The organism is Streptococcus sp. SN3 (genome assembly GCF_030439905.1).
Genome location: NZ_JAQFJF010000004.1, coordinates 113,415 through 156,221, shown reverse-complemented (window position 1 = coordinate 156,221; position 42,807 = coordinate 113,415). Strand labels below are relative to the sequence as shown.

The 42,807-nt window shown below is 42.2% G+C and carries 32 protein-coding genes, 10 tRNA genes and 1 rRNA gene (1 of these 43 cut by a window edge); 35 read left to right on the top strand and 8 right to left on the bottom strand.

Translation table 11 applies throughout. The features are described 5' to 3' along the window. Positions 1-11 precede the first annotated feature (11 nt). The 11 genes from rrf to PCY71_RS10005 all read left to right on the top strand — a co-directional run bounded on the left by rrf (position 12) and on the right by PCY71_RS10005 (position 1,108). Positions 12-127, top strand: a 5S ribosomal RNA gene (gene rrf, locus PCY71_RS10055). Positions 128-130: 3 nt separating this feature from the next. Next, positions 131-203, top strand: a tRNA-Val gene (locus PCY71_RS10050). A gap of 16 nt (positions 204-219) precedes the next feature. After that, positions 220-292, top strand: a tRNA-Asp gene (locus tag PCY71_RS10045). Between the two features lie 32 nt (positions 293-324). Beyond that, a tRNA-Lys gene (locus PCY71_RS10040) sits at positions 325-397 on the top strand. A 5-nt stretch (positions 398-402) separates the two neighbouring features. Continuing rightward, a tRNA-Leu gene (locus PCY71_RS10035) sits at positions 403-484 on the top strand. 16 nt (positions 485-500) lie between these two features. Continuing rightward, positions 501-573 (top strand) — tRNA-Thr (locus tag PCY71_RS10030). 14 nt (positions 574-587) lie between these two features. Further along, positions 588-659 (top strand) — tRNA-Gly (locus tag PCY71_RS10025). Positions 660-666: 7 nt separating this feature from the next. Beyond that, positions 667-752 (top strand) — tRNA-Leu (locus PCY71_RS10020). A 31-nt stretch (positions 753-783) separates the two neighbouring features. Then, a tRNA-Arg gene (locus tag PCY71_RS10015) sits at positions 784-857 on the top strand. 57 nt (positions 858-914) lie between these two features. Further along, positions 915-988: transfer RNA gene (locus PCY71_RS10010), tRNA-Arg, on the top strand. 46 nt (positions 989-1,034) lie between these two features. After that, positions 1,035-1,108 (top strand) — tRNA-Pro (locus PCY71_RS10005). A gap of 356 nt (positions 1,109-1,464) precedes the next feature. Here PCY71_RS10005 and PCY71_RS10000 read toward each other — a convergent pair. The 4 genes from PCY71_RS10000 to PCY71_RS09985 form a co-directional block, all read right to left on the bottom strand. Further along, entirely contained in the window at positions 1,465-1,782 is a 318-nt protein-coding gene (locus PCY71_RS10000) for a DUF960 domain-containing protein (RefSeq protein ID WP_125342745.1), read from the bottom strand. A gap of 127 nt (positions 1,783-1,909) precedes the next feature. Next, the gene (locus tag PCY71_RS09995; protein ID WP_002920515.1) at positions 1,910-2,443 is read right to left on the bottom strand and encodes a DUF402 domain-containing protein; all 534 of its coding nucleotides are present in this window, start codon (positions 2,441-2,443) and stop codon (positions 1,910-1,912) included. 86 nt (positions 2,444-2,529) lie between these two features. Then, the gene (recX, locus tag PCY71_RS09990; RefSeq protein ID WP_301412547.1) at positions 2,530-3,306 is read right to left on the bottom strand and encodes a recombination regulator RecX; all 777 of its coding nucleotides are present in this window, start codon (positions 3,304-3,306) and stop codon (positions 2,530-2,532) included. Positions 3,307-3,332: 26 nt separating this feature from the next. Further along, the gene (locus tag PCY71_RS09985; RefSeq protein ID WP_301412546.1) at positions 3,333-4,109 is read right to left on the bottom strand and encodes an aminoglycoside 3'-phosphotransferase; all 777 of its coding nucleotides are present in this window, start codon (positions 4,107-4,109) and stop codon (positions 3,333-3,335) included. A gap of 55 nt (positions 4,110-4,164) precedes the next feature. Between PCY71_RS09985 and rlmD the strand changes: the two genes are divergently transcribed. Then, on the top strand, positions 4,165-5,535 hold the full coding sequence (rlmD, locus tag PCY71_RS09980) for a 23S rRNA (uracil(1939)-C(5))-methyltransferase RlmD (RefSeq protein ID WP_301412545.1): 1,371 nt from the start codon (positions 4,165-4,167) through the stop codon (positions 5,533-5,535). Between the two features lie 197 nt (positions 5,536-5,732). Here the strand turns inward: rlmD and PCY71_RS09975 are convergent, their stop codons facing one another. From PCY71_RS09975 to PCY71_RS09960, 4 genes are all read right to left on the bottom strand, one after another. Then, positions 5,733-6,437: an MIP/aquaporin family protein gene (locus PCY71_RS09975; RefSeq protein WP_048772879.1), complete on the bottom strand. Its 705-nt coding sequence runs from the start codon at positions 6,435-6,437 to the stop codon at positions 5,733-5,735. Between the two features lie 68 nt (positions 6,438-6,505). Further along, positions 6,506-8,332: a type 1 glycerol-3-phosphate oxidase gene (gene glpO, locus PCY71_RS09970; protein WP_048772882.1), complete on the bottom strand. Its 1,827-nt coding sequence runs from the start codon at positions 8,330-8,332 to the stop codon at positions 6,506-6,508. A 68-nt stretch (positions 8,333-8,400) separates the two neighbouring features. Continuing rightward, a complete protein-coding gene (glpK, locus tag PCY71_RS09965) occupies positions 8,401-9,909 on the bottom strand; it encodes a glycerol kinase GlpK (protein ID WP_002918403.1) in 1,509 nt (502 codons plus the stop codon). 157 nt (positions 9,910-10,066) lie between these two features. Next, positions 10,067-11,494, bottom strand: a complete 1,428-nt coding sequence (locus PCY71_RS09960) for a helix-turn-helix domain-containing protein (protein ID WP_048772886.1) — start codon at positions 11,492-11,494, stop codon at positions 10,067-10,069. Positions 11,495-11,746: 252 nt separating this feature from the next. On the opposite strand from PCY71_RS09960, the gene PCY71_RS09955 reads away from it, so the two are divergent. The 23 genes from PCY71_RS09955 to PCY71_RS09845 form a co-directional block, all read left to right on the top strand. After that, the gene (locus PCY71_RS09955; RefSeq protein WP_048772888.1) at positions 11,747-11,977 is read left to right on the top strand and encodes a DUF1858 domain-containing protein; all 231 of its coding nucleotides are present in this window, start codon (positions 11,747-11,749) and stop codon (positions 11,975-11,977) included. A 2-nt stretch (positions 11,978-11,979) separates the two neighbouring features. Beyond that, complete coding sequence (locus PCY71_RS09950; protein ID WP_301412544.1) at positions 11,980-13,341, top strand: DUF438 domain-containing protein; 1,362 nt, start codon at positions 11,980-11,982, stop codon at positions 13,339-13,341. A gap of 26 nt (positions 13,342-13,367) precedes the next feature. Continuing rightward, entirely contained in the window at positions 13,368-13,622 is a 255-nt protein-coding gene (locus PCY71_RS09945) for a DUF1912 family protein (protein WP_002899692.1), read from the top strand. Positions 13,623-13,880: 258 nt separating this feature from the next. Further along, on the top strand, positions 13,881-14,441 hold the full coding sequence (locus PCY71_RS09940) for a GNAT family protein (RefSeq protein ID WP_048772895.1): 561 nt from the start codon (positions 13,881-13,883) through the stop codon (positions 14,439-14,441). A gap of 47 nt (positions 14,442-14,488) precedes the next feature. Next, positions 14,489-17,494, top strand: a complete 3,006-nt coding sequence (locus PCY71_RS09935) for an ATP-binding protein (protein ID WP_048772898.1) — start codon at positions 14,489-14,491, stop codon at positions 17,492-17,494. Between the two features lie 25 nt (positions 17,495-17,519). Further along, entirely contained in the window at positions 17,520-20,168 is a 2,649-nt protein-coding gene (locus PCY71_RS09930) for a valine--tRNA ligase (protein ID WP_048772901.1), read from the top strand. Positions 20,169-20,274: 106 nt separating this feature from the next. Then, positions 20,275-21,945 (top strand): DNA cytosine methyltransferase, encoded by a 1,671-nt coding sequence (locus PCY71_RS09925; protein ID WP_223310160.1) that lies wholly within the window; start codon positions 20,275-20,277, stop codon positions 21,943-21,945. Between the two features lie 17 nt (positions 21,946-21,962). Beyond that, positions 21,963-23,213 (top strand): ParB N-terminal domain-containing protein, encoded by a 1,251-nt coding sequence (locus PCY71_RS09920; protein ID WP_048772908.1) that lies wholly within the window; start codon positions 21,963-21,965, stop codon positions 23,211-23,213. Positions 23,214-23,227: 14 nt separating this feature from the next. After that, positions 23,228-25,891 carry an SNF2-related protein gene (locus PCY71_RS09915; protein WP_048772911.1) on the top strand — a complete coding sequence of 888 codons (2,664 nt, stop codon included), beginning with the start codon at positions 23,228-23,230 and terminating at the stop codon, positions 25,889-25,891. A gap of 166 nt (positions 25,892-26,057) precedes the next feature. Next, positions 26,058-27,482, top strand: coding sequence for an NADP-dependent phosphogluconate dehydrogenase (gene gndA / locus PCY71_RS09910; RefSeq protein ID WP_002894560.1), 1,425 nt, complete (start codon positions 26,058-26,060; stop codon positions 27,480-27,482). Positions 27,483-27,491: 9 nt separating this feature from the next. After that, positions 27,492-28,181 carry a response regulator transcription factor gene (locus tag PCY71_RS09905; protein WP_048772917.1) on the top strand — a complete coding sequence of 230 codons (690 nt, stop codon included), beginning with the start codon at positions 27,492-27,494 and terminating at the stop codon, positions 28,179-28,181. A 287-nt stretch (positions 28,182-28,468) separates the two neighbouring features. After that, positions 28,469-30,661 (top strand): PTS transporter subunit IIBC, encoded by a 2,193-nt coding sequence (locus PCY71_RS09900; protein WP_048772920.1) that lies wholly within the window; start codon positions 28,469-28,471, stop codon positions 30,659-30,661. A 17-nt stretch (positions 30,662-30,678) separates the two neighbouring features. Then, the gene (locus PCY71_RS09895; protein WP_048772921.1) at positions 30,679-31,494 is read left to right on the top strand and encodes an endonuclease/exonuclease/phosphatase family protein; all 816 of its coding nucleotides are present in this window, start codon (positions 30,679-30,681) and stop codon (positions 31,492-31,494) included. Positions 31,495-31,664: 170 nt separating this feature from the next. Beyond that, entirely contained in the window at positions 31,665-32,138 is a 474-nt protein-coding gene (gene nrdR / locus PCY71_RS09890; protein WP_002894570.1) for a transcriptional regulator NrdR, read from the top strand. Beyond that, a complete protein-coding gene (locus tag PCY71_RS09885) occupies positions 32,139-33,293 on the top strand; it encodes a DnaD domain protein (protein WP_048772924.1) in 1,155 nt (384 codons plus the stop codon). Further along, positions 33,294-34,193, top strand: a complete 900-nt coding sequence (gene dnaI / locus PCY71_RS09880; RefSeq protein ID WP_048772927.1) for a primosomal protein DnaI — start codon at positions 33,294-33,296, stop codon at positions 34,191-34,193. Next, entirely contained in the window at positions 34,190-34,906 is a 717-nt protein-coding gene (locus tag PCY71_RS09875) for an NADPH-dependent oxidoreductase (RefSeq protein WP_125341043.1), read from the top strand. The genes dnaI and PCY71_RS09875 overlap by 4 nt, the downstream gene beginning before the upstream one ends. Before the next feature lie 42 nt (positions 34,907-34,948). Continuing rightward, on the top strand, positions 34,949-36,259 hold the full coding sequence (der, locus tag PCY71_RS09870; RefSeq protein ID WP_048772932.1) for a ribosome biogenesis GTPase Der: 1,311 nt from the start codon (positions 34,949-34,951) through the stop codon (positions 36,257-36,259). A gap of 127 nt (positions 36,260-36,386) precedes the next feature. Further along, a complete protein-coding gene (locus PCY71_RS09865) occupies positions 36,387-39,488 on the top strand; it encodes a DEAD/DEAH box helicase (protein ID WP_048772934.1) in 3,102 nt (1,033 codons plus the stop codon). 54 nt (positions 39,489-39,542) lie between these two features. Beyond that, positions 39,543-40,205 (top strand): hypothetical protein, encoded by a 663-nt coding sequence (locus PCY71_RS09860; RefSeq protein ID WP_002909065.1) that lies wholly within the window; start codon positions 39,543-39,545, stop codon positions 40,203-40,205. A gap of 282 nt (positions 40,206-40,487) precedes the next feature. Further along, complete coding sequence (gene murC / locus PCY71_RS09855) at positions 40,488-41,822, top strand: UDP-N-acetylmuramate--L-alanine ligase (protein ID WP_002909068.1); 1,335 nt, start codon at positions 40,488-40,490, stop codon at positions 41,820-41,822. A gap of 11 nt (positions 41,823-41,833) precedes the next feature. Continuing rightward, the gene (locus PCY71_RS09850; protein ID WP_002909071.1) at positions 41,834-42,346 is read left to right on the top strand and encodes a GNAT family N-acetyltransferase; all 513 of its coding nucleotides are present in this window, start codon (positions 41,834-41,836) and stop codon (positions 42,344-42,346) included. Next, positions 42,346-42,807 carry the 5' portion of a GNAT family N-acetyltransferase gene (locus PCY71_RS09845; RefSeq protein ID WP_048772938.1) on the top strand. It continues 54 nt past the right edge of the window, so 462 of the gene's 516 nt are visible here — the first part of the coding sequence; it begins with the start codon at positions 42,346-42,348; the stop codon falls past the right edge of the window. Before PCY71_RS09850 ends, PCY71_RS09845 begins: the two co-directional genes overlap by 1 nt.

Sequence of the window (42,807 nt, the reverse complement as noted above, 5' to 3'; positions counted from 1 at the left end):
TAATTCAATAGTTAAGTGACGATAGCCTAGGAGATACACCTGTACCCATGCCGAACACAGCAGTTAAGCCCTAGAACGCCGGAAGTAGTTGGGGGTTGCCCCCTGTGAGATATGGTAGTCGCTTAGCGAAGGGAGTTTAGCTCAGCTGGGAGAGCATCTGCCTTACAAGCAGAGGGTCAGCGGTTCGATCCCGTTAACTCCCATATTCTGAAAAGAATAGGTCCCGTAGTGTAGCGGTTATCACGTCGCCCTGTCACGGCGAAGATCGCGGGTTCGATTCCCGTCGGGACCGTTGAAGTCGAGAAGATTTCAATAAAAGTAAGAGACTCGTTAGCTCAGTTGGTAGAGCATTTGACTTTTAATCAAAGGGTCACTGGTTCGAGCCCAGTACGGGTCATAAGAGCGGGTTTGGCGGAATTGGCAGACGCACCAGATTTAGGATCTGGCGCTTTAGGGCGTGGGGGTTCAAGTCCCTTAACCCGCATATAAGATAATAATGAGCCGGCTTAGCTCAGTTGGTAGAGCATCTGATTTGTAATCAGAGGGTCGCGTGTTCAAGTCATGTAGCCGGCATTTTTGAATAGGATGCGAACGTAGTTCAGTGGTAGAACATCACCTTGCCAAGGTGGGGGTCGCGGGTTCGAATCCCGTCGTTCGCTTGAGGCGGCCGGGGTGGCGGAACTGGCAGACGCACAGGACTTAAAATCCTGCGATTGGTAACGATCGTACCGGTTCGATTCCGGTTCTCGGCATAGACTTGTAAGAGGTAGTAGAAGAAGATGAGCACCCTTAGCTCAACTGGATAGAGTACCTGACTACGAATCAGGCGGTTAGAGGTTCGACTCCTCTAGGGTGCATTAAATCGTTTGATTTTTTCTTAAGTTTTGCTATAATGAATATAATATGAATAGTGAGCACCCTTAGCTCAACTGGATAGAGTACCTGACTACGAATCAGGCGGTTAGAGGTTCGACTCCTCTAGGGTGCATTTGGAAGCGAAGTCTTAGGGCTCCGTTTTTAGATTGTTTAAGCACCGGGAAGTAGCTCAGCTTGGTAGAGTACTTGGTTTGGGACCAAGGTGTCGCAGGTTCGAATCCTGTCTTCCCGACTAGATAACATAGAAGATAGATGTACTGATCTATCTTTTTTGTTTTTAAGAAAACTGTTTGTTAATTGTCCGAAACTTAGCTAACATATGTTGTTGAGCTCTTTTAGTTACAGTCAGATTTAATTTGAGATACAATCTTTTATAACTACTTGTCTTGTCTCTTTATATAATCCTATTAGAATGCATGGGATTTGATTATTTAATTGGGTTTCTTTTAAAGACTAGTGTTCTGGGAGTTTAAACTGTATCAAGCTGCTGAAATGTACTTTCCATTTGAGGTGTATTAAAGATAAAAACCTCTGATAGCGGTGAATAGTTGCCTTCAGAGGTTTTTTATATGTGTTGAGTATGATTTACTACATTAAAGAGTATTCGTCAGATAGCATAATGGTTTCTTTGCCCTTGTTATCAACGATGTAGACTTTTCTAGGAAAGAAAGGGTCAAATTGATAGTTTAAGTCAAATGAAATAATGGTGTTGAATTTTTTTTGTGAGAATCGTAGGGATACTTTTCCTTGTCGGTTGATGATTTCGAACTTGAGGACTGGGCGAAGTTCAAAGACACCTTTGAGATTGTTATCAATGATGTACCAGAATGAATCGACAATTTCTTCAGGGAGGCTCGTCATGATGCCAAAGCTGGCATATCGGCCGAGAGTATTTGTAAATGCCATAGGAGACTCCTTTCTTACAGTCTGGATTTTCTTATATGATACCCGAAAATGCTTGAGATTGCAAGAATTTGACCTCTGGTGAGACCGAATTAGACAAAAGAAAAAGAGCTTACGCTCTTTGACAACTTTATCGATTCTTTAGTTCAACATAACGTTTGTACCAAATATTGACATAAGCATCTGAAAATGGACCTCTTCCGTTGTTAATCCAATCAACTAGGATTTTGACATTTTCTTTGAGAATGAAATCCAAATCATCAGAATAGTGCATCTGTCTTTTGTGGCGTTCATATTCTTCTACATCCAACAGGCGTTTTTCACCATCAGCAAAGACTTTGACGTCTAAATCATAGTCAATGTATTTTAGAGCTTCATTATCCAGATAGTAAGGGCTGGCTAGGTTGCAGTAGTATGAAGTTCCATTGTCTCGAATCATGGCAATGATATTAAACCAGTATTTTTTATGAAAATAGACAATGGCTGGTTCACGTGTTACCCAACGTCGGCCATCACTTTCTGTTACCAGTGTATGGTCATTAACGCCAATAATGGCGTTTTCTGTTGTCTTTAGTACCATGGTATCTCGCCAGGTGCGGTGAAGATTCCCATCATGCTTATAACTTTGAATTGTAATAAAGTCGCCTTCTTTTGGAAGTTTCATAACTTACCAACTTTCTACAATTTATAAGTTTATCTTCTTTATTGTAACATATTTTCATAGAAATGCATAAGTTTTCATAGAAAATCTTAAAGATATTCTCTCAGAGCGCTAGCGATGTCGGAGAAATCATAGCCTTTGCGAGCGAGAGCTTGGGTCAGCCGCTGTTTTAAGTCATAGCCGTCGTACTTTTTTGAGTACTTGCGGTATTGCTTGTCTAGCTCTTTATAGAGAAGCTCTTGCTGGTTTTCTTGGTCTTCTTCGATTTCCAAATGCTGATAGGCGGTTTTGGCTTGGCTATAGGAAAAACCTTTGTTTATCAAGGATTGAAGGATTTTATCTTGTAAGGCCTTGCTGGGCAGTTTTCCTTGGTATTTTTTGAGCAGCTTTTCGGCAACTTTGTTTGTTAGTTCAGTCAAATCAAACTGGCTCAATTCTTCCTCTATGATAGTGCTAGAAATCCCTTTTTGACTGAGTTTTTGCTTGAGAACAAAAGCGCCTTTATCACCAGTGAGAAAGTTGGATTGGATAAAAGAATGAGCATATTTTCTATCATTAATCCAATTATCCTTTTTTAGATTGTCCAAGACCTGGCTGATGATTTCAGCTTGGATGTCGTGCTGCGTTAAGTAGTCTTTGACTTCCTTGGCAGTTCTTTGCTTGAAAGAAAGATGATAGAGGGCTAGATTTTTTCCGTAAGAAAATTGGGCATAGTCTTGAATTTCTGATAGTTCCTGCTCTGTGATTTCCATTCCTTTGGACAGCATGAAGCGAACAATGGTGTCTTCTGTAATATAGAGTTTTTCACTGCCGTCCAACTCCAAGAGGTAGAGCCTTTTTTTCTTTTCGATTTTTGTGATTTTCATAGTGGAGTTTGGTAAAGTCCTTTCTTTTAACCAAATGCTTCAAAGGCAGCAATCAAGCGTAGTTTGTCTGTATCAACATCCTTCCGGCCATAGTAGTCAAGAAAGAGCTCTGCATATTGAGGGTCAGATAAATTATAAGTAAGAGACCAGATGGCCCAGTAAAGATCAATGTGGCGATCACTAAGGCCAGCGAGACCAATGTCGATAAAGCAGGAGAAGGTTGCTGCGTCTTTCAGAATGAAATTAGGCAAGCAGGCATCTCCGTGGATCAAGGCGTCCGCCGTCAGTAGCTCTCCCTGTTCTTGGATAAGCTGGTAGGCTTCCTCTCGACTTTGGATATGGAATTGAGGCGATAAAGCTTTTTGATAAAAGCAACCTTTCCGATAATTTTCCTCTGCTTGTTCTTTATAGTGTTGAAGGTGATGCTTGACTGGAAAATGCTGGGGTTGGAGGCTGTGAAGTTTTTTTAGTGCTGCAGCCATCGTTTGGCAAAGTTCTTCTGGATGTTGGAGAAAGGCTAGGGCGTCCTTGCCCTCTGCTTCTTTAGTCAGCAGGTAGTCTTTATCTGCTGTCAGGTAGTGAATGACAGGCACACCGAGCCCTTGCTTCTCAAACCATTTGGCCAGTGTGGCTTCTTGGGCTAACTGGCCTTTTTGGTCGATTTTCAAATAATAGCCTGTATCAGCATAGAAAACACTGGCTGCAGAATGTGAGGAGCTGTCGTAAAAATTGGCTCCCTCTAGATAAGTTCGTATTTGCTTAGGGAACTGGGCTAGTGGAAGGGATATTTTTTCTGCTTTCATACTTTTATTGTAACATATTCTCAACTAATGCGAGGCAGCGTGGTATAATAGAAACATGAATGTGAAAGTGAAGCAAAGAATCCCTTTGAAAATTAAGAAAATGGGGATTAATGGGGAAGGGATTGGATTTTATAAGAAAACGCTGGTCTTTGTGCCAGGGGCATTGAAGGGTGAAGAAGTCTACTGTCAGGTGACCAGGGTTCAGCGTAATTTTATCGAGGCCAAGCTCTTGACCATCAACAAGCGGTCGAAATTTCGGGTGGAAGCGCCTTGTGAGATTTATGATAGCTGCGGGGGCTGTCAAATCATGCACCTCCACTATGACAAGCAGTTAGAGTTTAAGGAAGATTTGCTGCGTCAGGCCTTGAAAAAATTTGCGCCAGCTGGTTACGAAAACTACGAGATTCGTCCGACCATTGGTATGCAGGAGCCGCTCTATTATCGGGCCAAGCTACAGTTTCAGACTCGGAAGTTCAAGGATGAGGTTAAGGCTGGGCTTTATGCCCAGAATTCCCACTATCTGGTCTCGCTGAAAAACTGTCTGGTTCAGGACAAGGTAACGCAAAACATCATCAATAAGGTGGCTCGGCTTTTAAGTAAGTATAGGCTGCCTATCTATGATGAGAGGAAGATTGCTGGAGTACGCACTGTCATGATTCGCAGGGCCAGAAAGACGGGGCAGGTGCAGATGATTTTTGTGACAGGGCGTAAGCTGGACTTTTCTCCAGTCGTTCGAGATCTAGTGGCTGAATTTCCAGAGTTGGAGACAGTAGCGGTCAATTATCATACGAGCAAGTCCAGTGAGATTTATGGGGATAAGACAGAGATTATCTGGGGCGAGGAGGCTATCCAAGAAGGGGTGCTGGACTATGAGTTCTCCCTGTCTCCTCGAGCTTTCTATCAGCTCAATCCTGAGCAGACTGAGGTGCTCTATGGGGAGGCGGTTAAGGCGCTGGATGTGACGAAAGAAGACCATTTGATTGACGCCTATTGCGGAGTGGGTACTATCGGCTTTGCCTTTGCTAAAAGGGTCAAGTCTCTGCGTGGCATGGACATCATCCCTGAGGCCATTGAAGACGCTAAGCGCAATGCGAAACGAATGGGCTTTGACAATACGCTCTACGAGGCTGGGACGGCAGAGGAGATTATTCCTCGCTGGTACGCTGAGGGCTATCGGGCGGATGCCTTGATTGTCGATCCGCCTCGAACTGGTCTGGACGATAAGCTGCTGGAGACGATTGTCCGCTATGCACCTGAGAAGATGGTCTACGTTTCCTGCAATGTCTCAACTCTGGCTCGGGATCTGGTCAAGCTTTGTCAGGTCTACGATGTCCACTACATCCAGTCGGTTGATATGTTTCCGCATACTGCTCGGACCGAGGCAGTAGTGAAATTGTCTAAGAGAAATAGCACTCGTTTGAGTTAATTAGAAACAGCTCGCTAAAGTTGATAAATCATTCTAAAAAGGACTTAGTTTTCTTGTAATACAGGGCTAAGTCTTTTCTTTTGTCAAAATTACAATGGTTTTTATCGGAAGAGTAAGTTCGGAAGGTTAGTCTCCGTCTAATCACTTAGTAAAAAAGAGAACACTCGTTAAGTGTTCTCCAATGGCAATCAGTTATATTAGAATAAACCGAAGACTAGGACTGCAAGGACAGCACCAATAATTGGTCCGACAACAGGAATCCAAGCATAGCTCCAATCGCCATTTCCTTTGTTTGGAATCGGAAGGAGACTGTGCATAATGCGAGGTCCTAAGTCACGAGCCGGGTTGAGGGCATAGCCAGTTGTTCCACCAAGAGAAAGACCAATCCCGACAATCAATGTTCCGACTGCAAAAGTGCCAATGCCTGCTTGTAGTTTATAAAGCCCAAGAGCGAAGATAGTCAGTACAAGAACAAAGGTTCCAAGGATTTCGCTAATCAGGTTAGAGAAGGTATCTTTGATAGCTGGGCCTGTGCTGAATGTACCCAAAACGTTAGCCGGATTTTCTTCAGCTAGATAGTGAGGTTTGAATTGTAGGAAGACGAGGAACTGTCCGACCATAGCACCTGCAAACTGAGCAAGGATGTAAGGAAGAACAGATGCCCAAGGCAAATCACCTTTCAGGGCTACTCCAATAGTTAGGGCCGGATTCAGATGGGCTGGGCCAAGGTTGCCAGATACAAAAGCAGCGATGGCAACGGCAATCCCCCATCCCATGGTAATCACAATCCAGCCTGAATTGTGACTCTTAGTTTTGGGAAGAACTACACCTGCAACTACACCATTTCCCAGAAGGAGCAAGAGCAGTGTTCCTAAAAATTCACCAAATATTTCTTTCATCATTTATGTTACTCCATTTAAAAGAAGGGGAGGCAGACAGTTGTTTTGCCTACCGCCTCTTCTCGTATTTTCTATTTTTTTAATTCTTCTAAATCGTTATTTGCAAGGGCAGCTTGAACATCGTTTCGATAAGCTGCTTTTTCTTCTTCTGTCCAGTCGTAGAAGCGTCCCATTTCATCCAGAACAGGCTCTACAATAGCATCCAAGCTATCGCGCATAAAGAGCATGTGGTTTGTCCGACGAAGCAGGAAGTCAACTGGGCTGAGTGCTAATTCGTTACGCATAGCATAATGCAGTGACAAAGTATCTGCTAGACTGAGACCTGGTGCTTGCTCGATGCTGTGAGCGAGAGCAAAGACTTTAGGAGCATTTGAACCGTAAAGGTTTGCAAGATAGAAGGCTTCTTTGCTGTCTAAGCCGCGTGAGACACCAAGTTGAGCAAAAGCTTCGATTTCTGAATCAACATTGGCTGGATTGAGCTCTCCGCCTGATACAGGATAGGTCTTAGAATTTATTAGTTTGAAGCTGCGGTCAAACTCTGCTTTGAGGATTTCAAGGACACGCTCCATAGCGCCTTCCGCCATCTTACGATAGTCCGTAATCTTACCACCAGCAAGGGTCAAGAGGCCATTGTTATCACGTTCCAGACTGGAACCGCGAGAAACGGCAGATGGATCCAAGTGTTTTTCAGAAGTGCTGCCTTCGAGTTGAGTGACAGCAACCTCCACATCTTCACGAGATTTTTCTTTGGCCAGGTAGCTCTCAACGGTCGCAATAAGAGCATTAAAGCTTTCATCACTAATGGTACCGTTATTACCACCATTGTAGTCAGAAGCGCTGTTTCCTGCGATCAGAGGACGCAGGCCAGCCCAGCTACTTTCGATGTCGTCAATTGTGATGTTTGCTTCTGGGAAGCGATTATTTACAATGCCCAAGAGGTAATCCACATCTTCTTGTGTTACTTTTGGATGCTCTAGGTCGCCAGTGTAGTCAGTGTCAGTCGTACCAAAGTAGGTTTTATTTTCACGTGGAAGAACAAAGACCATCCGGCCGTCTCCCAAGCCTGTATCAAAGTAGACTGGCTGAGAAACCTTGATCTTGCTAGAGTCAACTACCAAATGAACACCCTTGGTTGGACGCATTTGTGAGTATTGCTCACCGGCATTTGACAGATTGCGTACCTTGTCACTCCACGGCCCAGTTGTGTTGATGACTAGGCGAGCCTTGATTTCAAAAACTTCATCTGTCAAGAGGTCACGCGCAACAACGCCCGTAATCTTTCCAGCTTCATCAAAGAGGAAGCCTTCTGCCTTGACATGGTTAGCAATCAGGGCGCCGTCTTGATTGGCGCGTTTGATATTTTCAATCACGAGACGCGCGTCATTGTTGCGGAAGTCAAGATAGACACCGCCGCCGACTAAGCCTTCCTTCTTAAGTTCAGGTTCCCGTTCTAAGACTTCTTCCTTGCTCAAGACCTTGTTGGCAGCAGGAGTGTTGTTAACACCAGCCAAGAGGTCGTAGAGGTCCATAGCCACTTTGAGACGGAAGAGGCTGAAAGTAGCACCCTCTTCTTCGTAGACAGGAAGTAGCATAGGATCTGGTTTTGGAATATGAGGGGCAATTTGCTGGACCACAGCACGCTCAGAAACTGTATCTGAGACCACCTCTACGTCGAATTGCTTGAGGTAACGAAGGCCACCATGTACCAATTTCGTAGAGCGGCTAGAAGTCCCTTCAGCAAAGTCCTGCATTTCAATCAGACCAGTCTCCAGGCCACTTGCAGCTGCTTGCAAGGCTACTCCAGCACCGGTAATCCCACCGCCAATAATCAGGAGGTCCAAGGTGCGTTCCTGCATTTTTTTTATCGATAATTCACGTGTTTTCTTTGAAAATTCCATAATTACACACTTTCTAACTTAGTCATTTCATGCTTCTACTGACTTGATTATCAAAATATGAATCAGTATTAGTCGTCGATTTCTGCAAAGACTTGAGTTGCCTTAACGGCTTTTTTCCATCCTTTGTAGAGTTGTTCCTTGCGGGATTCATTCATAGATGGTTCAAAGAGTTCTCCAGTTTCATTGAGAGTGCGGAGTTCGTCTAAGTCTTTCCAGTAACCTACTGACAGTCCTGCCAAGAAGGCTGCACCGAGAGCAGTTGTTTCTAAGTTTTTAGCACGGGCAATATCGATTCCCAAAATGTCAGCCTGGAACTGCATGAGGAAGTTGTTCATAGCAGCACCGCCGTCGACTTTGAGGACTTGAATAGCAGTCTTGGCATCCACCTGCATAGTATCAATGATGTCTCGTACTTGGTAAGCGATGGATTGCAGAGTAGCCTTGATAAAGTCTTCCTTGCTGGTTCCGCGGGTCAAGCCAAAGACAGATCCACGTGCATTTTGATCCCAATAGGGAGCGCCTAGACCTGTAAAGGCAGGCACGACATAGACTTCGTCATTGTTTTGAGAATTGAGGGCATATTTTTCAGATTCTGGTGAATTTTCAACCATCCGAAGACCGTCGCGCAGCCATTGAATAGCACTTCCGGCAATAAAGATAGAACCTTCTAAAGCATAGTAAACTTTGCCATTAATTCCATAGCCAATGGTTGTCAAGAGGTTGTTTTCAGATAGTTGCATCTCTTCACCAGTATTCATGATGATGAAGGAACCAGTTCCGTAAGTATTCTTGACCATGCCAGGCTCAAAAGCTAACTGTCCAAAGAGAGCTGCTTGCTGGTCACCAGCCATACCAGAGATTGGAACTTCTCCACCGTAGAAATGGAATGGAGCAGTCTTACCATAAATTTCTGAGTTAGAACGAACTTCTGGAAGCATAGCCTTTGGAATGTTGAGGATTTCCAAAATCTCATCATCCCATTTAAGTTCCTTGATGTTATAGAGCATGGTACGGGCTGCATTTGAGTAGTCGGTCACGTGAGCCGCGCCGTCAGTTAATTTCCAAACCAGCCAGGTATCGATAGTCCCAAAGAGCAATTCGCCCTTTTCAGCTCTTTCTTGCGCTCCCTCTACATGGTCCAAAATCCAGCGAACCTTGGTAGCAGAGAAGTAAGCGTCAATGATTAAACCAGTCTTTTCGTGGAATTTTTCCACATAGCCTTGGCTTTTCAGCTGTTCAGCCAGAGGAGCAGTCTGACGAGATTGCCAAACGATAGCATTATAAATAGGAAGACCAGTATTTTTATCCCAAACGACAGTTGTTTCACGCTGGTTGGTGATCCCGATGGCTTCGATTTGATTAGGTTTTACCCCACTTTCGATGAAGGCACCGGCGATAACGGACTGCACGGAGTTCCAAATTTCATTGGCATTGTGCTCAACCCATCCAGCTTGAGGGAAAATCTGAGTAAATTCTTTTTGACTGGAGCTAACTTTTTCTCCTTTTTTGTTAAAGATGATGGCGCGGGAACTAGTTGTTCCTTGGTCGATGGCCATGATGTATTTTTCTTGTGACATGAACTGTCCTCCTAGTAAAAATCTTGAGGATGTTTCCTCTACAGTAACTAGTATATAAAATAAAACGCTTTCTTATTTATCAACTTTTTTTAAATTTTAAAAAAATCTGAGGAGATTGTGCGAAAATCACAAAGAAACCTAGATTTCTCCAAGTTTCTTAATGAAATATCATGTGACGGATTTGTGCCAAATCTTCCAAATCCAAGTCATTTTTTAAATAATAGATAGGAATCTGCTGGGCTTGATGAATAGGATTGTTGGTGATGATGAGGTCATAATTTCTAGTAAGGTCGTAGGATTCAATCGTAATAAAGCGATTGTACTCTAAATACCGTCTTAAAATGGCCGTCATTCTGGAAACAACGATAAAGCTATCTGTCAAGTCCATTCCTATCTTGATGACTTGACCGTCGTTTTCAGCAATGTACTCCATCAGCTGGAGCCATTCCCACAACACCTTTTTATCCAGAGATGTTCCCTGCTGGAAAATAGGCAGTTTGCTAAAAATAGTGTCTGCCACTTGTCGATAATCGTATTCGCTCCATAAGTAAGGATGGCGCAATTCCAAGTCATGCTTGTATTTGTCTTGCAAGAGACAGCCTTTGAAAAGAAAGACGCGGGCGCAGAGCTGACTGAGTTCGTAGGTCACTTGGTCTTCAATGTAGTCCCCTAGCAAGTCCTGGCCCTTCATCTCTTGAATCAGTTGCGTAATCAGACTGGCAATTTCACCTCCAAAGCCTAGAATATACTCCATGGTGTGCAGGGGTAGAATCCGATGGGAAAGCAGAAATGAAAAGAAAATCATCATTTCCCCATCTTCGAGACTCAGGGTGATGTGCTGACCGGCAAAGAAATCATTTGTCCTGCGATGCAAGCGTTGATAGAAGATATTCTCAAAATAGCCCTGCATTTTCTGCTCAATGATTTGAAATTGACAGGCATTGACTCTTAGGCGCTGTTGGGTGATATGTGCCCAAAGAGCCAAGTCCAATCGCTGCCCTTGAGAGAGTTGGGCTCCGCAAAGTTCTTCTAAAACGACAACTTCCTGTCTTCTTTCTGGTTTTTGAAGTTCTTTTTCCCAATTTTGGCTGGACCAGACCTTGCGAAAGAGGCAGAAATAAAAATAGCGGATCTGGTGCTCAGGGCCTTTTAAGCGGCCGTTTTGGATAGATAGCTCAAACTCTGATAAAATCTGATTTAGACCAGATATATGGCGGCCGAGTGTTGCTTCACTGATCATCAGCTCTTGCGCTAATTGATGGGCTAAAAACTGCTGATGATAGAGCAAGTGGTTTAAAATCTGGTATTTGATAGCATTGCCCAAAAAGAGCCTGCGAATGTCCCGACCTTTGGTATCAGGTCCGACGGATAGACTGAGTGTTTCGTCCTGAAGCTGGATGGATAGGGCAGCATGATGGTCGCTAGCCTTGTCGTTAATCAGGCTAATGTACTTGGTCAAGGTTGCTTTCGAGAAGCCGGTTTCAGACATAACGTCCTTCAAACTGGATGTAGAATGCTGCTGTAAATAAGACAGGACAATAAACTGCCCCGCTTCACTCTTTTCCATTAAGTCTGCAAGATACATACGAAAACCCTCTCAATTCACTAATCTTAGCTTATCACAAAAGGGAAAAAAGACGAAGCAATCTGCTTTATATTTTCTTATTGTTGCTCGAGGCAATAATGGAAGGCAGAAGTCTGTCATCATGTCTTTCTTAATTCGCTATTCCATTCTTTTGAACAAGCGTAAGAGGAGCAGATACTCATGCTTTTTTGCTTTGAGTCTGATAGCTTTTTTATGGTATAATTGTAGAAAAATAACGATGAGGGAGCAGCTATGGATAATGTGATTGATTTGTCTATCCCAGTGGCAGAAGTGATTGAGAAGCAGCCCGAGGTCTTGGATGTTTTGGTCGAGTTAGGCTTTACGCCTCTGGCCAATCCTGTCATGCGAAATACTATCGGGCGCGTGGTTTCTATCAAAAAAGGAGCTGCCATGAATGGAATTGACCTGAATAAAATCAAGCAAACTCTGGAATTAAATGGCTATGAAGTGGTGGGGATTTAGGCATGGCTACTGAACGCATTGAAGTCCTCAAGTCAATCTTGCTGGACCTACATAACGGAGCTTCGGCAGAATCTGTTCAGGAGCTTTTCAACAAGCATTTTGCTGGTGTGTCCGCTATCGAAATCAGCCTGATGGAGCATGAGCTGATGAACTCGGATACGGGAGTGACCTTCGAAGATGTCATGTCCCTCTGCAATGTTCATGCCAACCTCTTTAAAGGTGCCATTCAGAATGTGGAGGTGGCTGATACCGACCATCCAGGCCACCCTGTTCAGGTCTTCAAGCAGGAAAACCTAGCGCTGTGGGCTGCCCTTATGCGGGTTCGAAGACTCCTATCTACCTATGAAAGCACAGAAGATGAGGAGCTTCTTCCAGAAATCCGCAAGGGACTCCAGCGCCAGCTGAGTTTGGTGGGGCAGTTTGATATCCACTATCAGCGTAAGGAAGAGCTTATGTTTCCTATCATGGAGAGCTACGGCCATGATTCACCGCCCAAGGTCATGTGGGGTGTAGATGACCAGATTCGTGACCTTTTCCAAGAGGCTAAGTCTGCTGCGGAGCAGCTGCCTGATACTTCGATTGAAGAAATCAAGGAAAAGTTTGAGACTTTTGCTGCTGAGTTTGAAGCTATGATTTTCAAGGAAGAGTCTATCCTTCTTATGATTCTCCTCGAATCCTTTACTCAGGATGACTGGCTCAAGATTGCTGAGGAGAGTGATGCTTATGGCTATGCCATCATCAAGCCAACGGAGAAATGGATTCCTGCGCGGCACTCATTCTCGGAGGAGGAATCTGGGAATCCTGCTGATGAAGGAAGCGAAGCGCCAGCCAGTAGAGAACAGACTAGTGATGGCAGATTTCAGCAGGTCATTGATACGCCGGATGGTCAGGTCACTATTTCCTTTAAGCCTAAGGAAAAGAAGGAGCAAGCCTTTAATCGGGAGGCCCAGCAGCCTTTTGGTCATGGCTATCTGTCGGTGGCGGAGGCCAATCTGATTTTGGACCATCTGCCCATGGAGATTACCTTTGTCAATAAGGACGATATTTTCCAGTATTATAATGACAGCGTGCCGGCAGATGAGATGATTTTCAAGCGAACGCCGTCCCAGATAGGGCGCAATGTCGAGCTTTGTCACCCGCCCAAGTTTTTGGACAAGGTGCGGCGGATTTTCAAGGCTCTGCGCGAGGGGGAGCGGGACAAGTTTGAGATGTGGTTCAAGTCGGAATCACGGGGCAAGTTTGTCCATGTGACCTATGCGGCGGTGCGGGATGAGGCTGGTGAGTTTCAAGGGGTACTGGAGTATGTGCAGGACATTCAGCCTTTCCGTGATATTAATAGTGATTTTTACCGAGATTTGGACTAGGTATTTACAGTTAGAAAGTGAGAAACATGAGTTACGAACAGGAATTTTTACAGGAGTTTGAAGCTTGGGTCAAGACCCAGGTCATGATTAACGAGATGGCCCTCAAGGAGAGTCAGGCAGTCTACGAGGCGGACCAGGACGAGCGGGCCAAGGAAGCGGCCATTCGCTATGAGAGTCGTTTAGACGCCTATCAGTTTCTTTTGGGGAAATTCGCCAACTATCAGGCGGGCAAAGGATTTCACGACCTGCCAGATGGACTTTTGGGTGAGAGAAATTATTGATTTTTCACTGGAAAGGTGATAGAATATGTTCATCAGAGGTGTTTTGAGTCAAGCATTTTACAGAAAGTGGCGGTGCTGAGAAGTCCATAAGTGTGTCAAAACTGGTTGCTGATGGATAAAAAATGAAATAATTTTGTCTTTTTATTATAAAGACGAGAGTTGCGGGCTTTGCCCGAAATTGGGTGGTACCGCGGATAAACTCATTCGTCCCTGTCATGTAGATGGCAGGGGCGATTTTTTGTAGAAAGCGAGGGAGGAATGACAAGAGCAGAGTTGCCAGAACGAATCGAAACAGAACGGCTCGTGTTACGAGTCCGCACCGTGGCTGATGTTGTGGATATTTTTGACTATGCCAGTAGGCCAGAAGTTTCCTACCCAGCAGGCTTTCCGCCCGTCAAGACCTTGGAGGATGAGATTTATTATCTGGAGCATATCCTTCCTGAGCGCAATCAAAAGGAAAATCTCCCAGCAGGTTATGGGATTGTCGCTAAAGGAACTGATAAGGTCATCGGCTCTGTCGATTTCAACCATCGGCACGAAGACGATGTGCTGGAGATTGGCTATACCTTACACCCAGACTATTGGGGACGTGGTTATGTGCCCGAAGCAGCGCGTGCCTTGATTGACCTGGCTTTTAGAGAACTGGGGGTTCACAAGATTGAGCTGACTTGCTTTGGCTACAATGTCCAAAGTCAACGAGTTGCGGAAAAATTAGGCTTCACCCTCGAAGCTCGCATACGAGACCGAAAAGATGCCCAAGGCAATCGCTGTGACGGTTTGATATATGGATTGCTGAGGAGTGAGTGGGAAGGTTTTTAAAATGAGTAAGATATATCTTATTTCTATATGTTTTTAGAGGAGAAGTAATGAAAAGCAGTCAGAATCGAATATTAGATGCTTGGATTGCAGTAGAACAATTATCAGAAGGGAACATTGAAAAAAGTAATTCTAAGTTTAATATTTTTCAAGGGAATGATTATCACTTAATATTAAAAGAGTTTTTAAATCGTCAAAAATTAAAATCCAGTTCAGGGATTGCTATTTATTGTGGAATTTTCCCTTTTCAAAAAATTATCAAAGAATTAAGGGGCAAGTACAATTTAAAAGCAACAGACGAAGAATTAGGAAGATCTTCTTATAAATTTACTTTTGCTCTTTACTTTGATAAAGATTTGAATTTCTTAGCGAATAAATTGTTTTTTACCATGAGTGGGCAAATTTATAAAAATGGGGAATTGCCTAAAGATTTCTTAATGGCAGAAAATGAGCTTCGAGAACAGTTAGGGCAGGCATTTCTTGATGGAGAGTTCAACGAAGTTTTGAGTAAACTTCTCAATAAGTATGAGATTTCACCAAGTGATTGCAGATATTATTTTGTTAAGAATTTTGATGACGAGATAAATTTACATTCATTTTTTATAAAGGATTTAAAATATGCAAAATCAATTAATAATGAAAATCTTAATCGTTATTTGTCAGGATTTGATTCTGTAAGGGTCAATTTGGACAGTAATAAAGAATCATCCCATTTTAATCCCAATGATTTAGAAACTATACTTGAACCGAAAAATTATCCATTAGGAAGATTTCCTAGTAACCCTAAATATGCTCTTTCCATGATGCAACAAGTAGCTGTAAATCTAGCTTCAAATGCGGATGAGGATATAAGAAGTGTCAATGGTCCTCCGGGAACTGGTAAAACGACACTTTTAAAAGATGTTTTTGCAGATTTGGTAACGGAACAGGCGAGGATTATTAGTGAATTATCGACTCCTAAACTTAAAGGGAATCTAGTTTATCATGACAACCCTTATCTTATTGCAAAATTACCAAAAGAAATTGCAGATAAAGGAATCGTTGTTGCAAGTTCTAATAATGGTGCTGTTAAAAATATTGTTAATGAATTACCCCAAAGAAAAGAAATCTATCAGAAATCAAATTGGTTAGATGAATTAGAGAAAATTGATTATTTCGCTGAAATCAGTAATAATTTATTGTTAGAAGATGAAGATGTTTCTAACGACAAAAAATATTGGGGATTATTTTCGATAGAAGGTGGAAAAAAACAGAATAGAGACCGTCTGCAAATTGTTTTAAAAGCAATACAACAAGAGTTGAATTCAGATAAATTTCAATCGAATCCTTCAGTATATGAAGAATTTAAAATTCAATATCAGAAGCTACTTGATAAAAGAGAAAAGATGCAAGAGATAGCAGATAAGATTCGATTGCACGTGAAATTGAAAAATGCTTACCAGCGGTTTGAGTTAGAGTTTCAGCAGGAGGATGCCCAAAGATGTTCAGAACTATCTAAAATACGGGAAAAATATACTCAATTAGAAAATAGTAAAAAGGAAATAGAATCTGAGCTGTTTGAGCATGAGCGTCTTATTTCTATGTTATATGTTAACAGACAGATAGCAGCACAAGATGTTGAGTTGATAAAATTACAAGCTCCACGTTTCTTATGGTTAAAAAGACTTTTCACACCATCGAAATTAGATACTTATTTTATGAGATTGAATCAAGCGAATGAAACTCTAAAAGCAGAACTGAAGAAGGTACATGATGAAAGTCAATATTGCCATGGTTTGCAAAAAGAGATTAAAAAGTATGAACTTGAATTAAATCAGCTGAGTCAAAGGCAACAGAAGTATAATGAATGGAAGTCTAAAGAAGAGGATGAATTAATTCGTCATCAGGAAAAACTTTTGAAAATACAATCTGAACTTGCTACATGCCCAGTTAAAAAGTTGAATTTTTCTGTTAGATATGAGGAACTGCAAGTATCAAATTTTTGGTTTGATGATGACTATCGAGAAGAGCAGAGCCGTTTGTTTATCAAAGCACTGGCAGTTAGGAAGCAATTTATATATGACAATAAAAAGCATTTTGAAAAAGCGTTATGGATTTGGGAGAAGCCCCAAAGCTATTCAATGAGAGATAATGCTAGTGATTTATATAAAGCTGCGTGGGATTGGGTTAATTTCAGTGTTCCAGTTATTAGTACAACTTTTGCAAGTTTCAATTCCATGTTTTGGTGTTTGCCTGAAAATAGTATTGGTAATGTATTTATTGATGAAGCTGGTCAGGCATTACCCCAAGCAAGTGTAGGAGCTATCTTTAGAAGTAAACGTATTATGGCTGTGGGAGATCCTTCTCAAATACAACCAGTACAGACAATAGATAAAAATATTTTAGGATTTTTAGCACAGCACCACAAGATAGTCTCTAAATATCTTGTATCATCAACGCAAGAATTGATGGATTCTGCTAGTAGATATGGCTTTAAAAAACAAGATGGGACATGGATAGGACTTCCTCTCTGGGTTCATCGTCGTTCTAGTGATCCGATGTTCAGTATTTCCAATAAAATTTCTTACGACAACTTAATGGTTCAAGGAAAGGAAAAAGCTCGAGGTTTGGGGAAATGGTTTGATGTTAGTGGGGGTGCTAAGGATAAATTTGTTCCTGAGCAAGCTGATTATTTGAAAGAAGAGTTGCAGAAACGACATGAGGAATTTGATGATATTTATGTCATTACTCCTTTTAAAAATGTATCGGTACAACTAGCAAAAGAACTAGATGAAATCGGTTTCACAAAACGAGAAAATGGAAAACCTGTAAATGTAGGGACGGTACATACTTTCCAAGGAAAAGAAAATAAGATTGTGTATTTTGTACTTGGAGCAGATTATATGAGTGAGGGGGCTGCACGTTGGGCTGTCTCTGAACCCAATATCTTAAACGTTGCAGCGACTAGAGCTAAAGAAGAATTTTATATTATTGGAAATAAATCTCTTTACAGAGCCATACAGAGCCCTATTATAAGAGATACTATTAACATTTTAGATGCTTATCAAAGTAGCTAAGTAATAAATCAGAAAGGACAAACACATGCCTAAACAACTTTCACCTAAATACAATCCAGCCGAGGTTGAGGCTGGTCGCTACCAAAAATGGCTTGATGCGGATGTTTTCAAGCCTTCAGGAGATCAAAAGGCCAAGCCTTATTCGATCGTCATTCCACCACCAAACGTTACTGGGAAACTTCACCTTGGTCACGCTTGGGATACGACTCTTCAGGATATCATCATCCGTCAGAAACGCATGCAAGGTTTTGATACGCTTTGGCTGCCTGGGATGGACCACGCGGGAATTGCGACTCAGGCTAAGGTCGAGGAGCGCTTGCGGGAGCAAGGCATTTCCCGCTATGACCTCGGTCGTGAGTCTTTCTTGACTAGGGTCTGGGAATGGAAGGACGAATATGCGACGACTATCAAGGAGCAATGGGGCAAGATGGGCCTCTCTGTGGACTATTCTCGTGAGCGCTTCACGCTAGATGAAGGTCTGTCAAAAGCTGTCCGCAAGGTCTTTGTCGAGCTTTACAAGAAAGGCTGGATCTACCGTGGTGAGTTTATCATCAACTGGGACCCAGCAGCACGCACAGCCCTGTCTGATATCGAGGTCATCCATAAGGACGTGGAAGGTGCCTTCTACCACATGAACTACATGCTGGAAGATGGTTCACGCGCCCTTGAAGTGGCGACCACTCGTCCTGAGACTATGTTTGGGGACGTTGCCGTTGCGGTCAATCCAGAAGACCCACGCTACAAGGATTTGATTGGTCAAAACGTTATTCTGCCAATCGCTAATAAACTAATCCCAATCGTGGCTGATGAACATGCGGATCCTGAATTTGGTACAGGTGTCGTGAAAATCACGCCGGCTCACGATCCAAACGACTTCTTGGTTGGTCAACGTCATAACTTGCCACAAGTTAATGTGATGAACGACGACGGAACTATGAACGATCTAGCCTTCGAATTTGCGGGTATGGACCGCTTTGAAGCACGCAAAGCTGTTGTCAAGAAACTGGAAGAAATCGGTGCCCTCGTTAAAATCGAAAAACGTGTCCACAGCGTTGGTCACTCAGAGCGGACTGGCGTTATGGTTGAGCCGCGTCTGTCTACCCAGTGGTTCGTCAAGATGGACCAATTGGCTAAGAATGCCATTGCCAACCAAGCTACAGATGACAAGGTAGAATTCTACCCGCCACGCTTCAACGATACCTTCCTCCAATGGATGGAAAATGTCCACGACTGGGTAATTTCCCGTCAGCTCTGGTGGGGTCACCAAATCCCAGCTTGGTACAATGCTGAAGGTGAAATCTATGTGGGCGAAGAAGCGCCGGAAGGCGATGGTTGGACTCAGGACGAAGACGTCTTGGATACTTGGTTCAGCTCTGCCCTTTGGCCATTCTCAACCATGGGTTGGCCGGATATAGACTCAGCAGACTTCAAGCGTTATTATCCAACATCAACCTTGGTAACTGGTTATGATATTATCCCGTTCTGGGTATCTCGGATGATTTTCCAAGGTTTGGAATTTACTGGCAAGTCGCCATTCAAAAATGCATTGATTCATGGTCTGATTCGGGATGAGGAAGGTCGTAAGATGTCCAAGTCTCTTGGTAACGGGATTGATCCAATGGATGTTATTGATAAGTACGGAACAGATAGCCTGCGTTGGTTCCTATCAAACGGCTCTGCACCAGGCCAAGATGTCCGCTTTAGCTATGAAAAGATGGATGCTTCTTGGAACTTCATCAACAAAATCTGGAACATTTCCCGCTATATCCTCATGAACAATGAAGGCTTGACGCTGGATGTAGCGCGTGAGAATGTCGCTCAGGTAGCGGCTGGTCAAGCTGGTAATGTTACTGACCGCTGGATTCTCCACAACCTCAACGAAACCATTGGCAAGGTCACTGAGAACTTTGACAAGTTTGAGTTTGGTGTGGCTGGTCACATCCTCTACAACTTCATTTGGGATGAATTTGCCGACTGGTATGTGGAGCTGACCAAGGAAGTGCTTTACAGCGATAATGACGACGAAAAAGTCATCACTCGCTCTGTCCTCCTTTACACGCTGGACCAAATCCTGCGCCTGCTTCACCCAATCATGCCTTTCGTGACTGAAGAAATCTTTGGACAAATCTCAGAAGGCACCATTGTAACAGCGGCTTACCCAGTGGTTCGCCCAGAGTTTGAAAATGCTGAGGCTGCAGCTGGCGTGGAAGCCCTCAAGGATCTGATCCGTTCGGTGCGCAATAGCAGAGCTGAGGTTAATGTGGCACCAAGCAAGCCGATTACCATCTTGATTAAGACGACTGACAGCGCGCTGGAAACCTTCTTCAAGGATAATATCAACTATATCAAGCGCTTTACCAATCCTGAGCATTTGGAAATCGCATCAGAACTTGCAGTGCCAGAGCTGGTCATGTCCAGCATCATCACAGGAGCAGAAATCTACCTGCCGCTGGCAGACCTCCTCAATATCGAGGAAGAACTGGCTCGTCTCGAAAAAGAACTAGCCAAATGGCAAAAAGAGCTGGATATGGTCGGCAAGAAACTCTCTAACGAGCGCTTCGTAGCCAACGCCAAACCAGAAGTTGTCCAAAAAGAACGCGACAAACAAGCCGACTACCAAGCTAAATACGACGCAACCGTAGCACGGATTGAAGAAATGAAGAAATTGGTTTAAAACCTCAAATTCATTATATGAATATGATGAAAACACAGTGCAAAAACTGTGTTTTTTTGGTATAATGGGAGCAAACAAAAAATAATGTAAGATAATAGGTAGAATTGTGAAAAGTAAGAAGAAAAAGAAGAGATTAACCGTGATTGATTTTTTCTGTGGAGCAGGTGGTTTTTCAGAAGGATTTCGTAGAGCGGGCTATGATGTTATTATGGGAATTGATGTTTGGCAACCAGCAATCACGACTCATAATTTTAACCATGGGCTAAACGATAAAGTTAAGAGCGTACTTGATTTTGAAGATATTGATGAAATCAATAAGTTGCCAGATTCGGATATTATCATTGGTAGTCCCCCATGTCAATTATTTTCTCTTTCTAATCAAGGTGGGAATGCTAACAAAGATTTGGGTATCCATCTGATTAATACTTTTTTTAAGGTAATTGCTGTAAAGAAATTTCAAAAAAATTCTAAGCTAAAAGCATGGTTAATGGAAAATGTTCCAAATTCTCAAAACTATGTCCAAGAGGAGTATACTTTTGAGGACTTGGATTTATCAAGTTGGGCCGTTTCTCAGGGGTTAAATCCAAAATCCATTGCCATCAAGTCTAAATATAACGGTGGGGTTTTACATGCAGATGATTATGGTGCAGCACAGGCAAGACGTAGGTTCGTTAGCGGGGAAATAACTAAGACTGGTGAATTTCCATTTCCTGATAGGGTTGCTAAAGAGAAAGTTACTTTAAAAAAATTATTCAGAAATTTTCCAGATCCATTAGACCAATCGCCTGTAGAATTTGTTACAGATCCAAATTATCCAAATGAATCTATTGAGTTCAAAAATTTTAAAGATCATTTTTATGATACAGGAGTCTATCAAGTACAATGGCAGAAAGCTAGAGACTTAAAACAAAGGCACCCTTATATGGGAAAAATGTCGTTTCCAGAAAATATGGATAAGCCAAGTCGCACTATTATGGCAACACAATCAGCTAGTACCAGAGAAGCTATTTTATATAAATCTGGTTATGACAGAAAAGGTGATGGTGAGTATCGCTTGCCAACCATAAGAGAAGCAGCCTGTATTATGGGGTATCCTTTAGATTATCAATTTTTTGGTGATGAATCTACAAAGTGGAGACAGGTAGGCAATGCAGTTTGTGTTCAATTATCGTATGCTTTGGCTATGAAAATTTTAGAATTAATAAAATTTCCAAAATTAACGGCTAAGCTTATAAATAAAGATATCAATCAATTTAAATATTTAGATAATAAAGAAATAAAAGAATTTAATAATCCTCCAACACGAAATGAAAAAGCCTTGTTTAGACAATTTCCAATTAAGTCAGGGAACATGACAGTCGATTTGACTAATAAAATTAATGGAGAAATCGGTAACTGGGGGGTTGTAGCACATGCTGGTACTGGTAAAGGGTTTAAGAGTATTATTGTTTCAAGATTTAATCAAATGGAAGCTAAAAAACTTCTTCGTAAATTAAAACCTGATTTAATAGAGGAATTGAAAAATAACGAAATTATTAGGAAATATTCGATAGAACATTTAAATTTAGAAAATAAGAAGTACGGTTTCTTTATGGATGATGTTTCACATCCATATTATATTATCAACTATATTGGCAAGTTAATATACAACCATATAGATAATAACGACATTGAGGTTGATGTTTCTGGAACAGAGTTTACTCAACTTAAGGATAAGATTCCATTGAGCCAGTTAATGTCTATTTACCTAGTCTCAGTAATAATTTACGGAAAATAAATGAATGGAGAATGAGGATGAATTATGATTTAAATGAATTGATAAAAAATGGGGATATTGAAAAAACAACTTTAACAAAACGTTTGACTATTGGGGGTGAAACAAAAGATTATCCAGTGTATAAATTCCCGTTAGAATATTTATACTATAATGATCAAAATGGTCGTATTAATACAGTTTATCATCAGTACATATCAAATCATGGTAAATTAATACCAGAAATTGGAGATTCAAAATATAATAAAATATTTGAAAAATTTATTTTTGAGTCTAAAAAGCAAGCTTTAAAAGATACCCAAAAATCTATAGAAGAGAGAGGACAGCAAGAACCAGGAGTGATTCTTGCTGACGGAAGAGTAATTGATGGAAATAGAAGATTTACGGCTCTTCGTAAACTTCAAAAGAAAAATAACATTAGACGGTATTTTGAAGCAGCAATACTTTCTTTTGATATTCATAATAAAATTGATGAGAAGAAAATAAAAGAATTAGAGTTAGATTTACAGCTTGCACGAGAAGAGAGAGTTAGCTATGACCCAATTGATCGAATTTTTGATGTATATAATACTATTGAAGTTCAGAAATTAATGACTCCCGAAGAATATAAGCAAGCTAGTGGTGCTGGAAATACGAGAGGGATTAATCGAGATATAAGACTCGCTAGATTAATCATTAAATTCTTGGATATAATTGCTCCAAATCAAAATCCTATTGATAAGTTTTATTTGGCAAGAGAACTAAAATTAGATGGCCCTATAGAAGATATTGAAGGAACAATTAATAAGCTAAAAGATAATAAGGAAACGATAACACAAAATGTCTTAACTACACTTGCTGTTCATATTGCTAAGTCAGATGAAGGTGATGGTGATATTACTCGAAAAATGCGTAGTATCAAAAAGAATATTCTAAATAATCCTGATATAAAAAAACATTACATTGAAGCTACAGATTCACATGTTGATGAGATTATAGAATGTTTTGAAGATAATCCTGTAGAAAAAGTAGAAGATTTGAGAAAAAATATAGAAAGTAATCCAGATGCTTTAGCAGCAGCTAATAGTTTACTGCAAACAACTAATAGATTGTCAAATAAAGGAGAAGCAGCAGCTGATCGCAGACAATCTTTAGTCAAATTACAGGACATTAGAGATGATTTAGACTATATGTCTTCCGAAGATTTAAAAGAACTCCATGAAGATGAGTATTTTGAAGCAAAAGAGATTCTTAAAGAAATTCGAGATTTAACATACAAGTTATCTAGGTAATTACAGGGGGGATTATGACATTTTCTCAAGATTTAAGAAGTAAAATTCAACCAACTTATCAAAGTCAGAAATTAGCTCAAGACTTCTATGAACCAGTATTATCTGAGGCGAGTGTATATAAAAGAGTGTCTGCTTATTTTTCTAGTGAAGGTTTAGCTTTATATTCTAAGGGTTTAGATAAGTTATTTGATAACAAAGGTTTTGCACAATTTATTATTTCTACAGATATTTCTGAAGAAGACTTTTCAAGAATACAAGAAGGATATGAACTCAAAAGAAGTCTAGAAAAATTGACTAGGCAACTTAAGCAGTCAGTATTAAATAATCAAACTAAAGAATCGCTGGGGAATTTAGCCTTCATGATAGCAAATGGTCACGCAGAGGTGAAATTTGCAATTGTTCCAGTAGGAAAAGGAATATTTCATGATAAATTTGGATTAATTAGTTCGGATGACGATACTATTTTCTTTAATGGTTCTGTTAATGAAACCAGAAATGGTTTGGAATTAAATTATGAAAGCATATCTGTGGATGTTTCTTGGGATACAAGTATAAATGTACAGTCTAGAATAAAAACGAACGAGAAACGATTTGAACGGCTGTGGATTAATGAAGAACCTAATATTCTGACCGTAGATGCTACAGAAATAGTCTATTCTGAGTTAAAACAATACCAAGAATACTCAACAGTAAGCAGGAACAAGATACAAGAAGTGAACTCTGAAAGTGTCAGTTTTTATTTGGCAGATAGAAAAAAAGTTGTACGCCAAGATAATTCCTTGAAAAATATAACAAATACTGATAGAAAATTAAAGCCCGGATCGGATTTATCAAGTAAATATTTTGAAGATGATAATTCAACTATTAAGTCAGAATTTTCTTACATGGACATTAATTATATTATTGAAGAAACAAGAAAAAGGTGTAAAAGGAAAAATATTTTAGTTGAAGTATCGGAGGAAGTGAAAGAATATTTAGAATCCAACCAATATTCTATCGATTGTTATAAAAAATTAGGTTTGTACTTAAAGTCTCCTGAACAATATACAATTCATGGGGAGCAAGAAAAGTTTGAAGAGTTTGTTTCTATTATTAGTTCAGAGGTTGTTCGCCCGTTTAAAAAATTGCAACTTGAGGCTGCTTTCTATGAATACAGGATGGCTAGGGCTGCGAACTTTTCTGTGCCGGGTTCTGGTAAAACTGCGATGATTTTGGCTGTTTTTGCATTTTTGAATTCCTCGAAAGTTGAAAGTGAGCATGTGGATAATCTATTGGTTATTTGTCCTATTAATGCTTTCAATAGTTGGAAAGAAGAATTTAAACAGGTGTTTGGAGAAAAGAAGCGTTTAAAAGTAGTTGATTGCCAAAACTCTAAAGATTTTTCTTTTGATTTATCAGTGTCTTGGAAAACTTCTAATCTTATATTAGTGAATTATGAATCGTTGACAAAGTACAAAGACAAGTTACAAGAATTGTTGTCAATCAAGACGATGATTGTATTTGACGAGGTTCATAGAATAAAAAATCCTTCAGGGGTTCGTGCTCAAGCTGCATTGGAACTTGTTAGAAATTCTCGGTTTAAATTTGTTTTAACAGGTACTCCAATCCCCAATTCGTATCAAGATATATATAATTTTCTTCACTTATTATACGCAAATGAATACAATGCTTTTTTTAGGTGGGATTTAGATGAATTAAAAAATCCTAGTTTTAGGAAAATTTCAGAAATCAACCAGGCATTAGCTCCCTTCTTTTGGCGTTTAAATAAGAACGATTTAGGGGTTCCTAAACCGGATCCAGACATTTTTCTGGTTGAGGAACCGAGCGAAGAACAGAAACAATTAGCACAGTCCATATACTATAATGAATCGTCGAGTTTAGCCAGATTAATTCGATTGATACAAGCGTCTACAAATCCTGAATTACTTAACAAAAGGATTGAATATAAAGATATGTGGTTTGCTGATGATAATGATAAAAATGATACAATTGAAATATCAGAAGATATATTTTATAGTAGATTAGAAACACCATCTATTTCAGTTATAAAAGAAGCAAAAGGATATGATGAGTATGATTTTTCAAGTATGATTTCTCCGAAATTTGAAAAAGGTATTCAAAAAATTCAAGAGCTTATATCTGAAGGGAAAAAAGTTATAGTCTGGGCAATTTTTGTTAATACAATGAAAAAAATCAAAAATAGACTGAATCAAATGGGAATTCCTGCCAATCTAGTGTATGGAAGTACAGATGTTTCTGAAAGACAGAATTTGATTAATGATTTTCGCTTTGGTAATACAATGGTGATGATTTCAAATCCTCAGACATTGGGTGAATCTGTGTCTCTTCATAGAGAGGTACACGATGCTTTATATTTTGAGTATAATTTTAATCTAACTTTCATGCTTCAGTCCAGAGATAGAATTCATAGATTAGGTCTAGAAGATAATCAATATACCAGATATTATTATCTACAAACAAAATCTGAACCAGCTGACAGTGGTAATGCAGGGTATGTTGATGAGAAAATTTATGAAAAGTTGAAGAAGAAAGAAGAAACTATGTATAATGCTATTGATAATGGCGATTTAAAAATAGAATTTTCTCAAAATGAAATAGATGAAGCAATTAGTATTATTGAAGCGGAACGGAAGCGTATTACAAAAAATTTGAATTAGGACAACTAAGTTTTAAATCGCTTATCACTGTAACCACCCACAACCAAGTTCAGTTAATCTGTACTTGGTTTTTCTATCCCTCCCTCTTTCATCCCTCTCCGACTTAATACTTTCTTTTAAGCCTTAAAAATGATAAAATAAGACAAACAAACTATAGGAGAACATAATGACTAAAGCAAATTTTGGTGTTGTTGGTATGGCTGTTATGGGCCGTAACCTTGCCCTAAATATCGAATCTCGTGGTTATACAGTTGCCATCTATAACCGCTCAGCAAATAAGACAGAGGACGTCATTGCCTCTCATCCTGAGAAAAACTTTGTGCCAAGCTATGATGTAGAGTCTTTTGTCAACTCTATCGAAAAACCGCGTCGGATTATGCTGATGGTTCAAGCTGGTCCTGGTACAGATGCGACTATTCAGGCCTTGCTCCCTCACTTGGACAAGGGTGATATCCTGATTGACGGTGGGAATACATTCTACAAAGATACTATTCGCCGTAATGAAGAGTTGGCAAACTCTGGCATCAACTTCATCGGTACAGGTGTTTCCGGTGGTGAAAAGGGCGCCTTGGAAGGTCCGTCTATCATGCCGGGTGGTCAAAAAGAAGCTTATGAGTTGGTAGCGGATGTCTTGGAAGAAATCTCTGCCAAAGCTCCTGAAGATGGTGCACCATGTGTGACCTATATCGGTCCTGATGGCGCAGGTCACTATGTGAAAATGGTCCATAACGGGATTGAATATGGAGATATGCAGCTGATCGCTGAAAGTTATGACCTGATGCAGCACTTGCTGGGCCTTTCAGCTAGTGAAATGGCTGACATCTTCACAGAGTGGAACAAAGGCGAGCTAGACAGCTATCTGATTGAGATTACAGCAGATATCTTGACACGCAAGGACGATGAAGGTCAAGCTGGCCCAATCGTTGACTACATTCTGGATGCGGCTGGTAATAAAGGAACTGGTAAGTGGACAAGTCAATCTTCTCTGGATTTAGGTGTGCCGCTGCCATTGATTACAGAATCAGTCTTTGCGCGTTATATTTCGACCTACAAAGATGAGCGTGTGGCAGCCAGCAAGGTATTGCCAAAACCAGCTGCTTTCACCTTTGAAGGAGATAAGGCAGAGCTGATTGAAAAGATTCGCCAGGCTCTTTACTTCTCAAAAATCATGTCTTATGCTCAAGGTTTTGCTCAATTGCGTGTAGCTTCTAAGGAAAACAACTGGAATCTGCCGTTTGGTGAGATTGCTTCTATCTGGCGTGCTGGCTGCATCATCCGTGCTCGTTTCTTGCAAAAGATTACAGATGCTTATGGACGTGATGCTGATCTAGCCAACCTGCTCTTAGATGAATACTTCATGGATATTACGGCTAAGTATCAGCAGGCGGTTCGTGATGTTGTCAGCTTGGCTGTGCAAGCAGGAGTACCAGTGCCAACCTTCTCTAGTGCCATTGCTTACTTTGATAGCTACCGTGCGGAAAATCTGCCAGCTAATCTGATTCAGGCGCAGCGTGATTACTTTGGTGCTCATACATATAACCGTAAAGACAAAGAAGGTACCTACCACTATTCTTGGTACGACGAAAAATAGGATAGGCCTATGGCAAAGCGAATTTTACTAGTAGAAAATGAAAAAAATCTTGCTCGATTTGTGAGTTTGGAACTGCAAAAGGAAGGCTTTCTTGTAGATTTTGCTGAGACTGGTCAAGAGGGACTGGCTCTGGCTAAAGATGTGGATTATGACTTGCTCTTACTCAACTATGATCTTCAAGATATGACTGCCAGCGATTTTGCTCAGCAGCTGAGCTTGATTAAGCCAGCGTCCGTCATTATCGTTCTGGCTAGTCGTGAAGAGATTGCAGAGCAACAGGAAGCAATCCAGCATTTTGCCGTTTCCTACGTGGTCAAGCCTTTCATTATCAGTGACTTAGTGGAGCGTGTCTCCATCATTTTCCGCGGGCGCGACTTTATCGACCAGCACTGCAGTCTCTTGAAAATTCCGACCTCTTATCGCAATCTGCGAGTGGATATTAAAAATCATACGGTTTACCGCGGTGAGGAAATCATTGCGCTGACGCGGCGGGAGTATGATCTGCTGGTGACCCTGATGGGCAGCAATAAGGTCATGAGCCGTGAGCAACTACTGGAGCGTGTCTGGAAGTACGAGAGTGCAACGGAGACCAACGTTGTAGATGTTTATATTCGTTATCTGCGCAGTAAAATTGATGTGGAAGGGCAGCCAAGCTATATCAAAACCGTTCGCGGTGTTGGTTATGCCATGCAGGAATAGAAAATTAAAAACTCTGTTCTCCTTAGGAGACGGAGTTTTTTGCGCTTGTTACAGTATTGATAGAGAAATAATTTGGACTTTCTGGTAATTATATGCAATCGTTTTCGTTAAAATATAGCAAGAATATGGCTGGTAAAGAGAAATTTTAGCCTTTGGGATGCAAAAAAAAGAGAAAATATTTTTATAAAAGCCTTTACAAAATAAAAAATCGTGCTATAATAGATGTATCGACATGCAAACGATTTCACAAAAACGAACTTGTTTGCAAAAAATATAAGGAGGTCTGAATGATGAAAGATTCATTCAAGAACATTTTTAGCTTTGAATTTTGGCAAAAATTCGGTAAAGCTTTGATGGTGGTCGTTGCTGTTATGCCGGCAGCAGGACTGATGATTAGTATCGGTAAATCAATTCCGATGATTAATCCAAATCTAGGTGTTTTAGTCACTACCGGTGGTGTTTTAGAGCAGATTGGTTGGGGGGTTATTGGTAACCTGCATATCCTCTTTGCTTTGGCTATCGGTGGAAGTTGGGCAAAAGAACGCGCTGGCGGTGCCTTTGCTGCAGGTCTTTCCTTTATCCTGATTAACCGTATCACTGGTGTTATGTTTGGTGTTACCAGCGATATGCTCTCAGATAAGGCTGCTGTAGTTAAAACAATGTTTGGTGCATCAATTAAGGTTTCTGATTATTTCATCAGCGTTCTGGAGTCACCAGCTCTGAATATGGGTGTTTTTGTCGGAATTATTGCTGGTTTTGTTGGAGCGACAGCTTATAACAAATACTATAATTTCCGTAAATTGCCAGATGCATTGTCATTCTTCAATGGTAAGCGTTTTGTACCTTTCGTTGTTATCTTGCGCTCAGTAATCGTAGCAATTGTTTTGTCATTCGTATGGCCAGTTGTTCAATCAGGTATCAACGGTTTTGGTATTTGGATTGCTAACTCACAAGATACTGCACCAGTTTTGGCACCATTCATCTATGGTACTTTGGAACGTCTCTTGCTTCCATTTGGTTTGCACCACATGTTGACCATCCCAATGAACTACACAGAACTAGGTGGTGTTTATCACGTTATTACTGGTTCTGGTGCGGGAACAACTGTAGCTGGTCAAGATCCACTGTGGTTGGCTTGGGTAACTGACTTGGTTGGTACGAAATCAGCTGATCCTTCTACTTACCAACACTTGCTTGATACAGTTCATCCAGCTCGCTTTAAAGTTGGTCAGATGATTGGTTCATTCGGTATCCTTATGGGGGTAGCGGCAGCTATCTATCACAACGTGGATGCTGACAAGAAGCACAAATACAAAGGTATGATGATTGCGACTGCTTTGGCAACCTTCTTGACAGGGGTTACTGAACCAATCGAGTACATGTTCATGTTCGTTGCAACACCGCTGTATATCATTTATGCATTTGTACAAGGTGCTGCGTTTGCAATGGCTGACATCGTTAACCTTCGTGTGCACTCATTCGGTTCTATCGAATTCTTGACCCGTACTCCTATGGCCATCAATGCTGGCTTAGGAATGGATATCATCAACTTCATCTGGGTAACTATCCTCTTTGGTGTTGTGATGTACCTCATTTCTAACTTCATGATCAAGAAGTTCAACTATGCAACTCCAGGACGTAACGGTAACTATGAAACAGCAGATGGTTCAGATGAAGCTTCTTCATCAGAGTCAACTGGTGGTAAAGTTGCTGAAGCTTCTCAAGCAGTAAATGTTATCAACCTTCTGGGTGGTCGTGCTAATATCGTAGATGTAGATGCATGTATGACTCGTCTGCGTGTGACTGTCAAAGATGCTGAAAAAGTTGGAACAGAAGAACAGTGGAAAGCTGAAGGCGCTATGGGCTTGGTTATGAAAGGCCAAGGCGTTCAAGCTATCTACGGACCAAAAGCTGACGTTCTCAAATCTGATATTCAAGACTTGTTGGATTCTGGTGAAGTGATTCCTGAAACACTTCCTAGCCAAAAAGCAGAATCAGCAGCTGCTGAAGTTACTTATAAAGGTGTGACTGAGGAAGTTGAAACTGTTGCGGACGGTCAAGTCATTGACTTGGCAGATGTTAAAGATCCAGTATTCTCACAAAAAATGATGGGTGATGGATTTGCAGTTGAGCCAGAAAATGGTAAGATTTATTCACCAGTTGCTGGTACTGTAACTAGCGTCTTCCCTAGCAAGCATGCTATCGGTCTTGTGACAGATAACGGCCTGGAAGTCTTGGTACATATTGGTTTGGAAACTGTCAGCCTTGAAGGTAAACCTTTCGAAGTTCATGTTTCAGAAGGTCAGAAAGTTGCAGCTGGAGATCTTCTAGTAACAGCTGACTTGGAAGCAATCAAAGAAGCAGGACGTGAAACTTCAACAATCGTAGTCTTCACTAATGCAGCAGCCATCAAGTCTGTAACAGTAGAAAAACTTGGTCAATCATCTGCTAAGACAGTTGTTGCTAAGGTTGAATTGTAAAATAGAAAAGAGAAATCATGGCAAAATTCCTGACATTAAATACTCATAGTTGGATGGAAGAAGAGCAAGAAACCAAGCTTAATCAGCTTGCAGAACGCATTCTTCAAGAAAAATATGATGTCATTTGCCTGCAGGAAGTCAATCAATTAACGGAGTCTGAACAGGTTGTTCAGGCTCCTTTCTATCAGGCGGTTGAGGGCGCAATTGAGATCCATCAAGACCATTTTGCCCTTTGTTTGGTAGAAAAATTGGCTGAGGCAGGACTGGACTATCATTGGTCCTGGGCCTATAATCATATTGGGTTTGATATTTATAACGAAGGAGTGGCAATCCTATCTAGAAATCCTATGGCTCCTAGAGAAGTTCTGGTATCAGAGGCTAATGATCCTAGGGATTATCATACTCGTAAGGTCTTGCTAGCCGAGACTGAGGTAGAAGGTCAATTGCTGACAATTGCCTCCTGCCATCTGTCATGGTGGGACAAAGGCTTTCAGGGGGAATGGGCTAAGCTTGAAGCAGAGCTTCTAAAAGCAGAAACTCCTCTAGTCCTGATGGGCGATTTCAACAATCCAGTCGGCCAGCAAGGCTACCAGACCATCTTAGCCAGTCCGCTGAAGCTGCAGGATAGTCATGCCGTTGCGAGAGAAGCTATCGGAGAGGCGACAGTAGAAGGTACTATTGCAGGCTGGGATGATAATAAGCATGCTCTGAAGATAGACTATGTTTTCACTAGTCAAGGGATGGATGTTGAGCGCTCCGCTGTTGTTTTTGACGGGAAAGAAACCCCTGTTGTCAGTGACCACTTTGGTTTAGAAGTGCAAGTGGCATTATAATAGTAAAAAGATGAGGCAAGACTGAGAATGAGACAGGTTTGCCTCTCTTTTTCTTTTTGATAAACATATTTTTAGGGCAAAATGGTGAAATATTACACCCCAAACGGCTGTCTTTTGTTATTCTTGAAAACGTGTTATAATGAAGTATTAGGATTCTAGGAGGAAATGGTATGCGTTGTCCGAAATGTGGTGGGAATAAATCAAGTGTGGTTGATAGCAGACAGGCAGAAGATGGGAATACAATCCGTCGCCGCCGTGAGTGTGAGGAATGTCAACACCGCTTTACGACATACGAGCGCGTCGAAGAGAGAACCCTAGTGGTTGTCAAAAAGGACGGGACGCGTGAGCAATTTTCTCGGGATAAGATTTTTAACGGTATTATTCGCTCCGCTCAAAAGCGGCCAGTATCTAGTGACGAAATAGAGGAGATTGTCAATCGAATCGAGCAAAAGGTCCGCAGTCAGAGCGACAATGAAATCAATAGTGAGTATATTGGATCCTTAGTCATGGATGAACTGGCAGAGCTGGATGAAATCACCTACGTTCGTTTCGCCAGTGTTTACCGGAGTTTCAAGGATGTGGGAGAGCTGGAAAGCCTGCTCAAGCAGATTACCAAGGGGTCCAAGAAGAAAAAGGACAAATAAATGAAACCAAACCATCAGTTTTCTTTCTTGCGCAATAATGCAGTCAGCCCAGATATTGCTATCTTGACCAAGCTCTATTTGCCGATTTTGGGGAGAGAAGCGGTAGCACTTTATCTTTATCTGCTGTCTTTTGGAGATAATGGGCAAAAGCAGCACCTCTTCAGTCAGATTCTCAATCATTTAGATTTTGGACTTAATATTTTAGAAGAAAGTTTTGAGCGTTTGGCGGCGATTAAGCTAGTGGATCTTTATCAAACAGATGACTATTATCTGGTTCAACTCCACCCAACCTTAACTGCGGAGGAATTTTTTAGCCATAATGTGTACAGTCGGCTCTTGGAAAAGAAAATCGGCGAAGCTGCTGCTGATGCCCTGCGACCAGAAAATCCTAGCGGAGATAAATTGATCAAGCCTTTTATGCAGGTGTTTGGTATGGAAGATGAGCAAGCAAGGGCAGTGCGAAAAGCCAATGATTTTGACTTGGAGTATTTCAAGCAACGGATGGCTCAGGACAATCTTCGCTTTGCCAATGAAAAGGAAGATGTGTTAGAATTGTTTGCAATTGCTGAGCAGAAAAAGTGGACTTGGTATGAGACCTACGTTTTGGCTAGAGAAACTGCTGTTTCTCAGGTCATTTCTACCAAGCGGATGAAGCAAAAGCTAGCTCAGAAGCCAGCAGAAGGTCAGTTTTCTAAGCAGGAGCAATCTATTATCCAAGAAGCGAAGCGAACATCGCCAATGGTATTCCTGGCAGAAATTAAGAAAACTCGTCAGGCTGCTATTACGCGGACGGAGAGAAAGCTTTTGCTGGATTTAGCTGAATTAGGCCTTTTGGACGAGGTTATCAACGTAATCTTGCTCTTGACCTTTAATAAGGTGGATTCAGCCAATCTCAATGAAAAGTACGCCCTCAAGGTAGCCAATGATTTTTCTTATCAAAAGGTGACGACAGCTGAGGAAGCTGTCTTGAAAATTCGTGAGCGCAACCAGCAGCCCCAGAACCGTCCAGCTAAATCTGGACAAGGCTCTACCAAGAGCAACGTACCTGACTGGAGTCAGCCGGATTATAAAAATAAAACGAGCGCAGAGAGGCAGGCCGAGCTAGAAGAGCAGAAACGTCGGCTCTTAGCCAAACTTGAAGGAGGAGGCGAATAAATGGAGAAAATAGGACAGAATATGCCTCATATGAATAGGGTGTGGCAGTTTGACTATCAGGAGCTGGTCAAGCAGATTATGGCGGATTCAGATGTGGCAGCCTTTATCCAGCAGGAAAAGCTGACCCAAGCTGAGATTCAGCGTAGTGTCTCCAAGTTTAACCAGTATATTACGGAGCGCAACCGCTTTTTGCTGGGGGATGAGACCTATATTGCCAAGGGCTATAAGCCAATCTTGGTGAAAAATGAAGGCTATGCGGATGTTGCCTATGAAGAGACGCCTGAGTTGATTGAGCAGGAGAGACAGGAGGCCATTAGAAACCGTCTCAATCTTATCAGCCTACCAGCCAGTCTCAAGGAGGCTAGTCTGGCTCAGGTGGATCTGGACGATGATGGCCGCTACAAAGCTTTTGAACTTTTGACCAACTTCGTTGCTGAGTTCCCGAATTATCAGAAGGCTGTTTATCTCTACGGCGATTTTGGGGTCGGTAAGAGTTATATGATGGCTGCTCTGGCGCATGATTTGTCAGAAAAACGCAGTGTTTCAACGACACTGCTCCATTATCCAAGCTTTGTTTTAGATGTTAAGAATGCGATTAGCTCTGGCTTGGTCAAGGAGAAGATTGATCAGGTCAAGACAGCTCAAGTGCTGATTTTGGATGATATCGGTGCAGAGCAGTCTAGCCCTTGGATGCGCGATGAGATTTTGCAGGTCATTCTCCAGCACCGTATGCAGGAAAATCTGCCAACTTTCTTTACTTCTAACTTTAAGTTTGCAGATTTGGAGCGTCACTTTGCCAGCTCTAAGAATGGCGATGAGACTTGGCAGGCCAAGCGGGTTATGGAGCGAATTAAGTTTCTGGCTCAGGAGGTGCGCCTAGAAGGAGAGAACCGCCGATGAATGAAACAATTAACTTGATGAATGCTCACACGTCTGTTCGCCGCTTTACGGAGGAGCAGATTTCGGATAAGGAATTACGTGCCATCATTGATGCTGGGCGGGCTGCGTCCAGCTGGAAGAATTTCCAGTCCTATTCGATCATTGTGGTGCGAAGCAAAGAGAAAAAAGAAGCCCTCTTTGACTTGGTGCCTCAAGAAGCCATTCGGCAGTCTTCGGCCTTCCTGCTTTTTGTCGGTGACCTCAATCGAGCTCAAAAGGGCGTTCACATGCATACGGAAGACTTTTATCCTGAGGGAACAGAAAATCTCCTGATTAGCTCAGTAGATGCTGCTTTAGCGGGGCAAAATACCCTGTTAGCAGCTGAAAGTTTAGGCTACGGCGGGGTAATCATTGGGCTGGTTCGATATGCTGCCAGTCAAATAGCAGAGCTTTTTAAGCTACCGGACTACACTTATCCAGTCTTTGGGATTGCTCTGGGAACTCCCAACCAGAATCATGCAGTCAAGCCACGCCTGCCTTATGAAGCAGTGGTCTTTGAGGCAGAATATCATGAACAGGATCGTTCAACTATCCAAGCTTATGACCGCGTACAGACTGAATATGCAGGTGAGCGAGCTAAGGGGACCTGGAGTCAGCGCCTAGCTGCTCAATTTGGTCAGGAGCCAAATCAGGCTATTGACCAATTGTTCAAAGAAAAGAAATTAGAAAAATAGGACGGAGTTTGGCTCTGTCCTAAAGAATGAAAGAGGAAAAACATGGCCTTACCAACTATTGCCATTGTCGGCCGGCCTAATGTCGGCAAATCAACGCTTTTCAATCGGATTGCCGGTGAGCGGATTTCCATTGTGGAAGATGTCGAAGGGGTGACCCGCGACCGAATCTATGCGACAGCAAGCTGGCTCAACCGTAAGTTTAGTATTATTGACACGGGCGGAATTGACGATGTTGACGCGCCTTTTATGGAGCAAATCAAACACCAGGCTGAGATCGCTATGGACGAAGCAGATGTTATCGTTTTTGTCGTGTCTGGCAAGGAAGGTATTACAGATGCGGACGAGTATGTAGCTCGCATGCTTTACAAGACCCATAAGCCGATTATTTTAGCGGTCAACAAGGTGGACAACCCCGAAATGCGCAATGAGATTTTTGATTTCTATGCGTTGGGCTTGGGCGATCCATTCCCAGTTTCTTCAGTCCACGGGATTGGTACAGGGGATGTTCTTGACGCCATCGTTGAAAATCTGCCAAATGAAGAAGTCGCTGAAAATCCTGATATGATTAAGTTTAGTCTGATTGGCCGTCCTAATGTCGGTAAGTCTAGCTTGATCAATGCTATCTTGGGTGAGGAGCGTGTTATTGCCAGTCCTGTTGCTGGTACGACGCGTGACGCTATTGATACGGTCTTTACAGACAGTGAAGGTCAGGAGTTTACCATGATCGATACGGCTGGTATGCGCAAGTCAGGCAAGGTCTATGAAAACACAGAGAAGTACTCTGTCATGCGGGCTATGCGGGCCATTGATCGCTCAGATGTCGTTCTGATGGTGCTGAATGCCGAAGAAGGAATTCGTGAGTACGACAAGCGAATCGCTGGCTTTGCCCATGAAGCTGGAAAAGGAATGATCATCGTCGTCAATAAGTGGGATACGCTAGAAAAAGATAACCATACCATGAAAGACTGGGAAGCAGATATTCGTGACCAGTTCCAGTATCTGTCTTATGCACCGATTATCTTTGTCTCTGCCCTAACCAAGCAGCGTCTCCATAAGCTGCCGGACATGATTAAGAAAATCAGTCAGAGTCAGAATACTCGTATTCCGTCAGCGGTGCTCAATGATGTTATCATGGATGCCATCGCCATTAATCCGACACCGACTGACAAGGGCAAGCGTCTCAAGATTTTTTATGCGACTCAGGTAGCGACCAAACCGCCAACCTTTGTCATCTTTGTCAACGAAGAAGAACTCATGCATTTCTCTTACCTGCGTTTCTTGGAAAATCAAATCCGCAAGGCCTTTATTTTTGAAGGAACCCCGATTCACTTGATTGCAAGGAAGCGGAAATAGAGTTGTAAAACAGCAATTTGACAAACATACGTTTATATGTAAAAATGAAAGTAAGCATAAGAGCTTGCTTTTCTTTTTTTATGTCGAAAGTATGGTATAATGGTGAGATAAATGTAAGGTGGTAATTATGGCAAAATTAATTCCTGGTAAGATTCGGACAGAAGGAATTGCCCTGGTTGAAAACAATAAGGTAGTAATCCTTGAGGTCAGTGATTCTCTTTTATATGCTCGTGTAGATGAGTGTAATTTGCGCTATAGCTTGGATGATGATGTCATCTTTTGTTATTGCGACTTTTTCCAGAAGAAAAAATACTGTGCCCATCTGGCAGCCTTGGAGTATTATCTGAAAAATGCTCCATCTGGAAAAGATGTGCTAAAGAGTATGGAAGAAGAGGAGTTGACCAGTCAGGAGACCCAAGAGCTGGTTTCTTTTGGAAGCTTGTTCTTGGATAAAGTCTTGCCGGATAAATCCAATCAACAGGTTCGTTATGAGCTTTCGGCTACTGGTCAGGAGGATTCTTATACAGGGCAGTTTCTCTGGAGTCTCCGAATCAGTCGCTTGCCGGACGAGCGCTCTTATGTTGTCCGAGACGTTCTTTCCTTCCTTCGGACCTTGGAAAAGGGCGGGCATTATCAGATTGGTAAGAGTTACTATGAGGCTATTCATTTGGAAGATTTTGATGAAGCCAGTCAAGATTTGCTCGTTTTTCTGCAAGGACTAGTGTCTGACTATCAGGGGCAAGATTCTTCTTTGATTTTCCCAAATGCTGGGCGCAATCTTTTCTTCCCGGCTAGTATCTTTGAAGAGGGAGTTACCTTCCTGATGAATCTGTCTTCTTTCCGCTTAGAGTACAGCCTTTACGACTACAGTGAAGTCTTTTTCCAAGATTTACATGAAGAGGCAGAAGTTTATACTTTCCAAGTGGAAGAGCATGAAGAGCATTTTGAGCTAGTCATTGCTGAGAAGAATTATAAGATGCTTTATGATGGCCAGTTTATTTTTTATGGAGATACCTTCTACCAGCTAAATCCTCAGCAGATAAGACTAATTAAGGCTTTACGGGAGTTGCCTATAGAGCATGATCGGTTGAAGCGCCTGCAATTTGACTTGTCAGAAAGGACTAAGCTGGCTTCCAGTTTGTCTGAGTTTAAAAAGGTTGGTCGGGTAGAAGCACCTGAAAGTATGATGATTCATGACTTTACAGCCAAGTTTGACTTTGACATCGGTCCTGACAAGCGTCTGATTTTGGACACTGTCTTTGACTATGGAGACAGGAAAGTGACGACTCGCAAAGATTTGGAACGTCTGCCTTTTGCAGGTAATTTTGAGCATGAGCAGCAGGTATTTAAGCAAATGCTGCAGGCAGGTTTTGTGGCAGATTTTTACAGTCAGCGACCGCCTCTGAAGCCGGAAGAAATTTATCATTTCTTCTCAGAAGTCATTCCCAATTTTGAGGCTTTGGGCCGTGTCAGCATGACAGAAGAGTTAGAGGCACTGGCACAGACAGAAAGTCCAAGGATCTCTGTCAAGATGAAGGGCGGCCTCTTAGATGTTGGTTTCGATTTTGCTGGCATTGCGCAGTCAGAGATAGACGCAGTTCTTGATTCACTCTTTAAGGAGCAGGACTTCTTTATCAGTAAGTCCGGGCAAGTCTTGATTTTCGATGAAGAGACCAAGGAGATGAGTCGGACTTTGCAGCAGCTGCGGAGTAAGCGGACTAAAAATGGCTTCATTCAGACCAGCAGTCTAGCAGCTTACCAACTGGCAGAGTTTTTTAAGGGCAAGGATAAGGTACAGTTTTCAAAAGATGTGCAGCAGCTAGCCTTTGACCTGACTCACCCTGAGGAATTTCCTCTTCCCAAGCTGCAAGTCAAGGCTGACCTTCGGGATTACCAAGAGACGGGTGTCAAGTGGCTATCCATGCTTGATAAGTATGGATTCGGTGGCATCTTGGCTGACGATATGGGGCTAGGAAAGACCCTGCAGACGATTTCTTTTCTGAGTTCGCGTATAGATGACTCTAAGAAAGTCTTAATCTTGGCGCCATCCAGCCTGATTTACAACTGGAGCGATGAGTTTGCTAAATTTGCTCCGCATTTGGATGTGGCGGTGGTTTATGGTCTGAAAAATGTTCGTGATGAGCTGATTGCGGAGAAACATCAGATTACCATTACTAGCTATGCTTCTTTCAGGCAGGATGTGGAAGAATACAAGGATAACCACTTCCAGTATCTGATTTTGGATGAGGCTCAGGTGATGAAGAATGACCAGACCAAGATTGCCCAGTATTTGCGGGATTTTGAAGTGGAGCATACTTATGCTCTTTCTGGGACGCCGATTGAGAATAATCTGGGAGAACTTTGGTCTATTTTCCAGATTGTCATGCCAGGACTTTTGCCAAACAAAAAGGAATTTTTAAAACTGCCGGCTGAGAAAGTCGCTCGCTATATCAAACCATTTGTCATGCGGCGCAAGAAAGAAGATGTGCTGCAGGAATTGCCTGATTTGATTGAAGTTGCCTATCGCAATGAATTGGCAGATAGCCAGAAGACTATTTATCTGGCTCTGCTCAAACAAATGCAGGACAGAATTATCCATGCGACAGAAGATGAAATCAACCGCAGCAAGATAGAGATTCTGTCAGGTCTTATGCGCCTCCGTCAGATCTGTGATACTCCGAAGCTATTTATGGAAGATTACGAGGGCGAGAGCGGTAAGCTGGAAAGTTTGCGGGAATTACTTGAACAGATACAAGATGGTAATCGTCGTGTCCTCATATTTTCACAATTTCGTGGTATGCTGGATATTATCGAGAGTGAGCTGGACAAGATGGGCATGGAGTCCTTTAAGATTACAGGCTCTACTCCGGCTAAGGAGCGTCAGGACATGACAACAGCCTTCAATGACGGTCAGCGTTCAGCCTTTTTGATCTCCCTCAAGGCTGGAGGTGTCGGTCTCAATCTGACTGGTGCAGACACAGTCATCTTGGTCGACCTCTGGTGGAATCCAGCGGTTGAGGCTCAAGCCATCGGCCGTGCCCACCGTATCGGACAGGAGCGCAATGTCGAAGTCTATCGGATGATTACACGGGGAACGATTGAGGAGAAGATACAGGAGTTGCAGGAGAGCAAGCGCAATCTGGTTTCGACTATTCTTGACGGAGTAGAAGCCAAATCCAGTCTCTCTGTGGAGGAAATTCGAGAAATTCTGGGAATTTCGGCAGAATAGCTTGAAAAATAGCCTGAATAGTTTATAATAATGAAGGATTGAAAGGAAAAAGATATGACTGATAAACAATTTCCTCTGGTGTCAGATGATGAAATCATGCTGACGGAAATGCCGCATATGAATCTTTATGATGAACTGGATCTCATTAGCAACATTACCGGAGACTATACAGACCGTAATTATTTGGAATGGATGCCGATTGTGGACTCCAGCAGGCATGCTCCTATCGCTGCCAGTCAGGCTATCAGAAGACCGCTGCAAAAGCAGTCTGCTTTCAAGGATTTTAAAAAGCCGATTGATAAGAAAGATCCGGCCATTCGTTATGCTGAGCAGGCACGCGAGGAAGCTCGGGCAGATTTGAAAAAGAAGCGTTCAGCGTCTTATCTGACCAGCGACCTTCCGACTAAGGTCCGCAGCAGAAAGCTTCCAACAGCTTCTAATGCGGAAAGACCGAAGCCAACAGCCCCTTTTCAGAAGAATACATCGGGCGAATTTACGAAGTTTGGCGATAGGCTTCAGCAGGATAACTATATTTTGGCAGATATTCAGCCTGAGTATAGCAGCCCTCAGCCACAGGAGCCGGAAGAAAAGCCTAAGAAGAACAATTATGATTTTTTAAAAACTAGTCAGATCTATAATCAGGATAGGGCTAAGGAGGAGCAGTTGAAGCATTCCAAGGCTCAAGAGCTGAATTTGACAGGCTTGGACAGCGAATAAAGCTGGCTTGCTTGATCCTTTTCTGCCTGCATTTTCTGGTGTATAAAGGAAATTGCTGTTTGATTATGTAAATGTAAAATCTATCTGCATATAACATCCGTCATCGGTTGAAGAAGACCGATGCCAGAAGCTGGGACTTATTGATTGGTCCAGCTTCTTTGGTGTTTTGGTGGTGCCTAAAAGTTTGTAATTAAAGGAAATCCTTGCGGGCTGATTAGGGTCTGAGGAGATTTTCCTCTTTTGACTTGCTTTCATGGCCTTATATCATCTTAAGGAGTAATCATGACGAAAACCTATCATTTTATCGGGATTAAGGGCTCTGGTATGAGCGCTTTGGCTTTGATGCTGCACCAGATGGGCCATAAGGTTCAGGGCAGTGATGTTGATAAATATTATTTCACTCAGCGCGGTCTGGAGCAGGCTGGCATTTCCATCCTGCCTTTTGATGAAAAGAATATCCAGCCAGACTTCGAAATCATTGCCGGCAATGCCTTTCGTCCAGATAACAATGTAGAAATTGCCTATGCAGACGCAAACGGTATCAGCTATAAACGCTACCATGAGTTTTTAGGCAGCTTCATGCGTGACTTTGTTAGCTTGGGAGTGGCTGGTGCCCATGGGAAGACTTCTACAACGGGTATTCTTTCCCACGTTCTGTCTAATATCACGGATACTAGCTATCTGATTGGGGACGGTACAGGCCGTGGTTCTGCCAATGCCAAGTATTTTGTCTTTGAGTCAGACGAGTACGAGCGTCATTTCATGCCCTATCATCCGGAATATTCAATCATTACCAATATCGACTTTGACCATCCGGATTATTTCACGAGCCTAGAAGATGTCTTTAACGCTTTCAATGACTATGCCAAGCAGATTACCAAAGGGCTTTTCATTTATGGAGAAGATGAGCAGCTGCGCCGGATTACGTCCAAAGCTCCGATTTACTACTATGGCTTCAAGGAAGAGGGCAATGACTTTGTCGCTCACGACCTCTTGCGTTCTACCAGCGGTTCAGGATTTAAAGTTTCTTTCCGTGGGCAAGAGCTGGGTGAGTTCCAAATTCCAAGCTTTGGCCGCCACAACATTATGAATGCAACAGCAGTAATCGGTCTCTTGTATACTGCAGGTCTTGATTTGAATCTAGTTCGGGAGCACCTCAAGACCTTTGGTGGAGTTAAGCGCCGCTTTACTGAAAAGATTGTTAACGAAACAGTTATTATTGATGACTTTGCTCACCATCCGACGGAAATTATCGCAACCTTGGATGCAGCACGTCAGAAGTATCCAAGCAAGGAAATCGTGGCAATTTTCCAACCGCATACCTTCACTCGGACCATTGCTCTCTTGGACGAATTTGCGGAAGCTCTCAATCAGGCTGACTCAGTCTATCTAGCTCAGATTTACGGATCTGCGCGTGAGGTGGACAAGGGTGATGTTAAGGTAGAAGATCTGGCTGAAAAGATTGTGAAACGGGCCAAGGTCATTGATGTGGATAATGTTTCCCCACTTCTTGACCACGATAATGCCGTTTATGTCTTTATGGGAGCTGGTGACATCCAGACCTATGAATATTCCTTTGAACGTCTCTTGTCCAATCTGACCAGCAACGTTCAGTAGGAGGAGACTTGATGGAAGCACCGATTCGAATCAGGCAGGCCGACTTGAGTGACTGGGAAGAAATTCTTGCAATTCAGCAGCTGAATTTTCCAGCAGCAGAAGCGGCCGGTGCAGAAGTTCTCAAAGAGCGGATTGAGCAGATTCCAGATACTTTTTTGCTAGCAGAGCTGCATGGTCAGCTGGCGGGCTATATTGTTGGACCAGCTATTCAGGCGCGATATCTGACAGATGATCTCTTTAACAAGGTGGGTGCTAATTCTCCAGAAGGTGGCTTTATTGCCGTCCAAAGTCTGTCCGTCCATCCGGATTTTCAGAGGCAGGGGGTCGGAACCTTGTTGCTTGCAGCTCTCAAGGAGATAGCTGTTCAGCAAAATCGAAAGGGCATTAGCCTTACCTGTCATGATGAGCTGATACCTTATTATGAGATGAATGGTTTCGTCCACGAAGGGATTTCTGACTCAACTCATGGTGGAGCTGTCTGGTCTGATATGGTGTGGGAAAATCCCAATTTTAAGGAGAAGTGATGATTATCCGTCAAGCTCAAATGGCTGACTTAGATGCCATTTATGCTATCGAATTGGAAAATTTCAGTCCAGAAGAGGCTGTTAGCCGAGAAAGCCTAGCAGCACATATCCAAACCCTATCTTCGACTTTTTTGGTGGCAGAAAAGGACGGTAAGATTTTGGGCTATCTGGAGGGACCTGTCCGTCCAGAACGTTATTTAAAGGATATTTCCTTTACAGAGGAGATTGAAGATTATGGCCATCTGGAGGGTGGCTTTATCTCTCTGACCAGCCTTTCTATCTCGAAGGATGCTCAGGGGATGGGAGTCGGTCGCAAGCTACTGGAAGCTATGAAAGAAATTGCTATAGCAGATAAACGCCAAGGTATCAATCTGACTTGCCACGACTACCTCACCGCTTACTACGAGAAGCATGCCTTTGTAAATGAAGGTTTGTCACAATCAACTTACGCAGGCGCTACT

Bases quoted from the DNA above. Each gene is read 5' to 3' on its own strand.
- PCY71_RS10000 (WP_125342745.1), bottom strand. From the start codon at position 1,782: ATGGCATTTACAAATACTCTCGGCCGATATGCCAGCTTTGGCATCATG.
- PCY71_RS09995 (WP_002920515.1), bottom strand. From the start codon at position 2,443: ATGAAACTTCCAAAAGAAGGCGACTTTATTACAATTCAAAGTTATAAG.
- recX (WP_301412547.1), bottom strand. From the start codon at position 3,306: ATGAAAATCACAAAAATCGAAAAGAAAAAAAGGCTCTACCTCTTGGAG.
- PCY71_RS09985 (WP_301412546.1), bottom strand. From the start codon at position 4,109: ATGAAAGCAGAAAAAATATCCCTTCCACTAGCCCAGTTCCCTAAGCAA.
- rlmD (WP_301412545.1), top strand. From the start codon at position 4,165: ATGAATGTGAAAGTGAAGCAAAGAATCCCTTTGAAAATTAAGAAAATG.
- PCY71_RS09975 (WP_048772879.1), bottom strand. From the start codon at position 6,437: ATGATGAAAGAAATATTTGGTGAATTTTTAGGAACACTGCTCTTGCTC.
- glpO (WP_048772882.1), bottom strand. From the start codon at position 8,332: ATGGAATTTTCAAAGAAAACACGTGAATTATCGATAAAAAAAATGCAG.
- glpK (WP_002918403.1), bottom strand. From the start codon at position 9,909: ATGTCACAAGAAAAATACATCATGGCCATCGACCAAGGAACAACTAGT.
- PCY71_RS09960 (WP_048772886.1), bottom strand. From the start codon at position 11,494: ATGTATCTTGCAGACTTAATGGAAAAGAGTGAAGCGGGGCAGTTTATT.
- PCY71_RS09955 (WP_048772888.1), top strand. From the start codon at position 11,747: ATGGATAATGTGATTGATTTGTCTATCCCAGTGGCAGAAGTGATTGAG.
- PCY71_RS09950 (WP_301412544.1), top strand. From the start codon at position 11,980: ATGGCTACTGAACGCATTGAAGTCCTCAAGTCAATCTTGCTGGACCTA.
- PCY71_RS09945 (WP_002899692.1), top strand. From the start codon at position 13,368: ATGAGTTACGAACAGGAATTTTTACAGGAGTTTGAAGCTTGGGTCAAG.
- PCY71_RS09940 (WP_048772895.1), top strand. From the start codon at position 13,881: ATGACAAGAGCAGAGTTGCCAGAACGAATCGAAACAGAACGGCTCGTG.
- PCY71_RS09935 (WP_048772898.1), top strand. From the start codon at position 14,489: ATGAAAAGCAGTCAGAATCGAATATTAGATGCTTGGATTGCAGTAGAA.
- PCY71_RS09930 (WP_048772901.1), top strand. From the start codon at position 17,520: ATGCCTAAACAACTTTCACCTAAATACAATCCAGCCGAGGTTGAGGCT.
- PCY71_RS09920 (WP_048772908.1), top strand. From the start codon at position 21,963: ATGAATTATGATTTAAATGAATTGATAAAAAATGGGGATATTGAAAAA.
- PCY71_RS09915 (WP_048772911.1), top strand. From the start codon at position 23,228: ATGACATTTTCTCAAGATTTAAGAAGTAAAATTCAACCAACTTATCAA.
- gndA (WP_002894560.1), top strand. From the start codon at position 26,058: ATGACTAAAGCAAATTTTGGTGTTGTTGGTATGGCTGTTATGGGCCGT.
- PCY71_RS09905 (WP_048772917.1), top strand. From the start codon at position 27,492: ATGGCAAAGCGAATTTTACTAGTAGAAAATGAAAAAAATCTTGCTCGA.
- PCY71_RS09900 (WP_048772920.1), top strand. From the start codon at position 28,469: ATGATGAAAGATTCATTCAAGAACATTTTTAGCTTTGAATTTTGGCAA.
- PCY71_RS09895 (WP_048772921.1), top strand. From the start codon at position 30,679: ATGGCAAAATTCCTGACATTAAATACTCATAGTTGGATGGAAGAAGAG.
- nrdR (WP_002894570.1), top strand. From the start codon at position 31,665: ATGCGTTGTCCGAAATGTGGTGGGAATAAATCAAGTGTGGTTGATAGC.
- PCY71_RS09885 (WP_048772924.1), top strand. From the start codon at position 32,139: ATGAAACCAAACCATCAGTTTTCTTTCTTGCGCAATAATGCAGTCAGC.
- dnaI (WP_048772927.1), top strand. From the start codon at position 33,294: ATGGAGAAAATAGGACAGAATATGCCTCATATGAATAGGGTGTGGCAG.
- PCY71_RS09875 (WP_125341043.1), top strand. From the start codon at position 34,190: ATGAATGAAACAATTAACTTGATGAATGCTCACACGTCTGTTCGCCGC.
- der (WP_048772932.1), top strand. From the start codon at position 34,949: ATGGCCTTACCAACTATTGCCATTGTCGGCCGGCCTAATGTCGGCAAA.
- PCY71_RS09865 (WP_048772934.1), top strand. From the start codon at position 36,387: ATGGCAAAATTAATTCCTGGTAAGATTCGGACAGAAGGAATTGCCCTG.
- PCY71_RS09860 (WP_002909065.1), top strand. From the start codon at position 39,543: ATGACTGATAAACAATTTCCTCTGGTGTCAGATGATGAAATCATGCTG.
- murC (WP_002909068.1), top strand. From the start codon at position 40,488: ATGACGAAAACCTATCATTTTATCGGGATTAAGGGCTCTGGTATGAGC.
- PCY71_RS09850 (WP_002909071.1), top strand. From the start codon at position 41,834: ATGGAAGCACCGATTCGAATCAGGCAGGCCGACTTGAGTGACTGGGAA.